This window comes from Streptomyces sp. CNZ287, assembly GCF_007827615.1.
The window spans coordinates 113,424-169,876 of the sequence record NZ_VISV01000012.1; the positions used below are offsets into that span (position 1 = coordinate 113,424).

Sequence of the window (56,453 nt, forward strand, 5' to 3'; positions counted from 1 at the left end):
GCCGTCCGGCTCGTGCCCGGTCTCCGGCTCCTGCTCCCCCGCGTCCGTCGCCCCCTTCACCGCCCCGCTCAATCCGCCATCTCCTCCGCCACGTACTTCCGCAGCCACGCGCGCAGGTCGGCACCGAGGTCCTCGCGCTCGCACGCGAGGCGGACGATCGCCCGGAGGTAGTCGCCGCGGTCGCCCGTGTCGTACCGCCGGCCCTTGAACACCACGCCGTGCACAGGGCTGTCGAGCGCCTCGTCCGTCGCCAGGCGCTGCAGGGCGTCGGTGAGCTGGATCTCGTTCCCCCGGCCGGGCTCCGTCGTGCGCAGCACGTCGAAGACCGCCGGGTCGAGCACATAGCGGCCGATGACCGCATAGTTACTGGGCGCGTCGGCGGCGGCCGGCTTCTCGATCAGGCCGGTGACGCGCACCACGTCGCTGTCCGCGGTGGTCTCCACGGCCGCGCAGCCGTAGAGGTGGATCTGCTCCGGGTCGACCTCCATCAGCGCGATGACGCTGCCGCCCTGGTCGGCCTGGGCGCGCACCATGCGGGCCAGCAGCGGGTCGCGCGGGTCGATCAGGTCGTCGCCGAGGAGGACGGCGAACGGCTGGTCGCCGACGTGCTCGGCGGCGCAGAGCACCGCGTGGCCCAGGCCGCGGGGGTCGCCCTGGCGGACGTAGTGGATGTTCGCCAGGTCGTTGGACTCCGCGACCTTGGCCAGGCGCCCGTCGTCGCCCTTCCTGCGCAGGGCCTCTTCCAGCTCGTGGTTGCGGTCGAAATGGTCTTCGAGCGGGCGCTTGTTCCGCCCGGTGATCATGAGGACGTCGGTGAGTCCGGCCGAGACGGCCTCCTCGACGACGTACTGGATCGCGGGCTTGTCCACGACGGGCAGCATCTCTTTCGGCGTCGCCTTGGTCGCCGGCAGGAAGCGGGTACCGAGGCCGGCGGCCGGGATGACAGCCTTGGTGATCCGAGTACGCGAAGAATCCATGTTCAGCACCATAAGGGTAGGTACGGACAAGTGGGCAGCGACCAGGCCAGAAAGGCGGCGTTGCGCCGCACCCTACTCGCGGCGCGGGCCGCCGTGCCGCCGGGTGAGGCCGAGGTGGCGGCGCGGCGGCTGGCCCGCCGGGCGCTGGGGCTGCCGGAGCTGGCGGGCGCGCGGACGGTCGCGGCGTACGTGTCGGTGGGGCGCGAACCGGGCACGCGCGAACTGCTGGAGGCCCTGCGGGCGCGCGGGACGGCGGTGCTGCTGCCGGTGCTGCTGGCGGACGACGACCTGGACTGGGCGGAGTACGGCGGTCCCGGCGCGCTGCGGCCCGCCGGGCGCGGGCTGCTGGAGCCGGCCGGGCCGCGGCTGGGCACCGAGGCGGTGCGGGCGGCGGACGCGGTGCTGCTGCCGGGGCTGGCCGTCGACGGCCGGGGGCTGCGGCTGGGGCGCGGCGGCGGGTCGTACGACCGGGTGCTGGCGCGGCTGGCGGGCGGTGCCGGCGGCGGGGGTGCCGGCGGCGTGAGCCCCCGGCGTACGGGCGCGGAGACCGGCGCGCCCCCCGCCGATGCGCCGTCCGCCGCCGGGCCCGCCCTCGTCGTGCTCCTTTACGACGGCGAAGTCCTCGACCACGTACCGGCCGAGCCCCACGACCGCCCGGTGACCGCCGCCGTGACGCCCTCCGCGGTGCACCGCTTCCCGCCTCCGTAGCCGCCGGGGCGCCGGCCCCGTCGCCTCACGGCGACAACGTCATCGTGTCCTCAGCGGCCTCCTGCACCGCCTTGTCGGAGAACGCCCACTCGTACAGCTCGCCCTTCGCCCACGCCGTCGTCTGGTCCGTGTAGTTCGGGTGGAAGGCGTGCCCCGAGGCGCCGGAGAGGTTCACCCAGCCCGAGGCGTCGAGGTCCGCCAGGTCGACCACCATCCGCATCGACGGGACCCACAGCACGTCGTAGCCGCCCGCCGCGTTCCAGCCGGTGGCGTTCACGGCGGCCTCGCCGCCGCTGAGGTTCCACGGGCCCCGGTTGAGCAGCCACTGCACGACGCCGGGTCCCTCGGTGCCCAGCGTCTGGTTGCGCAGCATCAGCCGGTGCAGCCGGCCCCAGGACCAGGTGTCGATGTCCTTGCCCAGCTCGGCGGTGAGCTCCCAGCGGGCGTCGTTCATGGCGTGCTCGAACAGCTCGTCGCGGTTCTCGTCGAGGGGCTCGCCGTCGCTGCCGGTGGTCTTCCACCAGCGGTTGTCCTCGTCCTTGAGGATGCTCCGCACGACCTCGTACCACCGGTCGCCGCCGTCCGGCTGGGCGGCGTCCGCGTCGCGCTCGCCGCACTCGCGGACGGTGGCGGGCCCGTCGGGGTTCGCGGCCGGGTTGGCGGGAGGCACGTGCAGGCACTCGCCGTCCGGGCGCAGCTCCTTGGGCATCTTGTCGCCGAAGGAGAGCTTGAGGATGTTGCGCCAGACGGCGTTGAAGTACGCGGCCGCGGAGGAGTCGGTGTCCTGGCTGTAGTCCCAGTCCTTCAGCAGGTCCTGGGCCTCGCGCACCATCGGGTCGTCGATCTCGATCTCCAGCAGCAGCGGGGTGAGGAGTTCGGCGATCTCGCTGTGGTTGTCGAGCTGCATGGTGCGCATGTCGTCTGGGGAGATCTTCCCGCCGTCCTCGATCTTCTCCTCGATGAGGCCGGAGATGCGGTGGCTGCGGGCGCCGTAGCCGGGATCGGTGGTCAGAAGATACGGGTAGTCCTTCTCGTCGACGACGGCCTGGTTGGCGGTGACGATGTAGCCGCGGTCGGGGTTCAGCTCCCAGGGCAGCGCGTCGAAGGGGATGTAGCCGTCCCAGGAGTACGCCGGGTTCCAGCCGGGCGCGGGCAGGCTGCCGTCGCCGCTGCCGCGCTGCGGGATCCTGCCGGGTGCCTGGTAGCCGATGTTGCCGTCGGTGTCGGCGTAGACGAGGTTCTGGGAGGGGACGGCGAAGTCGCGGGCGGCCTGGCGGAACTCCTCGAAGTCCGCGGCCTTGTTGATCCCGAAGACGGCGTCCATGGTGCTGGACGGCTCCAGGGCGGTCCAGCGCAGCGAGACGGCGTAGCCGTCGCCGCGGTCGGGCGCGGAGTTGCCCACGGGGGCTTCCTTGCCCACCTCGGCCATGTCGTCGCTGCGGTCGGAGATCACGGGTCCGTTGCGCGTGGTGCGTACGGTGATGCGTTTGTCCTCGCCGCCCGCGACCTTGATCAGCTCCTCGCGGGTGCCGAACTCGCGCGTCTTCCCGTCGTACAGGTAGCCGTCGTCCTCGACCTTCTCCAGATACAGGTCGGCGACGTCGGCACCGAGGTTGGTCAGCCCCCAGGAGATGTCGGCGTTGTGACCTATGACGACGCCGGGCATGCCGGAGAAGGAGAAGCCGCTCACCTCGTACGGGCACTCGTCGCTGACCCGGGTGCACTGCAGGCCCATCTGGTACCAGACGGAGGGGAGCTGCGCCGAGAGGTGCGGGTCGTTGGCGAGGAGGGGTTTCTCCGTGGTGGTCAGGTCACCGGAGACCACCCAGGAGTTGGAGCCGATGCCGCTGCCGCTGGGGCCGAGGAGGGCGGGGATGTCGTCCATGGTCTGCGCCAGCGAGCCCATCTGGCTCCTGAGGCCCTCGGAGGCGGTGCTGTACGTGTTCTCCACCCCCTGCGCCCCGCCGGCGCTCTGCGGCTCGTAGCCGCCGGTGGTGGCGGTGCCGCCCTCCACGATGGGCTTGTTGCGCTTGTACGGGTACGGCGGGTACAGGTCCGCGATCTCGCCCTCGTCGAAGCGCTGGGAGAGCAGCGAGCGATCTATCTCGTCCTCGACGTTGGCCCGCAGGTCCCACGCCATCGCCTTCAGCCAGGCGACGGAGTCGACGGGGGTCCACTTCTCCGGCTCGTAGTCGTTGACGAACCCCAGGGCGGCGTACTCCACGGACAGGCTGGAGCCGCTGTGGTCCGCGAGGTAGGCGTTGACCCCGTCGGCGTAGGCCCGCAGGTAATTCTTGGTCTCCCCCGAGAGCTCCTCGTCGTACTCCTTCTGCGCCACCTGCCGCCAGCCCAGCGTGCGCAGGAACTCGTCCGTCTCGACCTGGTCCTTGCCGAACATCTCCGACAGCCGGCCCGACGTCATGTGCCGGCGGACGTCCATCTCCCAGAAGCGGTCCTGCGCGTGCACGAAGCCCTGCGCACGGAAGAGGTCCTCGGCGCTGTCCCCGTAGAGCGTCGGCACCCCGCGGGCGTCGCGCTTGACCGTGACCGGCGAGGCCAGGCCGGGAAGTTTGAGCGATCCGGTGGTCTGCGGGAAGGAGTCGCGCACCGTGCTGACGGTCCAGAACGAGGCGGCGCCGACGCCCAGCACCAGCAGGGTGGCGAGCCCGATCGCGACGAAGATGAAGCGGCGCCTCTTGCCTGCCGTGCGGCCGTTCTCGTTGACGGGCATGCCTGTCCTTCTGGAGCCAGCGGAGCACTTGCTGGAGCAACCTTAGGCGCCCGGTCAAGGGGCTCCGAACGGCCCCTGCGCTGTCCCCCGAAGCAGCAGGCGGGCGGTCGCTCCGGGTAAATTCTCCGTCAAGGCGGATCAGACGAGAGGGAGAAAGCTGTCAGTCGAAGAGCTCAACAAGCTCGCGCTCGTCGCCGCGCTGGTGCTCCTGGTCGCGGTCGCGGCGGTCCGGCTCGCGTCCCGCAGCGGCCTGCCCAGCCTCCTGCTGTACATGGGCATCGGCGTCCTCGTGGGCGAGGACGGCCTGTTCGGCTACGACTTCGACGACGCAGAACTCACCCAGGTCTTCGGCTACGCGGCCCTCGCACTGATCCTCGCCGAGGGCGGCCTCGGCACGAAATGGAGTGAGATCAAACCCGCCCTGCCCACGGCCGCCGTCCTCTCCACGGCGGGCGTCGCGGTGAGCGTCGGCGTGACGGCGACCGGCGCGCACTACCTGATCGGCCTGGAGTGGAAGCAGGCGCTCATCATGGGCGCCGTCGTCTCCTCCACGGACGCCGCGGCGGTCTTCTCCGTGCTGCGCAGGGTGCCGCTGCCGAAGCGGATCACGGGCGTGATGGAGGCCGAGTCCGGGTTCAACGACGCGCCCGTGGTCATCCTGGTCGTCGCCTTCTCCACCTCCGGGCACCTGGAGTCCTGGTACGTCCTCCTCGGCGAGATCCTGCTGGAGCTGGCCATCGGGGCGGCGCTGGGGCTGGCGATCGGCTGGCTGGGCTCCATGGCGCTGCGGCACGTGGCGCTGCCGGCCTCCGGCCTGTACCCGATCGCCGTGATGGCGCTGGCCATCGTCGCGTACGCCGTGGGCGCCCTGGCGCACGGCAGCGGCTTCCTGGCGGTCTATCTGGCGGCGATGGTCCTGGGCAACGCGAAGCTGCCGCACTGGTCGGCGACCCGCGGCTTCGCCGACGGAGTGGGCTGGCTGGCGCAGATCGGGATGTTCGTACTGCTCGGGCTGCTGGTCACGCCGCACGAGCTGGGCGACGACATCGTGCCCGCGGTGATCGTCGGGCTGGTGCTGACGATGGTGGCGCGGCCGGCGTCGGTGATCGTGAGCCTGCTGCCGTTCCGCATCCCGTGGCGGGAACAGGCGCTGATGTCGTGGGCGGGGCTGCGCGGCGCGGTGCCGATCGTGCTGGCGACGATCCCGATGGTGAACGAGGTCGCCGACTCGGGCCGCGTGTTCAACATCGTCTTCGTGCTGGTCATCGTCTACACGATGGTGCAGGGGCCGACGCTGCCGCTGGTGGCCCGGTGGCTGCGGCTCGGTGACGGCGACGAGGCGTACGACCTGGGCATCGAGTCGGCGCCGCTGGAGCGGGTGCGGGGGCACCTGCTGTCGCTGTCGGTGCCGGAGCGGTCGCGGATGCACGGGGTGGAGGTCGGCGAGCTGCGGCTGCCGCCGGGGGCGGCGGTGACGCTGGTGGTGCGGGACGGGACGAGTTTCGTGCCGGCGCCGACGGACATCCTGCGGCGGGGCGACGAGCTGCTGGTCGTGACGACCGACGAGGTACGGGACGCGACGGAACAGCGGCTGCGGGACGTCGGACGGGGCGGCAAGCTGGCGCGGTGGCTGTCGGCCGACGAGCGGCGGGGGCGGTAGGGTCGGGGTGGAATTCGTACGAACAGTTGTCTCTGTCTGATGCAGGGCCGGCGCGCCTGACCGGTGCGCACAGCGGACGGCCCTCGGTGCGCGGCACTACCAGGCAGCAGGAAGGACCGGGCCGTGTCGCGCCCGTCTCAGCCTCCGCCTCCGGGATCCCCTTCTCCTTCGCGATCCCCTTCGTCTTCGGCATCCCCTTCACCTTCGGGAACTCTCTCCGGTGCACCCGGCGCACGGCCCGGTTACCGTCAGTTGTTGCGCACGCCCGGGGCGCGGAGCTTCGTGTTCCCCGGCTTCGCCGCGCGGCAGCCGTTCGCGATGCTGACCATGAGCATCGTGCTGCTCGTGGAGCCCGCCTCCGGCTCGTACACCCTGGCCGGCACGGTGGCCGCCGCGGCGGGTCTGTCCATGGCGTTCTGCGCCCCCGTCAGCGGCAAGCTCACCGATCGCTACGGGCAGCGCACGGTACTGCTGCCGAGCGTGCTGCTGCACACCGCCGCAGTGGCCCTGCTGAGCGTGCTCGCGCTGGCGGGTGCGCCGGGGTGGGCGCTGGTGGCCGCGGCGGTGCCGACGGGTGCGTCCATACCCCAGATCGGGCCGATGGTGCGGGCCCGCTGGTCGCATCTCTTCGCCACCGGACCGGATCCGCGCTCCCCGCTGCAGCACACGGCGACGGCGTTCGAGTCGGTGACGGACGAGTTCACGTTCGTCGTCGGGCCGGTGCTCGCCGCGGCCCTGTGCACGGGGGTGCATCCGGCGGCGGGGCTGGCGGCGGAGGGAGTGCTGACGCTGGCCGGCGGGCTGCTGTTCGCGGCGCAGCGGCGGACGGCGCCGCCTGTGGGGCACGCGGATCGCACGGGCCTGCCGCGCGGACGGCGGGCCTCCGCGCTGCGGGCGCCGGCGCTGCCGGTGCTGGTCGCGGCGTTCTTCGGGGTCGGCGCGGTCTTCGGCGGCATGCAGGTGTCGCTGACGGCGTTCAGCGAGTCGATCGGCCGCCCCGGGCTGAGCGGGGTCCTGTACGGGGTCTTCGCCGCCGGCAACATGCTCGCCGGGGTCGTCATCGGCATGGTCCACTTGCGCGGTCCGGCGCAGCGGCGCCTGCTCGTCGCGTACCCGCTGCTGGTCGCCACCGCCTCGGGGCTGTGGGCGGTCGCGGGTCTCGAGTCGGCGGCGGCGCTCGGCGGGCTCGGCCTCGCGGTGGGCGTGTGCATCGCACCGGCGCTGATCACGGGCTTCACGCTGGCGGACGCGCTGGTGCCCAGGGAGGCGCGCACGGAGGCGTTCACGTGGCTGACGGGTGCCGTCGCGCTGGGGCAGGCCGCGGCGACGACGGCGGCCGGTCGGCTGGCGGACGGCCCGGGCGCGAGGGCCGGGTTCCTCGTACCGCTGGCGGCGACCGCGCTCGCATGCGCCACACTGCTTCTGCTCCGGCGGTGGCTGCGGCCTGCGGACAGCCACGGAGTGATCACGGTCCGTGCCGGCGGGCGCCTCGTACCGGCGCCGGTGGACTGACGGGCGGGAATGCTGCATGATGAAGCGTCGTTAGCACTCAACAGTTGAGAGTGCCAGGAGGAAGCACGTGCCGACCTACCAGTACCAGTGCACCGAGTGCGGCAAGGGCCTCGAAGCGGTGCAGAAGTTCACCGACGACGCGCTGACGGTGTGCCCCGCCTGCCAGGGGCGGCTGCGCAAGGTGTTCTCCGCGGTCGGCGTCGTCTTCAAGGGCTCCGGGTTCTACCGCACTGACAGCCGCAGCGGTTCCGGCTCGGGTTCCGGGGGATCGGGCTCCGGGTCGGGGTCGGGGTCGGGCGAGAAGAAGAGTTCCGAGTCGTCGGCCTCGTCCTCTTCGTCGTCCTCGTCTTCTTCCTCCTCGTCTTCGGGTTCGTCGTCTTCCTCGACGTCCTCGTCCTCTTCCTCCTCGTCGTCCTCCAAGTCGTCCAGCGGGACGTCCGCGGCCTGAGCGCCGCCGGGCCCGGCGGCGCGGTTATCGTTGCGGCATGGCTGAGGCAGCGGCAGTACAGGCAGAGATCGGCGTCATCGGGGGCTCCGGCTTCTACTCGTTCCTCGACGACGTCACGGAGATCGCCGTCGAGACACCGTACGGGCCGCCCAGCGACTCGCTGTTCCTCGGCGAGATCGCGGGGCGCCGCGTCGCGTTCCTGCCCCGGCACGGCCGCAAGCACCACATCCCGCCGCACCGGATCAACTACCGCGCCAACCTGTGGGCCTTGCGCTCCCTGGGCATACGGCAGGTACTGGGGCCGTGCGCCGTGGGCGGGCTGCAGCCGGAGCACGGGCCGGGCACGCTGCTCGTGCCGGACCAGATGGTGGACCGTACGAAGTCGCGCGCGCAGACGTACTACGACGGCGAGCAACTGCCCGACGGCGCCACGCCGAACGTCGTGCACGTGAGCCTCGCCGACCCCTACTGCCCCACCGGGCGCGGAGCCGCGCTGAAGGCCGCGCACGAGAGCGGCTGGGAGGCGGTCGACGGGGGGACGCTGGTCGTCATCGAGGGGCCGCGGTTCTCCACGCGGGCGGAGTCGGTGTGGCACCGGGCACAGGGGTGGGCCGTGGTCGGGATGACCGGGCACCCGGAGGCGGTGCTGGCGCGTGAACTGGAGCTCTGCTACACGTCGATGACGCTGGTGACGGACCTGGACGCGGGCGCCGAGACGGGCGAGGGCGTCTCCCACGAGGAGGTGCTGGAGGTCTTCGCGGCGAACGTCGGGCGGCTGCGGGACGTGCTCTTCGACGCGGTGGGGCGGCTGCCGGCGACGGAGGACCGGAGCTGCCTGTGCGCGGGTGCGCTGGCAGGGCTGGACCCGGGGATCGAGCTGCCCTAGGGCGGTTCGCCCGGGGCCGCAGGGGCGGTCCCCCGGGGCGCGGGTGACGGGGTTATCCACAACCGGGGAGTTATCCACAGGCTGGAGCGGGGCGGGCGGTAATCGGGCAGAGTCGAGGGCGTCACGGAACGCGATCGACTCGTCACGAACAGGTGGTGACCGCCATGTCCGCCCTGGCCCGCACTCTTCCCGGCCCTTCTCTGACTTCTTCTCCCGGCGCCGAGGCCGGCTTGCGGTACGGCGTGCTGGGGGCCGGAGGCAACGGTGCCGCGGGGGCGGTGATTTCACGCGAGGGCGGCGGGGGCGCGGCGGAACCGGGTCCGTCGTCGGAGGCGGGACCGGGCTCGTTGCCGACGGCAGGGCTGGGCTCATTGCCGGCGGCGGGATCCGGCTCGTGGCCGCCGGCAGGACCGGGATCGTTGCCCCGTGGGGCGCCCCCGCCGGGCGGGGTGCCGGCCTTCGAGCCGCTGCGCCCGGCGCGCGGGGCGCGGCTGCGGCGGGCGCTGGCGAGCCGGCGGCGGCTGCTGGCCGCCCTGCTCGCGATGGCGGCGGCGGCCCTGGCCGCGGCGCCGCGCGGCGATACGGAAGACCCGCCGCCTGCCGCGGCGCCGGACGGCGCGGAGCGGGAGGGTCCCGGGGAGGTCACGGGACCGGCGGGCGAGGCGCGTGACGGGGGCGGTAGCGGGGAGGTGCTGGCGCCGGTGCGGATCGCGGACGCGGGGGTGGCCGGGCTGCTGGCGCCTGGCGATGTGGTGGACGTACTGGCCGTGGATGCCGACGACGGGGGCCCGGCGCGGGTCGTGGCGCGAGGGGCGCGGGTGGCCGAGATCCCGGGGGCGGCGGGGGCACCGGATGCGGAGCAGGGGGCGGATGCGCCGGGGGCCGCGGAGACGGCGGGAGCGATGGGGTCGCCGGAGTCGAGAGAGGCGCCGGACGCGTCGGACTTGGCGGAGATCCCGGAGGTGGAGTTGCCGTCCGGCGCAGCGGGGCTGACGGGGTGGGAGGACGGGACGCTGGTCGTACTGTCCGTGCCGCGGTCCACGGCCACGGCACTGGCCGGTGCGGCGGCCGGCGAGCGGCTGGCGGTGACGCTGCGATGACCACACTTGCGCGGATGGTCTCCGGCTTGAGTGGGAGGATTGGACAGTCCTTCCGTATCTCTGCCATACCTTGCTGGGTCGGCCGCCCCGTCGAGAGTGAAGCGAGGAAGGACATTGAGCACGCAGGACGCCGGGAGCACCTCGGAGAGTCAGGGCGTCATCGCCGGGTTCAAGCAGTTCCTGATGCGCGGGAACGTGATGGAACTCGCGGTCGCCGTCGTCGTCGGCGCGGCGTTCACGAGCATCGTGAACGCGGTGGTCAAGGGCGTCATCAACCCCATCGTCGGTGTCTTCGGCTCGAAGAACCTCGACAAGTACCACTCGTGCTTCAGCGATGTCTGCACGACGAGCCCGGAGGGCGAGGTCACCAAGGGCATCGCGATCCTGTGGGGCCCGGTGCTGAGCGCGACGCTGACGTTCGTCATGACGGCCGCCGTCGTGTACTTCGCGATGATCCTGCCGATGAACAAGCTCAGGGAGCGGCAGGCGGCGAAGGCGCCGGTGGCGGAGACCCCCGCGGAGGCCACGGAGATCGAACTGCTGACGCAGATCCGCGACGAGCTGGTGGCCCAGCGGAACGGCGAGACGCCGAACCGCGAAGGCGGCACGTTGCCGACGCAGAGGTAGCGCGGAGGGCGGCCGCCCGGAAGCGGGCGGGGTCGTCGTCACCGGGGCGGCCCCGTGCGGGGTCAGATGTGGTGCGGCGGCTTCTCGTCGAGGAAGCGGGCCAGATCGGCGGCGCTCCCCTCGGCGGCGGGCCGCTCGCCCCAGCCCTCGTCGGTGTCGTCCGGGCTCTGCTGCGCCAGCGGATCGTCGAAGACGAGCGGGTTCTCGGGCTCGGTGCTCATAGCCCCCAGGGTACGGGGCCCCCCGGTCGGCGGCCGGGGCGGCGGCGGAGCGGAGCGGGGCGGCACGTCCGGCGACCCGGCGCGCAGGCGGGACGGGCGGCACGGACGCGGGCGTAGGCACGCGCTGTCGTCGGTGCGTGGGCCCGAGCAGGCGCGCCGTGACCCCTGCCCAGACGTCGGGTTTTACCGCCGGGACCCGTGAGGTGGGCGGTTAAAGTGCGTCGCATGGGCGTGGACGGGATCACGGATGTGGCGGGGGTGCGGGTCGGGCACGCGTCGCGGGTCGGTGACGGGTGGCTGACCGGGACGACGGTGGTGCTCGCGCCGGAGGGCGGCGCCGTCGCCTCCGTGGACGTACGCGGGGGCGGGCCCGGCACCCGGGAGACCGATGCCCTCGACCCGCGCAACATCGTGCCGCGGGTGGAGGCGGTGGTGCTGACGGGCGGCAGCGCGTACGGGCTGGCTGCCGCCTCCGGCGTGATGGCCTGGCTGGAGGAGCAGGGCCGCGGCTTCCGGGTGGGGCCGGACCCGGCGCAGGTGGTCCCGGTGGTTCCGGCGGCTGCGCTGTTCGACCTGGGCCGCGGCGGCGACTTCCGGGCCCGCCCCGACGCCGCCATGGGCCGGGAGGCCGCAGCCGCGGCGGCGGCCTCCGCGTCCGGCGCCCCGGTCGCGGCGGGCAACGTCGGCGCGGGCACGGGCGCGGTGTGCGGGGCGATGAAGGGCGGCGTGGGCACGGCGAGCACGGTGCTGCCCTCCGGCACCACGGTCGCCGCGCTGGCGGTCGTCAACGCCGCCGGCTCGGGCGTCGACCCGACCACGGGCGCGCTCTACGCGGAACTGCCCGGCGCGGCAGCGGGCGGACTGCCCGGCCCGGAGGTGCACGCCGCCGCGTTGCGGCGGTTGGTGGCGGCTCGGGAGGAGACCGCACGGCGGTTCGCCGCGTCGGCCCGGCCACCGCTGAACACGACGCTGGCGGTCGTCGCCACGGACGCCGTGCTCGGCAAGGCGCAGGCGCAGAAGCTGGCCGGCTCCGCGCACGACGGGCTGGCCCGTGCCGTACGACCCGCGCACCTGCTCTCCGACGGCGACACCGTGTTCGCCCTGGCCACCGGCGCCCGGCCGCTGCTCTCCCCGGACACCGCCACCCCCGACCCGGCGTTCGCGGTCCATCAGGAAGCCGGCGCCCTCAACGAGGTCTTCGCGGCCGGTGCGGACACCCTCACCCGGGCGATGGCCAAGGCCCTCCGCACCGCAGAATCCATCGACGGCCCAGGCGGCACCTTCCCGTCCTACACCGACCTCTACACCCCCGCCTGACAACGGCCGCCCTCGCCCGTCCGATCCGCCGCCCGCCGGGGCTGCCGGTACGGCGGCGCCGCCGTACCGACGCCGGCGAGCCCGGTCGACCGGGCCGGGCCGCTTCGAACTCCGCGACCCGTACCACCGGGTGTCACCTTTCCAGGGCAGGAGCGTGGGGACGGACGAGACCACCACTCCCGCGTCCCGGTAGCCCACCAGCCGAGGAGGTCCGCTGCCCATGAGCGTTCAGACGAGTGCGCTGTCCACCGCCGTGGTGGCGTGCATCGCGGCGAACACGTTCATCGCCGTCGCCGACTTCGCCAGGGCGGGGTTCGTCAGGAAGAACTCCGCCGCCGTGCACACTCCCGCCGCCGCCCTGCCCTACCTCGGGGCGCTGAAGCTCGCCGGTGCGGCCGGGCTCGTCGTCGGGCTGGCCGCGGTGCCGTGGCTCGGGGTTGCGGCCGGGGTGGGCCTGACCCTGTTCTTCGTCGGGGCCGTCGCCGCGCACGTCAGGGCTCGGGTCTTCCACAACATCGCGTTCCCCGGGGTGTATCTGCTCCTCGCCCTGGCGTCCGCCGCCTCCATGACCGACGCCGCGCTCGGCGCGTGAGCCCGCCTGCCCACCGGCGTGGGGAAGCCCCCGATGCCGGGGGGAGACATCGGGGGCTGCTCGGGGTGCGCCGTCAGGCGGGCGGTCAGGCCGCGGACTCGAAGCCCGTGTCGCGGGCGAGCTTCTTCAGCTCGACCAGCGCGTGCTTCTCGATCTGCCGGATCCGCTCGCGGGTCAGGCCGTGCTGCTTGCCGACCTCGGTGAGCGTGCGCTCGCGGCCGTCCTCGATGCCGTACCGCGCCTTGATGATCGACGCCGTGCGCGGCTCCAAGCGGCCGATGAGGCCCTCCAGTTCCTCGCGCCGCATCATCACCAGCACGGAATCCTCCGGCGAGTCCGCGCCGGTGTCCTCCAGCAGGTCGCCGAACTGGGTCTCGCCCTCGTCGTCGACCGACATGTTGAGGCTCACCGGGTCGCGGGCCCAGTCCAGGACGTCCGTCACGCGCTCGGGCGTCGAGCCCAGCTCGGCGGCGACCTCGGCGGGCTCCGGCTCACGGCCGTGCTCGCGGTTGAACTCGCGCTGTACGCGCCGGATACGGCCCAGTTCCTCGACGAGGTGGACGGGGAGCCGGATCGTCCGGGACTGGTCGGCGATGGAGCGGGTGATGGCCTGGCGGATCCACCACGTGGCGTACGTGGAGAACTTGAAGCCCTTCTTGTAGTCGAACTTCTCGACGGCGCGCACCAGGCCGGCGTTCCCCTCCTGGATCAGGTCGAGGAGCGGCAGCCCGCTGCGCGGGTAGCGCCGGGCGACGGCGACGACCAGGCGGAGGTTCGAGCGGATGAAGAGATCCTTCGCACGCTCGCCCTGGGCCACGATCGCTTCGAGTTCCTCCCGGTTCGCCGACGCGCTCGGCGCGTCCACCGCCTCGGGCTTCGCCTCGCCGGCGAGCAGCTTCCCGGCGTAGACGCCGGCCTCGATGTCCAGGGAGAGTTCGACTTCCTTCGCGGCGTCGAGCAGCGGTGTGCGCGCGATCTCGTCGAGGTACATCCCGACGAGGTCGCGGTCGGCGATCTCGCCGCTCCTGGCGCGAGCGCCGCGAGCGCTGCTTGCCCCGCCGGCCGGGGTCTCGGCCTGGCGGCGGGCGACGGCACGGGTTGCCATGCGTGCTCCCTTGCGAGTGAGTTCCTCACCGGTGGTCGACACCTACCGGGTGTCCGTTTCACCCAGTCCAACGCAGAGAATCAGGACAGAATTCCCATCGGGTGCCCCGATTTTCGTGATCTTGCAGTATGCTGCCCCGCCGCAAGGCAGGCTCAGGCCGCCGTAGGGTGCGCGGTACGGGCCGGAGAGGGGCCTGGTCAGGCCGGGCGATCGGCGCCCGTCGCCGGCCCGGACCGGTGCCGGCCACCGCCGGCCCGTGAGATGCCCGTCACATCCGGCATCGTGGCCTCCCCCCTGGGCAGCGCCGCTCTGCGCCGCCCTCCCCCTGTGAGGACGGCGCGCGGGGCCGTCTGGTTGCTCCCGCGGCCGGAAAGTGCGGGTGTGCGCCTGGGCCCGTAGACCTACGGGGACCTAGGGCCCGCGGCCGTTACGGACCGGCGGTGGCGCACGTAGCGTCGCCGGCATGGAGAAGAGCCGTGAGGACGCGCGTACGGAGACCGGCCGCACCCGGGACGACAGCGGGGTGCTCGACGAGGCCCTGGAGCGGCTGCACGCCGCGGGGCCCGAGCGGCAGGGCTGGCTGACCAACCACGGCCCGATGGCCGTCGAGGCCCTGGTGTACGGCGACCGGGCGGCGACCGTGCACCGCTGGCTGGACCGCTACCGGGACAAGCTGGAGGACATGCCGCCCCAGGCCCGGCCCATCGACCCCGCCGCCTGGCACGAGGCGCTCGGCGATCCGGCCCGGCTCGGGGACTGGCCCGCGTACTTCGCCCGGGAGCTGGACGCCCGGCCGTGGCGTGAGGTGCTGGCGGAGTGGTGGCCGCGGCTGCTGCCCGGGCTGGCCGGCGCCGCGACGCACACCGTGATCCGCGCGGGCCATGCCGTACGGACCCTCCAGGACACCGAGGCCGCGGGCCACGCCCCCACCGCCCCCCGCGTCACCGAGCTGGCGCACGCCCTGGGCTACTGGGCCGCCCGCTACGCCTGCCTGCCCAGCGCCCCCGTCCCGGCCGGCACCGCGGGCCCGGACGCCGCGCTGGCCGCCGTGCCCGCCGTGCCCGCGCAGGCCGGCGGCATCCGCGAGCGGCTGGCGCAGCTCACCCCGGAGTCGACGCCCGGCTGGCCGGCGGCGGTGAGCGCCCTGACCCCGGCGCGTACCCCCGAGGAGGCCCGCGAGGCGCTGTCCTCGCTGGTACGGGCCGCGGTCCACCGCTATGCGGCGTACGGCCACGGCGAGCCGGTCATGCTGGTGCACGCCGCGACCGCCCCGAACGCCGTGCTCCGCACCCTGCCCGCGCTCCCCCGCGACCTGTGGGTCCCGAGCTACGCGGCCGCCTGGGCGGCGAGCGCCGCCGTCACCGCGGCGTACGGACCGGCCGCCCCGCTGCCGCCGGACCGCATCCCGGCGCCGCCGGCCGGCGACGCGGCCGCCGCGGCCGACGAGTTGCTGACCCGGGCGGCGGCGCACGGGGACGAGCACACGATCAAGTTCGTCGACACCGCGCTGGACGTCGGCGACGGCACCGCGCGCGTGGCCGCGCTGCAGTCCGTCGCGCTCATCGACCCGGCGTTCTGAGCGAACCGCACGGGAGCATCCGGCCGAGCGCAGGTATGGTTGAAGTCTAAACTTCAGGACCGGAAGGCGGCGACCCGCCCATGCCCACCATGCCCGCGCTCTATCTCTCCCACGGCGCCCCGCCGCTCGCCGACGATCCCGTCTGGCCCGCCGAGCTGGCGGCCTGGGCCGCGGGCCTGCCCCGTCCGCGCGCCGTCCTCGTGGTCTCCGCGCACTGGGAGGAGGCCCCCGCCGCCCTCGGCGCCACCACCACGGTTCCGCTGGTCTACGACTTCTGGGGCTTCCCCGAGCACTACTACCGCGTCCGCTACCCCGCCCCCGGCGCCCCGGAGCTGGCCGAGTCCGTACGCACACTGCTGCGCAGCCCCGGCGAGAGCGTGCAGGACTTCCCCGACCGCGGACTCGACCACGGCGCGTACGTGCCGCTGGTGGAGATGTATCCGGACGCCGACATCCCGGTGCTCCAGCTCTCCATGCCGACCCTCGATCCCGAGCGGCTGCTCGCGCTCGGCCGCCGGCTCGCGCCGCTGCGCGCGGAGGGCGTGCTGATCGTCGGCAGCGGTTTCTTCACGCACAACCTCGCCGCGCTGCGGCACACCGGCGACGGGCCGCCCGCGTGGTCCGCGGAGTTCGACGCCTGGGGCCGCGAGGCGCTGGCGGCGCAGGACGTGGACGGGCTGCTGGACTTCGTGCGCAAGTCGCCCGCCGGGCGGCTGGCCCATCCCCGTACCGAGCACTTCGCCCCGCTGTTCGTCGCCCTCGGCGCCGCCGAGGACGACCTGCCGAGCCAGCGCAGCGTCATCGACGGCTTCTGGAGGGGACTGGCCAAGCGCTCCCTCCAACTGGGCTGAGCACGAGCGGCAGAGGACAGCGGAACCAGGCATGGCGAAGGCCCCTTCCCGTCCCCCCGAGGAACCGAAAGGGGCCTTCACCCGGCCCTGAACTCTCCTTCGAGTCAGTGCACCGGCGCGGTCAGTGGACCATCACCGGCGCCTGCACCTCGTCCTCCGTGCCCGCGTCCTTGCCGTCACCGGAGACCTCGTGCCCCGACTGGGCCCGGGCGGTGACGAGGGTGTACGCAAGGGCGGCGGAGACCACGAGGATGCCGACGGCCCACCAGATCGCCGTCGAGTAGCCGTGCACGGCCGCGGAGTTCGCGAAGCCCTCGCGGCCCAGGGTGCGGGCCTCGGAGGCGTGCGAGGAGATCCAGTCGGTCGTGGCACTGGCGGCGATCGTGTTCAGCAGTGCGGTGCCGATGGCGCCGCCGACCTGCTGCGAGGTGTTGACCATCGCGGAGGCGACGCCGGAGTCGCGCGGCTCCACCCCGTAAGTGGCCAGGGACATGGCCGGCATGAACGCTGTACCGAGACCGAGGCCGAGCAGCACCAGCGCCGGCAGGACGAGCGCGGCGTACGAGCTGCCGGGCTCCATCTGGGCCAGCAGCAGCATGCCGAGTGCACCCGTGAGGAAGCCGGGCACCAGCAGCAGCCGCGGCTGCACGCGGGTCATCAGCCGGGCGCCGATCTGGGTCGAGCCGATGATCATGCCCACGATCATCGGAAGGAACGCCAGGCCGGTCTTGACCGGGCTGTAACCCTTCACGACCTGCAGGTAGTAGGTGAGGAACAGGAAGACGCCGAACATCGCGATGACCGCGAGGCCGAGCGAGAGGTAGACCCCTCCGCGGTTGCGTTCCAGCAGCACGCGCAGCGGCAGCAGCGGGCTCTTGACCTTCGCCTCCACCGCCACGAACGCGGCCAGCAGCACCACGGACGCGACGAACATGACGATCGTCAGGGTGTCGGTCCAGCCCTCAGACTCGGCCCGGGTGAAGCCGTACACCAGCGCGACCAGACCGGTGGTCGCCAGGAGCACGCCCGGGATGTCGAGCGGGGAGCGGTTCCTGCTGCCCTTCGGGTCGTGGATGACGGCCATGGCTCCGAGGACGGCGACGACAGCGAACGGGATGTTCACGAAGAACGTCCAGCGCCAGTCCAGGTACTCCGTCAGCACACCGCCGAGGATCAGGCCGACGGCACCGCCACCACCGGCGATGGCGCCGTAGATGCCGAACGCCTTGGCCCGCTCCTTGCCGTCGGTGAAGAGGACCGCGAGCAGCGACAGGGCCGCGGGCGCGAGGAGCGCGCCGAAGACGCCCTGGAGGGCGCGGGCGCCGAACATCATGGCCTGCCCGGTCGCGGCGCCGCCGAGCGCGGAGGCGATCGCGAAGCCGACGAGGCCGGTGATGAAGGTGCGCTTGCGCCCCCAGAGGTCGGCGATACGGCCGCCGAAGAGCAGCAGGCCGCCGAACGCGAGCGCGTAGGCCGTGATGACCCACTGGCGGTTGGCGTCGGAGATGCCGAGGTCCTCCTGGGCGGAGGGCAGCGCGATGTTCACGATGGTCGCGTCGAGCACGACCATCAACTGAGCCACAGCGATGAACGCGAGGGCTTTCCAGCGCCTCGGATCAGGCTGCAATGCCGTTTCTGGCATGGGGGTACCCACCATTCGAGTTCAGGGTTGATCTTGGTACGAATCAGAACGAACCGGTGCTCATCACCGCACAGGGCTCGGAAAAGGGAGTCTCGGTGATCAGAACAGACTCACCGCTCGCGGATCACCTCATTTACGTGCCCTTCTGCCGCAGAGCCTCGAACGTGGCGGCGCTGCCGGACAGCGTTGACCTGGCCGGATTCATCAGCCCGTCGAGGAACAGCTCCAGATGACGGTGCATGTACGTGTCGAACCCCACAGTGCACTCCAGGCCGGGCAGCGGCCTGGTGAGCTGGGCGAGCGCGACCATCAGGTCGCCGACGCCCACGTCCGACCGGAGCGTGCCCTCGGCGCGGGCCCGCGCCATCAGGTCCTCCAGCGCGGTGTCGAGGCGCTCGCGCATGCCCATCACCTCGGGGGCCGCGTGGTCGAAGCCGTCGACGAGCAGCGGGCACAGCGACCCGATCCGCTCGTCGGCGCCCCGGTGTACGAAGCCCCGCAGCGCCTCGAACGCCTCGGTGTCCTCGGCGAGCGCGGCCTCCGCCAGGTCGGCGATGCGGCGCATGGACTCCAGGGTCACCTGGAGGATGAGCTCGCGGCGGTCGGCGAAGTTACGGTAGACCGTCGCGTTGCCGACGCCTGCGCGGCGGGCGATCTCGTCGAGCGGGACGTCCGGGCCCCACTCCACGAACGCCTCCCGGGCGGCGTCGATGATCCGTTCGCGGTTGCGGGAGGCGTCGGCCCGCATGCGCGGCTGCCGCTGCCCGGTGAGCGTGGCGCCCTTGCCCCTGCCCATGGTTTGCCTCCCTGGTGGCTTCCGGGGAATCTCTCCCCGCTTTCTTTCGACACCAGCTAAACGGGGAAGCACTCCCCACTATTTCCCGGCCTCGGTGTGATCTGCGCCACGCGGGCGTCGGGCCCAGGGCCGGACGCCCTCGGGCGCCCCGGCACCGATAACTTGGGGCACGTACCGTCTTTCGCTCCAGACTCGGAGGCTGACCGCCATGGCAACCACCCGCACCGCGAAGACCCACTGGGAGGGCAACCTGCTCGAGGGCAAGGGGACCGTCGCCCTCGAGTCCTCCAAGATCGGCACGTACGACGTGAGCTGGCCGGCCCGCTCCGCCGAGCCCGGCGGCAAGACCAGCCCCGAGGAGCTGATCGCGGCGGCCCACTCGGCGTGCTACTCCATGGCCTTCTCGCACGGCCTGGCCGGCAAGGGCCACACCGTGGAGTCCCTGGACACCAGCGCCGACGTGACGTTCCAGCCCGGCGAGGGCATCACCGGCATCGTGCTGACGGTGCGCGCGACCGTGCCGGGGCTCTCCGAGGAGGAGTTCCAGGCCGCCGCCGAGGACGCCAAGAAGAACTGCCCGGTGAGCCAGGCGCTGGCGGGCGTCAAGAACATCACGCTCCACGCGACGCTGGTCTGAGCGGACGCCGGACGCACACCCCGATCGCCCGGTCGGCGCCCCGGCGCGGACCGGGCGGTCGTGTGCCGGCGCCCGGTCAGGTGGTGCCCGACGGGTCCGGTGAGGCGGAGTCGTCCGGGCAGGGGGACGCGCCCGGGTCTTCGCCGGGGCTCGGCGAGGGGGACTCACCCGGGTCTGCGGAGCAACTGCCGCCGGGGTCCGGGTCGCCGGGGTCTCCCGTTCCGCCGCCGGGGTCGCCCCCCGGGTCGCCGCTGCCGCCCGGGTCGCCGGAGCCGCCGCTCTCGCCCGGGTCGCTGGGGCTGGGGCCCGGGTCGCCGCCGCCCGGATCGCCGCCGGGGTCTCCCGTTCCGCCCGGATCGCCGGAGCCGCCGGAGTCACCCGTACCGCCGGATCCGCCCGTACCGCCCGAGCCCCCGGAGCCGCCGGTGCCCCCCGACCCGCCGTCCGGAGGACTCGGCCGCGGCCCGACCACGATCCCGCCGGGACCGTCCGGCTCTCCCGGCGGCGTCCTGCTCCCCTTCTCCGGTACGGACCGGGGGTTGCCCGCGCCGGAGCTGGCCGGCAGCACGCCCGCGCCGTCCGGCACCGCGTGCACCCCGGAGCGGTAGAAGCCCAGCCAGGCCAGCACGGTGGTGAGGTAGTCCCGCGAGTAGTTGTAGCTGAGGATCGCCCGGTCCAGGTCGGCCGCCGCCGTCAGGTCCCGGCCGCCCGCGCAGAGGTAGTGGCCCGCCGCCAGCGTCGCGTCGTAGACGTTGTCCGGGTCGGAGCGCCCGTCGCCGTTGCCGTCCGCGGCCCACCCCGCCCAGGTCGACGGGATGAACTGCATCGGCCCCACGGCCCGGTCGTAGCCGGTGTCGCCGTCGTAGCGGCCGCCGTCGGTGTCGGAGATGTGCGCGAAGCCGTTGCCGTCGAGGACCGGCCCGAGGATTGGGGTGAGCGTGGTGCCGTCCGCGTCGACGGCGCCGCCGCGGGCGTGCCCGGACTCCACCTTGCCGATGGCGGCCAGCAGTTCCCACGGCAGCCCGCAGCCGGGGTCGCTCACCGCGATCCGCCGCTCCGCCTTCCGGTACGCGTCGAGCACGGTCGCCGGGACGCCGGACTGCTGCTCGATCACCGCCGGCGGCGTCGGCTGCGTGCTGACGACCGGGTCCATCCCCTGCAACGGCGGGATCTCGGTGTGGTACTGGCCGTCGCCCGGGGTCCCCGGCGGCAGCACGGGCGCGGTGTCGAGCCGGTCCTCCGCCCCGCCCCCGGCCGCCCGGCCGGCCTCGTCGCCGGGAGCCTGCGAGGCGGTCAGCGCGACCATCGCCGCCGCCGCGAGCGCCGCCGTCGCCACGCTGTGGCGCATCCTGCTGAGTGAAGCCATGGACCTGCCTCCCGGCGAAGTCGGGGTTGCCGTGGTCGTGGCGTGCGGCCGTGCCCGGGCCGTCAGCCGAAGGTGTCGATGTGCGAGATCCGCCACCTGCCGTCGTCCTTCACCGCGTCCACCGCGACCATCGCGGCGCCGTACGACGTCTCGTCCGTGTCCGTACGGGTGTTGCGCTGGTCGGCGAAGACCAGCACGCGGGCCGCGCCGCCGCCGGCCAGCTCCACCGCCGAGTCGGTCACGGTGGTGGAGAGGACGAGCTTCTGCGACGGGGCCTGCTCGCGGACGTCCGCGAGCATGTCCCGGTGCTGGGCGACGGCCTTGCCGGTGAGGTACGTACGGGCCGCCCTCCGGTTCTCGTCGAGGTCGGTGTAGTCGACGGAGAAGACCGCCTCCACCGCCTCGCCGACGCCGCCCTTGACCTCGCTGGTCAGCGGCGCGTCCACGAGCGCGGCGTTGTCGGCGGCGGGGTCTCCGCCCCCGCTCGCCTGCACGGCGGCGAAGGCCGCGAAGCAGCCGAGCAGCACGGCGGCTGCGCCCAGCGCCGCGGCAAGCCGCCCGCCGCGCGCGGACGTCGGGGCGCCGGTACGGTCCCCGCCGGTACGGCCCCGGGCGCCGGGCCGCGGCCTGCGGGCCGGGGCCGGGGGCTGCTTCCCCGCGGGCTCCGCGGGACGGGCCCCGGTCCTGCTCCTGGTCCTGGCCCGGACGGCCGCGGCGGGCTGCCGCCGGGCCGGCTTCCGCGCCTCCTCGGCGGGGGGTGCGGTGCGGCGGCGCCGGTTGATCAGGTGGCGGGTGGTCGACATCTCTGCGGTCCTCTCCGGAAGTTCACTGCCCGGCTTCGCCGGCCCGGCCCGAGTCCGAGCCCGGTCCCTGGTCGGTGCCCTGCCCCGGGCCCCGGCCGGACCCCTCGCCCGCCTCCCCGCCCGCGGAGTCGCCCGCGGGCGCCTGCCCGAGGGCGCTGAGCTTCCAGCCGTCGCCGGTGCGGGTGACCTCGCCGAGCATCCGGCTCTCCTTGGCCTGCGGCTTCTCCCCGGGGGCGGCGACCGTGATACGGACCGCGACCAGCACGTCCGCCCGGCCGGCCCGGTCGTCCAGTTCCGTGAGCGCCGCCGACAGCACCTCGGCCGTGGTCACGGTCTCCGCCTTCGCCACCTCCTTCTCGAACCCGGCGCGCCCCTGCCGCAGTTGGGTGAGGAGTTCGCCGGTGGCGGACGCCTCCCAGCGGTCCAGGCCCTCGTCGAGGTCGCGGTGGTCGAGGGTGTTGAGGTTCGTCACGGCCTGCCGGGCGGCGGCCAGCGCGTCGTCCCGGGAGGCGGCGAAGTCCGCCGCGTCGTCGTGCGCGGCCGCGTACCAGGAGGTGCCGGCCCACGCCGCGAGCACCGCCGCCAGCGCTGCCGCCACGAGGGCCAGCGTCAGCAGGGGGTTCTTCCTCAGGCTCACGTCGATCCGCCCTTTCGCTAGCGGGACTTCAGGTCGGTGATGCGCCACTGCCCGTCCTGCCGCTCGGCGGTCACGGAGAGCTGCGCGCCGGCGGTCGCCGGGTCTTTGCCCTTGCGTTCGGTGATCTGGTCGAGGAGGACCAGCAGCGTGGCGTCGTCGCCGTCGAGCCGGATCACCCCGGCGCGTACGACGTGGGTGGTGAGCGTCAGCTCCTGGGCGACGACCCGCTGCCGGATCTGGCCGAAGAGCTGCCGGTACTGCTCGCGGGCGGGCCCGGCGAGGAGGTCGTCGGCGTCCCGCGCGGTGACGCCGGGGTCTTCCGGCGCGTACGAGAACACCTTGCTCAGCGCGTTGCTGACGTCGCCGGCGACGGCGGCGGTGCCGGAGGAGTCGGTGAGCGCCCGGTTGGCCAGCGCGTCGTCGCCGTTGAGACGGGCGGCCTGGACGAGGAGTCCGGTGCCGGCGAGGAGGAGCGCGACCAGCACCGCGACGCCCGCGGCCCGCAGGCGGCGCCGGGCGGCGGCGGATCCCGTACGGCCCTCACCCCCGGAGTCGCCGGACCCGGCTTCGGCGGCCTCGGCTTCGGCGATACCGGCTTCCGCGGCCTCGGCTTCGGCGGTGTCGGCGGACTCCGCCGGCTCCCGCTCGCGCGCGTCGACGACCACGCCCGCCGTGCTCTCCCTCTCGCCGTCCCGGCTCATGAACCGCTCCCCTCCACCGTGATCGCGGTGAGCGACGCGATCTTCCAGCCGTCCCCCGTCCGCTCCAGGCCCGCCTCGAACCGCTTGCGGTCCGTACGCTCCCCGTCCGCGCCGCCGCTCGTCTCCACCCGCACCGTGGCCAGGGCCTTCGCCGTACCCGCGCGCGGGTCCAGCTCGGTGACGGCGGCCTCCGTGACCGTCGCGCGGACCGTGACCCCCGCGCGGTCGACGGCGCCGGCGCTCGCGGCCCGCGACCGGCGCAGGTCCTCGTGGAGCGGTCCCGTGGTGGCGTCCTCCCAGCGCGCCAGGCCCGCGTCCGGGTCGGCCGCGTCGATGCTGTTGAGCGTCCCGATGTGCTCCTGTCCCGCGGCCAGCACGCGGTCGCGCTCGCGGCCGAAGTCCAGGTCGTCGCGGGTGGCGGCGGCCGCGTAGCGCCAGGCGGAGAAGCCGGCGAAGGCGAGGACCAGCGCGACGGCGAGTGCGGCGGCGAGCGTCCGCCGAGGCGGGGCGCTGCGGGCGTACGGCGGTCGGGGGCTCATCGCGCCTCCTTCAGGCCGAGCAGTCCGGCCATGTCGGTGGGCCCGTCGCCGACCGCGGGCAGGCCGGGCGCGCCGGGCAGCGCTCCGGGCGCGGCGCGGGTGCCCGGCCGGTCGTCCGCGAGTCCCGAGCCGGGCCTGGCGGGCTTGGGCACCCCGCCGCCGCCCGGGGAGTGCGCGGAACCGCGGACGTTGACGCCGCTCGACGCCGGGGCGGTGCAGCGGGCGGCGGTGTTGAAGCCCGCCGGGCTGGTCGTGAGGCCGTTGCGGTACGCCGTGGAGCCGTACCCCCGGGTGCAGGGCAGCGGGTCGAAGAAGCTGAGCGCCATGCCGAAGCGGGCGCCGTCGGAGGTGATGGCGGTGGAACCGGCGGCGGCCACCTGCGGCAACTGGACGAGCAGTTGCTCCAAGCCGTCCTGCCGGGTGACCGCGATCTCCGAGGTGGTCAGCAGGTTCGCGAGCAGGATGCTCAGGCTCGGGTCGAGGTCGCGCAGCAGCCCGGTGACCTGGCTCGCGGCGCCGGGGCCCGCCTCGACGACGCGGCGCAGGTCGCCGTCGGAGCGCTTGAGCTGCGCGGTCAGCTCCTCGGCGCCCTTCGCGAACTCCTGGAGCGCCTCACCGGAGTCGTTCTGCGTGCGCAGCACCGTCTCGCCGTCGATCATGAGCCGGGTGCTGTACGGCAGCGCCGCGTCGGCGGCCCGGATGAACTCGCTGCCGGTGTCGAGGAGCCGCTGGAGGTTGTCGCCCTGCCCGGCGAGGGCGTCGCCGAGTTCGTCCACGACGGTGCGCAGCTCGCCGGTGTCGACGGAGGTGGCGAAGGAGTCGACGCTGGTGAGGAGGTTGGTGACGGGCGCGGGCGTCGCGGTGTGCTGGCGGCCGACGACGGCACCGTCGGCGAGGTAGGGGCCGGAGTCGGCGGCGGGCTTGAGGTCGATGTACTGCTCGCCCACGGCGGAGTAGTTGGCGACCTCGGCCGAGAGGTCGGCGGGGATCGGCGGGGCCGAGTCGCGGATCCGCAGTTCGGCCTCGACGCCCGTGCCGGTCAGCTCGATCGGCCCGACGCGCCCGACCGACACCCCGCGGTAGGTGACCTCCGCGTGCGGGAACAGCCCGCCGGTCTCGGCGAGTTCGACGCGCACCGTGTAATAGTCGCGCATGCCGACGTAGCGGCCGAGGTCGGCGTAGCGCACGCCGATGTAGCCGATGACGAGCACCGCGACGAGGGCGAACACGATGTTCTTGACGATGACGGACCTGGTGATCACCGGCTCTCACCCCCGGGCGACTCGCTGCCGGACGCCGGCGGCGACTCCGGCTCCGTAGCGGACGGGCTGCCCGGCGGCGACCCCGACGGGATGCCGGCGCCGTCGGACGGGCCGCCGCCCGGAGAGGCGGACCCCGGGTCCCGGGGCCCCGTGCCGTCCGGCGCGGGACCGCCCGGGTCCGGGGACGCCGGCGGGCCGGCGCCGGGCGTCGTCGGTCCCACGGACGGCAGCGGCAGCGACAGAGCGGTGCCCGTGGGGGCGCCGCCCGGGTCTCCGGAGCCGGGGACCGGGTCCTCGGTCAGCGGCGGGATGAGCTCCGTACCGGAGGGCGCGGTCACCGCGAGGTAGATGTTGAGGTAGTCGCCCTTGACGCCGCGCAGCACCTCGTCGGTGAAGGGGTACGTGAGCAGCACCTCCAGCGAGGCGGGCAGCGCCTGCCCGGCGTCGGCGAGGTTCTTCAGCACTTTCCCCAGGGCCCTGAGGTCGGCGATCATGTCCTCTTTGCTCGCGTCGATGGTCTCCACCGCGACGTCGGAGAGCCGGTCGAGCGAACGGAGCATGGTGACCAGCGCGCCGCGCTGCTCCTCCAGCACCTTCATGCCGGGGCTGAGGTCGTCGAGGATCACGCCGATCTCCGTCTTGCGGGTGGCGAGGGTGGCGGACAGCCGGTTGACGCTGTCGAGCGCGTCGGTGATGCCGTCCTTGTTGTCGTCGAGGCTCGTCATCAGGGTGTCGACGCGCTTGAGCATGGAGCGGACCTGCGGCTCGTTGCCCTGGAGCGCGTCGTTCAGCTCCCGGCTGATGGTGCGCAGTTGCTCGATACCGCCGCCGTTGAGGAGCATCGACAGGGCGCCGAAGACCTCCTCGACCTCCGGGTTGCGGTTGGTGCGCGCGAGCGGGATATCGGTCCCGCCGTCGTCGGGGAGGATCGCCGTGGTCACGTCCCCGGGGGCGGTGCCGAGGTCGCCCGCCTGCTCCGCGTCGGCCTGCTTCTTCCCGGGCGGGGCGAGCAACTGGACGTATTTCTCGCCCAGCAGGCTCGACTGCTCGATCCGGGCGTACGCGCCGGCCGGCAGCCGCACGTCGCCGTTGACCTTCATGGTGACCACGGCGGTCCACCGGTCGTCGGCGACCTCGATGTCGGTGACCCGGCCGACGGCCACGTCGTTGACCCGCACCGAGGACTGCGGCACAAGGCTCAGCACGTCCTCGAACTCGGCGGTGACCTCGTACGGGTGGCTGCCGAGGTCGGCGCCGCCGGGCAGCGGCAGGTCCTGGATGCCGGTGAACTCGACGTCCGCGGACTCGTAGACCTCCCTCACCACCAGCGGGGAGGCGATGACGAGCGCGGCGGCCACGACCCCGGCGACCGTCTTGACGTGCCAGTTCATCGCCCGCCTCCCTGCTCCGGCGTGCCGTAGACGTCGCCGATCGCGGGCAGCGGCAGTCCCGGCAGCTCCTCCTGCCGCTCCGCGGGCGCCGGTACGAGCCCTTCGCGGCCGGTGGCGCCGCCGCCGTCGTCCGCCAGGCCGGCGTCCGGCGGCCCGCCCATGCTCAGCTCGTTGAGGTTGCCGCGGCCGTCGATGGTGCGCTTGCCGGGGTTGTAGGCGCGCAGCAGGTTGTCGGTGGCCAGCGGCGCGGTGTCCAGCGCCTCGGCGAGCGAGGCGCGGTTGTCCACGAGGAGGCGGGTCAGGTCGGCGAGCTTGCCGACGTTGGCCTTGAGCCGGCCGCGGTTGTCCTTGATGAACCCCTGCACCCTGCCGAGCGCCGTGCCCAGCTCCTCCAGCGCCGCGGCCAGTTCGTCCTTGTCCTCGGCGAGGAAGGTGCCGACGTCGGCGAGCTGCTGCTCGGCGTCGCGCACCTGCCGGTCGTTCCGCTTCAGCATGGTGGTGAAGGACTGGAGGTTCTCGATGGTGCCGAAGAGGTCGCCGCTGCGGCCGGAGAGCGTCTGGGTGGCGTCGCCGAACCGGTCGATGCTGTCGCCGATCTCCTTGCCGTTGCCCTCCAGGTTGCGGGCGCCGGTCTCCAGCAGTTTGCTCAGCTCGCCGGTGGCGTTGGCACCGTCGGGGCCGAGGGCGTCGCTGAGGTCGGTGAGGGAGGCGTACAGCTCGTCGATCTCCACCGGGGTCGCGGTGCGCTCGACGGGGATCTCGTCGCCGTCGGCGAGTTCGGGCCCGCCGGTGTAGGGGGGACTGAGCTGCACGTAGCGGCCGGAGACCACGCTCGGCGCGATGACCGCCGCCTGCACGTCGGCCGGTGCCCGGACGCCGTCGTGGAGGGTCAGTCCGACGCGCACCCGGTCGCCTTCGGGCTCGACGGAGTCCACCGTGCCGACCTTGACGCCCAGGATCCGCAGGTCCGAGCCGCCGTAGAGGCCGACTCCGGAGTCGAAGTAGGCGGTGATCTCCTTGCCGTCGGGGCCGGTCAGCGCCCGTACGCCCCAGGTGCCCGCGGCCACCAGCACCGCCGCGGTCACCAGCAGCGCGACCGGCCTGCGGCCCCGCAGCCGGCCGCCTGCCGCGCGCAGCCGCCGCACCGCTCCCGTCACAGGACGTGCCATCACCGGCCCCCCTTCGGCTCCGGCGGCCGGCACCCGCGGTCCGGCACGACGTCCGGCGCGTACTCCCGCGGCACGAGCCCGCAGAGGTAGCTGTCGAACCAGCGGCCGCTGCCGAGGGTGTTGCCGACGAGCCGGTAGTACGGGCCGGCCGTGGCCAGCGCCTTGTCGAGGTTCTTCTCGTTGGCCCGGAGCACGCCGGTGACCCGGTCCAGGGCGTCGAGCACCGGGCCGATCTGCTCCTCGTTCTCCTCCACCAGCCCGTCCAGTTCCTTCGCCAGGTCGCGGGTGCCGGTGAAGAGGGCGTGGATCGCGTCGCGCCTGGCGCGTACCTCGGCGAGCAGGTCGTTGCCGTCCTTCAGCAGCGTCTCGAACGTGTCGTTCTGCTCCTTCAGCGTCCTGGTGATCTCGGCGCTGCCGGAGAGCAGCCGGGCCAGCTCGGCGTCCCGGGAGGAGATCGTCTGCGACAGGTCCGCCAGCCCGTTCGCCGCCTTGCGCACGTTCGGCGGGGTGTCCTCGAAGGTCTCCGAGATCACCTCGAAGCTCTCCGCGAGCGCCGTGGTGTCCAACTCCCCGACGGTGGACGACAGATCCTGGAACGCCTGCGTCACGTCGTACGGGGACGTGGTGCGCTCGACCGGGATCGGCTGACCGGCGTCCTGCCGGACGCTGCCCAGGGGATCTACGGCCAGGTACTTCTCGCCGAGCAGCGTCTCGATGGCGATGGCGGCCGTGGACCGGTCGCCGATCCAGGCGTCGCGCACCGTGAAGTCGACCGCGACCCTGGGCCCGTCGAGCCCGACCCCGTCGACCTCGCCCACCTTCACGCCGGCCACCCGCACCTCGTCGCCGGAGCGCAGCCCGGCGGCCTCGGAGAAGTGGGCCGTGTAGGAGGTGCCGCCGCCGACGCCCGGCAGCGCGTCCGCGCGGTACGCCGCGAACCCGCCCAGCGCGAGGACCAGCAGTCCCACCAGCCCCACGGCGACGGGGCTGCGTTCGCGTACGGGCTTCAGCCTCGGCACTCTCATCGCTCACACCTCGGCGGGTGCACCGTGATCCCGGTCGGCGGCTCGCTACCGTCGGACATGCTCACGCCCGTCACCCGCGCCTCGCAGAGATAGAGGTTGAACCAGGAGCCGTACGAGGCCAGCCGCCCCAGCGTGGCCATCTTCACCGGGGTCTGCTCCAGGAACTCCTCCACCAGCGGCACGTTGTCCGCCAGCCGCTCGGCGACCCGGCCGACCTGGTGGATGTCCTCCTTGAGCGGGGCGCGCCCGTCGCGTACGAGATCGGCGGTGGTGGCCGTCAGGTCGCCCATGGCGTCGACGGCGCGGAAGAGCGGCTTGCGGTCGTCGGAGAAGCCGGACACCAGGTCCTGGAGGGTCACCAGCAGGTCGTTGAACTCCTTCTCGCGGGTGTTGACGGTCTCCACCACCTCGGTGAGGTTGTCGATGACCTCGCCGATCACCTGGTCCTTCGCGGCCAGCGTGCCGGTGAGCGAGCCGACCGTCTCGACGAGGCTGTCGACCGTCCCGCCCTGGCCCTGGAGCACCTGGACGATCTCGTTCGCGAGCTTGTTGGTGTCCCGCGGCGACAGCCCCTGGAACAGCGGCTGGAAGCCGTTGAACAGCTCGGTGAGGTCGAGCGCGGGCCGGGTGCGCTCCAGCGGGATCGTGCCGCCGGGCGCGAGCGACCGCCCCACCGGGCCCTCGCCCTGCTCCAGGTCGATGTAGCGCTGGCCGACCATGTTGAGGTATTTCACCGAGGCGTTGACGGAGGCGGGCAGCTCGCGCCCCTCGCGTACGGTGAACTCCACCCGCGCGTACCGCCGTCCGCTCAGCTCGATGGACTCGACCTCGCCGACCTTCACGCCCGCCACCCGCACGCTGTCGCCCTCGACCAGGCCGGTCACGTCGGTGAACCGGGCGCTGTAGCCGTCGGTGGGGCCGACGCCGGTGTTGGCGATGGAGAAGGCGAGCGCGGTGGTGGCGAGCGCGGTGACCGCGACGAAGACGAGCGACTTGATCAGGGGCCCCGCGAGGCTTCTTCTGTTCACTTCAGCCGCACCTCCGTACCCCGGAAGACGGGTCCGGCGAGCACGCTCGACCAGTCGGGCAGGTCGTCGGGCGGGCTCTCCATGCCGGCCGCGAGAAGTTCGTTGACGAGCTGGTTCTCCGCCGGGGAGTTGGGCAGCCCGAGGGCCTGCTCGTCGGTGGCCGGCGCGGTGGTGAGGGTCTTCGCGGACTGCGGCCGGCCGGCGGCGGTGCCGCTCCTGGCGGGCGCGCCGGTGTACGGGACGCCGTAGCACCGCGGGCCGCCGCCGGCGTCGAAGCGCGGGGCGTCCCGGCCGGGCACGTACTTGCCGCGGGCGGGCAGCACCTCGACGTCGACGTGCAGTCCCGGCTCGGCGGTGCCCTTACCGAGCGCCTTGTCCATGACGGGCACGAAGTCGGCGAGGGTACGCAGCGTGCAGGGGAACGACGGCGCGTACTCGGCCATCTTCTCCACCGTGGGCCGGCTGTCGGCGGACAACCGGATGATGTTCTCCCGGTTCTGCTCCAGGAAGGTGTCCAGATCCTGCGACGTGGTCGTCAGCGTGCCGTAGAGCCCGCCCAGGTCCTGGGCCTTCTCGGCGATGGTGCCGCTCGTCGTCGTCGCGTCCCGCAGCGCCTTGGTCAGGTCGGGGACGGTGTCGGCGTACAGGTGGCCGAACTCGACCAGTTCGCGGATGTCGCGGTTGAGCGTGGGCAGGTGCGGGTTGAGCTTCCGCAGGTGCTCGTCCAGCTCGACGAGGGTGTCGCCGAGCTTCTTGCCGCGGCCGTCGAGCGCGTCGGCCATGGCGGTGAGCGTGGCGGAGAGCTTCGCCGGCTTCACGGCGGTGAGCAGCGGCATCACGTTGTCGAGCACCTGCTCCAGCTCGATGGCGTTCTCGCTGCGGTCCTGCGGGATGACGCCGCCCGCCGCCAGCGTCTCGCCCGCCGTGCCGCCGTCCGCGGGCGGGACCAGGGAGACGAACCGCTCGCCGAAGAGCGTGGTGGGCAGCATCTGCGCGGAGACGTCTGCGGGGATCCGGTCCAGTTGCCCGGGGTCGAGCGCCAGCGTCAGCCGGGCGGTCCGCCCGCCGTTCTCCGCGGAGATCTCCCGCACCTCGCCGACGACGACGCCGCGCATCTTCACCTCGGCGTACGGGTGCATCTCGTTCCCGACGCTGCCGGTCTCGACCGTGACGGTCGCGGTGTCGGTGAACTCCTTCTGGTAGACGGCCACCGACAGCCACACGAGCAGCGCCATCACCAGCAGGAACACCAGCCCCGCGGTCCTGCGTCCCGTCGTTTCGAGGCGGCTCATCCGGACACCTTCACCGTGGTCGTGGTGCCCCAGATCGCCAGGCTGAGGAAGAAGTCGGTGACCGCGATGAGCACGATCGCGGTACGCACCGAGCGCCCCACGGCGACGCCGACCCCGGCGGGGCCGCCGGTGGCGCGGAAGCCGTAGTAGCAGTGCGCGAGGATCACCATCACGCTGAAGATCAGCACTTTCATGAACGACAGGAGCACGTCGGCCGGGGAGAGGAAGAGGTTGAAGTAGTGGTCGTACGTGCCGGCGGCCTGCCCGTTGTAGAGGACCGTCACGGCGCGCGAGGCGAGGTACGAGCTGAGCAGCCCGATCCCGTAGAGCGGGATGATGGCCACCACCCCGGCGATGATGCGGGTGGTGACGAGGTACGGCATGGAGCGCACCCCCATGCCCTCCAGCGCGTCGACCTCCTCGTTGATCCGCATCGCGCCGAGCTGGGCGGTGAATCCGGCGCCGACGGTGGCGGAGAGCGCGAGTCCTGCGACGAGCGGGGCGATCTCGCGGGTGTTGAAGTACGCGGAGACGAAGCCGGTGAAGGCGGCGGTGCCGATCTGGTTGAGGGCCGCGTAGCCCTGGAGGCCGACGACCGTGCCGGTGAACAGGGTCATCGCGAACATCACGCCGATCGTGCCGCCGATGACGCCGAGGCCGCCGCTGCCGAAGGCGACCTCGGCGAGCAGCCGCTGCACCTCCTTGAGGTAGCGGCGGGCGGCCCGCGGGGTCCACAGCAGGGCGCGTACGTAGAAGACGAGCTGGTCGCCAGCCTGGTCGAGCCAGGAGAGCGGGCGGTCGAGGAGCCGTCCTGCGCGCAGCCGCCGGGGGTCCTGCTCGTACTCCCCCGCCGTGCCGTCCTTCTGGGCCAGGGCCATCGCTCAGCCTCCCTTCGGGGGGACGACCTGCAGGTAGATCGACGTCAGCACGGTGTTGACGAAGAACAGCAGCAGGAAGGTGATGACGACGGACTGGTTGACCGCGTCGCCCACGCCCTTCGGGCCGCCGCGGGGGTTGAGGCCGCGGTAGGCGGCGACGATGCCGGCGATGAACCCGAAGATCAGCGCCTTGATCTCGCTGATGTAGAGGTCGGGAAGCTGTGCGAGGGCGGAGAAGCTGGCGAGGTACGCGCCGGGGGTGCCGCCCTGGAGGATGACGTTGAAGAAGTAGCCGCCGAGCGTGCCGACGACCGAGACCAGCCCGTTGAGCAGGACCGCGACCCCCATCGTCGCCAGCACCCTGGGCACCACGAGCCGCTGGACCGGCGAGACGCCCATGACCTCCATCGCGTCCAGCTCCTCGCGGATCTTCCGGGAGCCGAGGTCGGCGCAGATCGCCGACCCGCCGGCGCCGGAGATCAGCAGCGCCACGATGAGCGGTGACGCCTGCTGGATGACGGCGAGCACGCTGGCGCCGCCGGTGAAGGACTGCGCCCCGAACTGCTGGGTGAGCGAGCCGACCTGGAGGGCGATCACCGCGCCGAACGGGATCGACACCAGGGCCGCGGGCAGGATCGTCACGCTGGCGATGAACCAGAACTGCTCGACGAACTCCCGGAACTGGAACGGCCGCTTGAACGACAGCCGGGCGACGGACAGCGCCAGCGCGAAGAGCTTCCCGGTCTCGCGCAGCGCACCCGCACCGGGTACGGACCAGGCCGGGCGCGGCGGCTGCTGCCCGGCGGCCTCCGGCTCCTCGCCGGGGTCCGGGTCCGGGCGGTCCGGGGGGTCCGGCGGGTGCGGCACCGGCGGCAGGGTCGTGGTCATGGCCGCTCCTCCGGGGGCGCGGGCATGGTCAGCGTCCGGGCGTGCGCGACCGAGCCGCCGATGCCCGCGACGATCGCCTTGCGCGCGGCGGACGGCAGTTGGGCCAGCATGCCCAGCACCCGCTCGCGGTGCCGTTCCACCGCCTGCCGCGGGGGCATCCCGGGCGACGGCTCCAACTGCGGCACGATCTCGCGCGGGCCCGTACCGGAGGCGGCGCCGGCGTCGGGGCCCTCGGCGGCGAGCGTGGCCGCGTCCTTCTCCTCCGACATGCCGATGGGGCCGAGCCTGCTGCCGCTGAGGAACTGCGAGACCACCGGCTCCTCGCTGGTCAGCAGCACCTCGCGGGGCCCGAAGGTGACGAGGTTGCGGCGGAAGAGCATGCCGATGTTGTCGGGGACGGTGGAGGCGATGTCGATGTTGTGCGTGACGATCAGCATCGTCGCGTCGATCTGTGCATTGACGTCGATGAGCAGTTGCGAGATGAACGCCGTACGCACCGGGTCGAGACCGGAGTCCGGCTCGTCGCACAGCACGATCTCGGGATCCAGGACGAGCGCGCGGGCGAGCCCCGCCCGCTTGCGCATGCCGCCGGATATCTCGCCCGGCAGCTTGCCCTCGGCGCCGCCGAGACCGACGAGGTCCATCCGCTCCATGACGATGCGGCGGATCTCGGACTCCTTCTTGCGGGTGTGCTCACGCAGCGGGAAGGCGACGTTGTCGAAGAGGCTCATCGAGCCGAAGAGAGCGCCGTCCTGGAACATCAGGCCGAACTTCTTGCGCGCCTCGAAGACGTCGCGCTCGCGGTCGTTCACCATGTCGACGCCGTCGACCAGCACCTGCCCCTCTTCGGGCTTGAGCAGGCCGATGAGCGACTTGAGGAACACGGTCTTCCCGGTGCCGGACGGGCCGAGCATCACGCTGACCTCGCCGGCCGGCAGCGTCAGCGTGACGTCGCGCCAGATGTTCTGCCGGCCGAAGGACTTCGTCAGGCCGTCCACGACGACTTCGATTCCCATCACAGCCCCCTGGCGGGTGCGCAGCGCCGGCCGTGTACACCGCGGCCGGTCCCGTCAACTCCGGTGCGGGCACAGCACAGCACGGCAGCCGCCGGAGTGGGCCCGGCCCGGACGACGACTGGCAACGGGTGACAATCACGGGGGCACGCCTTGTCTCCGAGTGAGCAAAGAGCGGCGGGCCGGGCCCGGCTTCCGCGCGACGCGTGTTCTGCCGTGCGCATGCGTGCATCACTCCATGAGCAGTCCTGCAGCAGCCGGTGCGGCCTCTGCGCCTACGGGATCCACGCCGGCGGCGGACCCCGGCTTCTTCGGTGCGGCCTTGCTGGGGGACGGGCTGCACGAGCACCTGCGGGGGGAGACGCTACGCACGGGTAACCGGGGAATCAATAGCCGCGGCAGGGAAAGTCACCGGCTCCTTACCGGCGGGTATTTTCTTGTCGTCCGCTGAGCAATCCGGCATGCCGTTTTATCACCGGGTGACAACAGTGCCGCCCACAGCCCCCGACACTCACCCGGCAACACATCACCCGGCCCGCATTCTCACCCGGTGACAATCGTTCCGGATATTCGGCGATCCCTGGACCCGGCTCATTGCCACTCTTATTACCGGCACGTAGCATTCTCACGCTGACAGTCGGCGGTAACCAACACGGGCTCCCCCAAACGACATTGAGGAGATTCTCGATGGCCAGACGGTTGACTCTCTCGAGAGGACAGCGGAATCTGAGCCGGGCGGTGCTGGCGCTGCTCGCCGCGACGGGCTTCACCGTCGCCACCACGGGCACGGCGAACGCCGCACCCGTCCGGCTCGACTACCCGCTGACCGGCACGACGCACCTCGCGGGCACCGACTCGGACCTCGCACTGGGCCCGGGGAAGCTGGAGACCACCGTGGACCTGTCCACCGGTGCGCTCACCGCCCACACGAAGCTGCCGCCGGCCACGGGCTCCTTCAAGACGCTCGACCTGATCCCCGCGACGGCGACCACCGAGTTCATCGAGACCGAGCCCACCGCCGGCACGATCAGCACCGCGACGGGCGAGGTCAACACGGTCTCGAAGCTGACGCTGCGGATCACCCGGCTGAAGGTCGCCGGGCTGCCCGTCTGGGTGGGCGACCGCTGCCAGACCGAGGTGCCCGCGGAGATAGCCCTCAAGTCCGAGCCGGGATTCAACCCGTTCCGGGGCGGCACCCTCAGCGGCACGTACACGATTCCCGACTTCGAGCACTGCCTGCTCGCCACCCCCGTGATCAACGCGATCATCCCGGGTGAGGGGAACACCATCAGCCTGAAACTCGGCGCCGCGCAGGCGCCGACGGACTGACGTCCGGCCACGACGGCCCGCCCGGATTCCTTCGCGGAGGAATCCGGGCGGGTTCCCCGCTCAGCCGTCGGCGGGAAGTCCGGGGACCGCCGGCGTACACGGCATGGTGCACAGCGGCGACTGCTTCAGTTCGACGTAGTTCCCGGGGCCCGACAAGGTCGAGGTGAAGAGCGGGTCCAGGTCCTCACCGCCCGTGCCGCAGCCGGTGAAGGGCGGCACCGTGACAAGGCTTCTCAAGGTGCCTCCCGTGAAGACCCGGTATTCCGGGTACTTGCCTTTGAGTACGACGTCGAGAGGCGCACTCGTACGGCAGTCGTCACCCACGTCGAGCGGCACCCCGTTCACCTTCACGTCGTAAACCCGGAGAGCCTGATAGAAGCCCGCGGTGGTCTCGTTGGTATCGATCGAGGAGCCCTGCTCGGTGACGATCGTCATCGGCTCGTTCGTGAACTCGACCTTCCCCGTGACCGGCATGAACCCGAAGGTGAGGAACGTCGCCTCGGAGTCGGGGAGGGTGAACTCGGCGACATTGCGCGTGCCGTTGTAGAAGTTTCCGGGCGAAATAATCATCTGCTTGTTCAGCAGCACGCGGACGCTGTCGAGCGTCGGGGCGTGCGGATCGTTGGCGATGAGCGCGCCGTTCAGCTTCCTGGAGTTCACGATCCCCACCGCGGCCGTGCAGGTGTAGACGCCCGGCAGGGTGAGGGTCGTCGTGCCGGCCGGCGGCTCGATCAGCCGGTCGGGATCCAGCTCCGCCGTCGGCGGCTGGCCCGGGGGGCACGGCGTGACGTCACCGGTCTCCGCGGGCTCGTCCCCGGGCGCCGCTTCCGCGTCGGCGCCCGCGCTACCGGATCGCCCGCCCGTCGCGCCGGGAGTGCCCTGCCCGGCGCCGCCGTCGTCGGCGCCTGCGTCCCCGCCGCCCGGCGTGCCTGACTCGTCCGGCACCGCGACCGTCGCCAGGGTGGCGTCCTGGCCGTCGGCGAGGGTGCAGGTGAGGGTCGTCGCACCCGGGCCGGCCGGGTCTGCCGGATCGTCCTGGTCAGCCGGGTCGGCCGCCGGGTCCGCCGGATCGGCCGGCGGCGAGGAGTCGTCCCCCGGCTCCGGCGGGGTCCCCTGGAGTTCCAGCGTCAGCGGACCGAGGGTGAAGACCACGTCCCCGGCGCCGCCGGCCGTCGCCGACGGCATCGCGCCGGAGAACGACACGGTGGCCGTACCGTCGGCCGGCACCTGTACGGGCTCCCCGGTCGCTCCCGCCCACGGGTAGTCGGCGGACTCCGGTCCCTGGGCCACGCCCATGGCGACCGACGCCGACCCGCCGACGGTCGCGCCCTCCCCGGCCGGCAGCCCGTCGAGCAGACCGCCGCCCAGCGTCGCCGACATCGTCAGGTCGCCGGGCCGGATGGCCTCGCCGGAACGGACGGACGCCGGGAAGGAACCCGTGAAGTCGACCGGGAGGTCGACGGCCGTGCCGCCGGCTCCCTCGCACACGTAGCCGGCGGAGACCGACACGGCCCCCTCCTCCGCCGCCGAACCGGCGGCCGGGAGCAGTCCTGCGACGAGCGCACCGGCAGCGATCACGGTGAGCCGCCCGGTTCCCGGACTCATCGAACTCCTTCCGACGTGGTGGGAACGCCGTGGGCCCGGAGCCCGCGGCCGACCGGGAACTCAGGTCGGCCGCGGCCCCGGGCCGGTGGGCCGGGCGTCAGTCCAGCGTGATGGTCTGTCCCGGCGTGACGTCGTAGTTGCCGGTGAACGCCGCGTGGTCACCGTTGTTGATGATGCCCAGGCAGTTCGCGTTGTGGGCGGTGAGGTTGCCGTCCTGGATCACGAGCTGGTCGGTCCCGTTGTCGTAGTACCCGGTGACCGTCCCCGGGGCCGTGGGCCCGGAAGGACCGGCGAACGTCGCCGTGCAGATGCCGTCCGGGTCGGCGATCTTCGCGACGATCCCGGAGATCGACCCCCGCACCCGGTTGGCGTTGCCGGGGTCGACGCCCGTGACGTTCAGCTTCCACGGAAGGGCGCTCGACGTGTCGACCGTGAACAGGATCCCGGCCACGGAGCAGTTCGTGAACGTCAGGTTGGCGATGTCGCCGATCCCGGCACCGTCCAGCCCCGGACCGCTCTTCAGCGTGCCGTTGGCGTCCGAGTCGGTACACGTGAGGACGGCGTTCGGCACGCCCAGTTGCGTGTTGCCCGAATGGGCAGTGAACGGCCCGCCCGGAGAGACCGTCCAGGTCGCCTGCGCGGTCGCGGAGGCGGAGCTGACCGTGAAGCCGACAGCCGCCATGAGGGCCGTTGCTGCGACTGCGGCGCTTCTCGTGAGTCTTCGCACTGCGATTCCCCTCGTGAGTTGAAGTGACGGTTCTGCGCCGCTGCGTCATCTGCCTCCCGGGAGCGGACGGCGCGCGGCGAATTGAAACCGTGGAGCGATCCGGCCCGGCATGCAGGCCACAAAGGATGCCCCGACCAGCGCCTTGCAGAGGGGTACGCTACGTACGAGTAACAAGCGAACGCAATACCTCGGTCCCGGAATCGGGGAACTTTGTTACGGCGGCGTATTTTCTTGTCAGCTACGCAGCATCCCGCCGTCGGCGTTTGTCGCCGAGTGCGCAATCGCGGACGTTCCCCTCCCGCACTGCCACCGCACCCCGCATGCTGGTCCGCGGCACGCGTACGCCGCCGTCCGGTCCCGCCCCGCCCAGCGCCGCGCCCGCGGGCCGTTTCCTCCCGGCACCCCGCGCAGGCCCCGCCGGCCCCGGACGCCGTCCCGCCGGCAACCCGCTGACCAGCGCCGTCCGGCGACCCCGGCCGCGCGCACGGCACGGCACCGTCCCAGCGCCCACCGCCACGCCCCCGCTCCACCGCCCCGTCGCACCGCCCCGTCTCACGCACCGCCCGCAACGGAGCCCGGCCGACCGGCGCTCCGCCCCGGGGTGGGAGGAGTCACGCAGATGCCAGACGCAGGACCCGCGGCCGGACTCGTCGGGCCGCCAGAGCCGCTGCCACCGGAGTTCGCCGCGATCATGCGACCGGAACTGCCCAGCCTCGTCGAGGAAATCGCGCAGGAGATCAGGAAGGCCATTCCGGAATACAGCCGGTTACTGGAGGGCCCGTACGGCGAGGTATTGCAGCAGGGCGTGGAGCAGAATCTCTCCACATTCGTCGAGCAGGTGGCGAACCCGAAATCCTCGACCGCCCGCTGGGACGACATGTGCAGAAGGCTGGGCAGGTTCGAGGCGTACGAGGGCCGCAGCTTCCAGTACCTGCGCTCGGCGCTGCGCATCGGCGCGCGGGTGGCGCTGCGCCGCGCCAAGAAGGTGGGCGCCCGCTACAACATGTCCCCCACTCTCATGGCGATGTTCGCCGACGCCGTCTTCGCCCACGTCGACGCGACCGAGGAACTGTGCCGCGAGGGCTACCGGGAGGCGCAGTCGGGGCCCGAGGACGCCGGGGCGCGCCGGCGGCGGCTGCTGCGGCTGCTGCTCACCGGCGGCACGCTGCCCCTGGCCCACCCGGCCGTCACCGACCTCGCCGAGCGGGCCGGCTGGCCGCTGCCGGAGGTGGCGACGCCCGTCGCGCTGGCCGGGGAGCGCCGCCCGGATCCGGAGTCGCTCCCGGACGACGTGCTCGCCGAACTCTCCGACCCGCAGCCGCACTTGCTGGTGCCGGGCCGCCTCACCGGGCTGCGCAGGACCGGCTGCGAAACGGCGCTGGCGGGCTGCCGCGCGGCGATCGGCATGACCGTGCCGCTCGGCAGGTCCGCGGACTCCCTGCGCTGGGCCCGGCAGGCGCTCGTGCACGCCGAGAGCGGCATCATCCGGGACGCGCCGGTGTTCGCCTGCGACGACCATCTGGTGACCCTGTGGCTCATGGCCGACCCGCCGCTGGCCGAGGAGCTGGCCCGGCGGCAGTTGGCGCCGCTCGCCGGCCACACGCCCGTCCGCAGGGAGCGGCTGGTCGACACGTTACGGGTCTGGCTGACGACCCGCGGCACGGCGGCGCGGATGGCGCGGATGCTGCACGTCCATCCGCAGACCGTCCGCTACCGGCTGCGCAGCCTCCACCAGCTCTTCGGCGCACAACTGGACGACCACGACGAGCGGTTCGCGGTGGAGGTCGCGGTACGGACGCTGCATCTGCGGCAGCGGGGCGACGGCGGCTGAGCCGCCGCGCGGGCGGCCCGGCCGGAGGCGGGAACTGTCACCGGCATACAAAAGATGCGTACAAGCGCTTGCCGGGTGAGTAGTGCCGCCGCCACTCTGTGTGGGCTACAGCTTCTTCCGGGTATCGAGACACGCCACGCGCAACACCGCGGTCACCGGTGCGCTGCCGGGCGCCCGCGGTCTTCATCCGACAGCGAGCCGCCGGCACCGCCCGTACCGGAGGGCATCTGACTTGCACACCCCCCACCGGGTCGGTGTCCCCCTGCCTCGCCGGCGGCGTGAGGGGTAGACCTATGCCGTCCGAAGTGCAGGCAGTCGCACTGGCCGAGCCGCCCGAGCCGCTGCCGCGGGAGCTGGCCGCGCTGATCCGGCCGGAGTTACCGAGCCTCTACCGGGAGATCGTCGCGGCGATCCGCGGCGCGGTGCCCGAGTACGGGCTCCAGAGGGGCGAGGCGTACGACCGGGCCCTGCGGCTCGGCGTCCGGCAGTCGCTCAACACCTTCACCGACCGGGTCGCGACGCCCCGCAAACGCGCCGTCAGCCTCGCCGAGGTGCACCGAAGACTCGGCCGGTTCGAGGCGCAGGAGGGCCGCAGTCTCGACGCCCTGCAGTCTGCCTACCGCATCGGCGGCCGGGTCGCGTGGCGGCGCGCGATGGTCGTGGGCGAGCGCAACCACCTCGCCTCGCACGTCATGAACGCCTTCGCCGACGCCCTGCTCGCCTACATCGACGAGCTGTCGGAGCTGGCCAGGGAGGGCTATCTGCAAGCCGAGGCCGACTCGGCGGAGCGGCTGAAGAGCCTGCGCAGGCGGCTGCTGCGGACGCTGGTCGCCGAGCCGCCCGTACCGCGCCACACCGTCGAGGACATCGCCGCCCAGGCCCGCTGGCAGTTACCGGAGGAGGTGACGCCGGCCGCGCTGATGCCGGCGGAGCGGCTCACGTCGCTGACCGGACTGCCCGAGGACGTCCTGGCGGACACCGCGGGCCCGCACCCGTACCTCCTCATCCCCGGACCCTTCGACGACGAGCGCCGCGAGGCGCTGGACGTCGCGCTGGGCACGGTCGGCGTGGCCGTCGGCCTCACCGTGCCGCTGCACAGGACCGCGGACTCGCTGCGCTGGGCGCGGCAGGCCCTCGGCATGGTCGAGTCGGGCGTGATCCGCGCCCCTTCCCCGGTGCGGGTCGAGGACCACCTGCTCACCCTCTGGCTGCTCACGGACCCCGCGCTGGTGGAGCAGATGGCGGGCCGCCAGCTCCAGCCGCTGGCCGCCGTGACCACCGGCCGGCGCGAACGGCTGGTGGAGACCCTGCGGGTGTGGCTGACCACGCGCGCCACGGCGGGGCGCATCGCCGAGCAACTGCACGTCCACCCGCAGACCGTGCGCTACCGGATGCGGACCCTCGGCCGGCACTTCGGCTCCCAGCTCACCGAGCCGGACCGGCGCTTCGCCCTGGAGGCGACGCTCCGCGCACTCTGGCTGCGCGACCAGGCGGACCTGCCGTCGACGGGCCCGGTCACGGGCCGTACGGGACGTGCCGAACACCCGGATCGCACCGAACGCACCGAGCCGCCGGGCTGACGGCCGGCGCCGGCGGGGCCGGACGGGGCGACGGGGGTCGCACGCGCTCAGTCGGCCTTGGGGATGTCGAACATGCCCGTCAGCTTCAGCGCGAGCGCCACGTCTCCGGTGACCTTCAGCTTCCGCGTCATGAAGAGCTTGACGGGCCCCGCGTTCCCGGACGTGACGTTCAGGAACTCCTCGTCGCCCATGTCCAGCGTCACCCGCGGCTTCGCCTCGCCCGCACCCTCGCGCACCGAGCAGGCGCCGCCCGAGACGGTCACGTCGTAGACCACCTCCGTCACGCCCGCGATCCGCCAGCGGATGACCGCCTCCAGCTCTCCCGCCCTGTCCGGCCGGAACTGCTGCTCCATCCGCCGGAAGACCTCCCCGACGACCCGCGCGCGCAGCGCCTCGTCCCGGGCCAGCTCCCCGATCTCCCGCGAGGAGAACCCCCTGACGATGCGCGCGTACTCCTCGGGGGACACCGCGGCGAAGTCCAGGCCCTCGAGCCCCGACGTGTCGTCGGTCATCCGCACACCCCATCTTTCTTACCGAATAGTAGACTTACTCGATCGTTAAATATAGGAGGCGGCAGAGTACGCTCGCAACTGTGACCGAAAAGCGCAGGCGGCGGCTCCCCCGGCAGGTGCGGGAGCAGCAGATCATCGACGTGGCCGTACGGGTCTTCTCCAAGCGCGGCTACCACGCCGCCTCCGTGGACGAGATAGCCGAGCTGGCCGGGATATCCAAGCCGATGGTCTACCTCTATCTGGAGTCCAAGGAAGGGCTCTTCATCGCCTGCCTGCGGCGCGAGGCGGAGCGGCTGGTGGCCGCGTTCCAGGGGGCGGCCGACGGGGTGCTGACGCCGGAGCTGCGGCTGCGGGCGGGGCTGCGGGCGTTCTTCTCGTTCGTCTCCGAGCACCGCGACGGCTGGGTCGTGCTGCACCGGCACGCCGCGGAGCTGAGCGAGGCCATCGCCGCGGAGTCCGCGGGGGCGCGGCGGGCGGTGATGGCGGAGGTCACCGCGCTGGTACGGACCGGGATCGAGGAGAACGGCGGGCCCGTCCGGCTCGGGGACGAGGACGCCGAGTTCGTCGCGCACACCATCGTGGGCGCGGCCGACGCGCTGACGGACTGGATGGCCGAGCACCCCGCAGAGTCGCCGGAGGGCATGACGCGGCGGCTCATGAACATGATCTGGGTGGGCATGCGCAACGTGCTCGACGGCGAGACCTGGGCGCCGCCGCCACCGCCGCCGCCGGAGCCGTCAGCCGCCCAGGGGTGAGACGGCGCCCCGCAGGTGGGCGCGGTCGCCGTCCGCGCCGCGGACGTCGAACGCCCAGCCGCCCGCCGCGTGTTCCGCCCGTTCGGCGCGTTCCGCGCGGAAGCGCACCGCCGCCGGCAGCAGGACCGGCGCGCGGAACGACACCTCCACCGCATACGCCGCGGGCAGGTCGGCCGCCAGCGCCGCCAGACAGTGCGCCTTGGTCCACATCCCGTGCGCGATCGCGCGCCGGAAGCCGAACGGCCGGGCGGTCAGCGGGTGCAGGTGGATGGGGTTGCGGTCGCCGGAGGCGGCGGCGTACGAGCGGCCCAGCGAACCCGGCAGCCGCCAGCTCTCCTCCCGCGCCGCGGCGGTGACCTCCGGCGCACCTGACGCCTCGGCGGGCGGCTCGCCGCTGCCGGTGCCGGTGCCGGTCCGGGGCCCGCGGCTCAGGTACGTGCTCGTCGAGCGCCATACCGTCTCGCCGCGCAGGCGCGCGTGCGCGGCCACCGGGAACGCGGTGCCCTTCGGGTGCGGCCGCGCGCGGCCCGTCGCGACGACGTACGTCAGCCGTTCGCCGGCGTCGACGGGGCGCAGGTGCTCGACGCGGTTGGCGAGGTGGACGAGGCCGAGGAGCGGGAAGGGGAAGTCGCGGGCGGTCATGAGGGACATGGCCAGCGGGAAGGCCACGACGTGCGGGTACGTGACCGGCAGCCGGCCGTCGTCGGGGAAGCCGCAGACGGCGGCGTAGCGGCGGAGGCGGGCGGGGTCGGGGCGCACGTCGCGGAGGACCAGGCGGCGCTGCGGGACGGCGGGCAGCCCGGCGCCGGCCTCCGGCCCGGCCTCCCCGGCGCCTCCGGCTCCCGCCCCCGTCCCGTACGCCCTCCCCCGCCGTTTCGGCACCACCGCCCGCGCGTACAGCGGCAGCAGCCGCGGCGCCCTGTCCAGCTCCCGTGTCTCCACCTCACGCCCCCAGCAGCGCCTGGCCGCACACCCGCAGCACCTGTCCCGTCACGGCCCCGCTGCCCGGCGCCGCAAAATACGCCACCGCCTCCGCCACGTCCACCGGCAGGCCGCCCTGCTTCAGGCTGTTCATGCGCCGGCCCGCCTCGCGGATGACCAGCGGGACCGCCGCCGTCATCCGCGTCTCGACGAACCCGGGAGCCACCGCGTTGACCGTCACGCCGCGTGCCGCCGCCCCGGGCGCCGCGGCCCGGACGTAGCCGATGAGGCCCGCCTTGCTCGCCGCGTAGTTGGTCTGGCCGACGTTGCCCGCGATGCCGCTGATCGACGAGGTGCAGACGATCCGTCCGTCCGCGCGGAGCAGCCCGTCGCCGAGGAGGCGGGCGGTGAGGGTCTCGACGGCGGTGAGGTTGACCCCGACGACCGCGTCCCATTGGCCGGCGCTCATCCGCGCCAGGGTCTTGTCGCGGGTGATGCCCGCGTTGTGCACGACGACGTCGACGCCGCCGTGGTGTTCGCCGAGGTACGCGGCGAGCCGGTCCCCCGCGTCCGCCGCCGTGATGTCCGACTCCAGCGCCCCGCCGCCGACCCGGGCCGCCACCGCCGCCAGCTCCGCGCCCTGCGCGGCGACATCCAGGCACACCACCCGCGCCCCGTCCCGGTGCAGCGTCTCCGCGACCACCGCGCCGATCCCCCGCGACGCGCCCGTGACCAGCGCCGTCTTCCCCGCCAGCGGCCGCGCCCAGTCCGCCGTCCCCGGCACCGGAGCCGTGCCCGTGACGCGCAGCGCCTGGCCCGAGACGTACGCGGAGCGCGCCGACAGCGCGAAGCGCAGCGTCGACTCCACCCCGCCCTCCGCACCCGGCGCGACCAGCAGCAGATGCGCCGTCGACCCGTCGCGCAGCTCCTTGCCCACCGACCTGACGAACCCGTCGAGCGCCCGCTGCGCCACCGCCTCCCCCGTCCCGGCCGCGTTCTCCGGCGGGGTGCCGACGACCACGACGCGGCCGCAGGGGGCGAGTTCGCGGATCCGCGGGTGGAGGAAGTCGTAGAGCGCGCGCAGCCCGGCGGAGGTGGCGATGCCGGTGGCGTCGAAGACCAGCGCCCCGGCCCGTACGGACGGCCCGTCCGCGGCCTCCGCCACCTCCGCGCCCACCGCGTCCAGCAGTTCGCGCAGCGTCTTGTGCATCCGGCCGCCGGCCGCGCCGCCGAGGACGACGGGGCCGCGGGCGACGGGCTGCCCCGGCCGGTACCGCTCCAGGCGCGCGGGCCGCGGGAGGCCCAGCCGCTTGGCGACGAAGGCCCCGGCTCCGCGGCTCGTGAATTTCTGGTAGCGATCGGCCATTGGCATTCTCCTTACGCTTGAGTAAGTTTACTGCGGAGTAAGGAGCGTAGGAACCGAACCCCCGCCGCACAAGAAGCCGCGGGGAGGCGACGGAGGGAGCGCGGCGATGGCGGCAGCGGCGAGGACGGGCGGGCGGACCGGCGGCGGCGTGCGGCGCGTCGCGATCGTCGGCGGCAACCGGATCCCCTTCGCCCGCGCGGACGGCGCGTACGCCACCGCCTCCAACCAGGAGATGCTCTCCGCCGCCCTCGACGGCCTCGTCGGGCGGTACGGGCTGCGCGGCACGCTGCTCGACGAGTTCGTCGCCGGCGCCGTGCTCAAGCACAGCCGCGACTTCAACCTCGCGCGCGAAGTCGTCCTCGGCAGCGGGCTCGACCACCGCACCCCCGCGTACGACGTCCAGCAGGCGTGCGGCACCGGCCTCCAAGCCGTGCTCCTCGTCGCCAACAAGATCGCGCTCGGCCAGATCGACGCGGGCGTCGCCGGCGGCGTCGACACCGCCAGCGACGCGCCCCTCGGCCTCAACGACGGCCTGCGCCGCGTCCTCCTCCACGCCCGCCGGCAGCGGTCCACCGGCCGCCGCATCGCCGCCCTCGCCGGGCTGCGCCCGCGGCACGTCGTCCCCGACGTCCCGCGCAACGCCGAGCCGCGGACCGGACTTTCCATGGGCGAGCACGCCGCGTTCACCGCCCGCGAGTGGCGGGTGCCGCGCGCCGCGCAGGACGAGCTGGCCGCCGCCAGCCACCGCCGGCTGGCCGCGGCGTACGACGCGGGCTTCTTCGCCGACCTGCTCACGCCGTTCCGCGGTCTTGACCGCGACCAGAACCTGCGCCCGGACTCCACTCCGGACAAACTGGCCCGGCTGAAGCCCGTGTTCGGCGCCGCGGACCCGGGCGCCACGATGACCGCGGGCAACTCCACCCCGCTCACCGACGGCGCGGCCACCGTGCTGCTCGCGAGCGAGGAGTGGGCCGCCGCGCGCGGGCTGCCGGTGCTGGCGTACCTCACGCATGCGCGCACCGGCGCGGTCGACTTCGCCGGAGGACCGGACGGGTTGCTGATGGCTCCCGCGTACGTGGTGCCGAGGCTGCTCGCCGACGCCGGACTCGCCCTGGCGGACCTCGATCTGTACGAGATCCACGAGGCGTTCGCCTCCCAGGTGCTGGCCACGCTCGCCGCGTGGGAGGACGCCGCGTTCTGCAAGGAGCGCCTCGGCCTCGACGCACCGCTGGGCACCGTCGACCGGGAGCGGCTGAACGTCGCCGGCTCCTCGCTCGCCGCCGGGCACCCCTTCGCCGCGACCGGCGGCCGGATCGTCGCGACGCTGGCGAAACTGCTGCACGAGCGGGCGGCGGAGCGCGCGTCGGGCAACACCGCGCCCGTACGCGGGCTGATCTCCGTCTGCGCCGCAGGCGGCCAGGGCGTCACGGCGCTGCTCGAAGCCTGAACCCCGCCAACCGAAGGAGCGATCGTGGGCGTACGAAAGGACCTCAGGACCGCGCGGAAGCGCTCGGACCTCGCCGAGCGCACCCCCGTCGACGTACGCACCGACGGCGGCGTCGTGCGCCAGGCGACCGTACCGGGGCTCGCCGCGCCGGCCCCGGAGAGCGGCAGCGCCGTCGCCGACATCCCCTACGCCAACGCCGCCGAGGACCCCGGCGCCGTCGTCATCCGCCGCAAGGCCGGCGGCCGCTGGGTCCCGGTCACCGCCCGCGCGTTCGCCGACGAGGTGACCTCGGTGGCCAAGGGCCTCGTCGCCGCCGGGCTCGAACCCGGCGGGCGGGTCGCCCTCATGTCCCGTACGCGCTACGAGTGGTGCGTGCTGGACTTCGCGGTCTGGGCCGCGGGCGGCCAGTCCGTACCGGTGTACGCGACCTCCTCCGCCGACCAGGTCGCCTGGATCCTGCACGACTCCGGCACCCGCTTCGTCGTCGCCGAGACCGCCGCCAACGAGCGGACGGTCCGTACCGCCGCCCCCGGCGCGCACGTCTGGCAGCTCGACGACGGCTGCCTGGACGAGCTGAAGGCCCTCGGCCGGGACGTGTCCGACGACGAGATCGCCAAGCGCCGCGCCGCCCTCACCCCCGGCACCATCGCCACCCTCTGCTACACCTCCGGCACCACCGGCCGCCCCAAGGGCTGCGTCCTCACCCACGGCAACCTGCACGCCGAGGCCGCCAACAGCGTCGAGTTGCTGCACCCCATCTTCAAGGAGGTCACCGGGCAGACCGCCTCGACGCTCCTCTTCCTGCCCCTCGCCCACATCCTCGGTCGGGCGATCCAGATCGCCTGCCTCTCCGCACGCATCGAGATCGGCCACTGGCCGTCGATCAAACCCGACGAGCTGCGGCCGGAGTTCAAGACCTTCAGGCCGACGTTCCTCGTCGGCGTCCCGTACCTCTTCGAGAAGATCCACCACACCGGCCGGGAGATGGCCGAGAAGCTGGGCCGCGGCGCGTCCTTCGACCGCGCCGACCGCATCGCGGTGCGCTTCGGCGAGGCCCACCTGAACAAGTTCCTCGGCACCGGCAAGGGCCCCGGGCCAGGACTGACCCTGGCGTGGGGCCTGTACGACCTGCTGGTCTACCGGCGCATCCGCAAGGAGCTGGGCGGCCGGCTCCACTACGCCATCAGCGGCGCCTCCCCGCTCGACCGCAACCTCAACCTCTTCTTCTACGCCGCGGGCATCGTCATCTACGAGGGCTACGGCCTCACCGAGACCACCGCCGCCGCCACCATCACCCCGCCGCTGCGCCCCCGCCCCGGCACGGTCGGCCGGCCGCTGCCGGGGACGGCGATCCGTATCGCGGACGACGGGGAGGTGCTGATCAAGGGCGGCATCGTCTTCGGCGAGTACTGGCGGAATCCGGAGGCGACGGCGGAGGTGCTGGCGGACGGCTGGTTCGCGACGGGCGACCTGGGCGCGCTGGACGAGGACGGCTATCTGACGATCACCGGGCGGAAGAAGGACCTCCTCATCACCACGGGCGGCAAGAACGTCTCCCCCGCGGTGCTGGAGGACCGGCTGCGCAGCCGGCCGCCGGTGGGGCAGGTGCTGGTGGTGGGCGACAAGCGGTCGTACGTGGCGGCCCTGGTCACGCTGGAGCCGGAGGCGCTGGCGCACTGGCTGGCGGTACGGAAGCGGCCCCGGGACACGCCGCTCGCGGAGCTGCGGGATGACCCGGAGCTCCGGGCCGACGTGCAGCGGGCGGTGGACTACGCGAACGAGGCGGTGTCGCGGGCGGAGTCGATCCGCAGGTTCACCCTCGTGGCCGGGGAGTTCACGGAGGAGAACGGGATGCTGACGCCGTCGATGAAGGTGAAGCGGCACGCGGTGGAGGCGGCGTACGCGAGGGAGATCGAGGGGCTGTACGAGGGGTGAGCCGCGGCCGGGTGCCGCCGGGCCACGGCGGTGCCCGGGGTCGTACGGATACGACCCCGGGCGCGCCGCACGGCGTCCCGGAGGTGCCCGCCGTGGTTCAGCTCCGAGCGGTCGCCGCCGGCGTGAAGCCCGCCGGCCGGCCGCCGCCGCCCGGGAGGCCCGCGCCGCCCTCGGACTCCTTGATGCCGTCCGTGATCTCGTCCAGCTCGTCCAGCGCGGGCGCCTCGTCGCCGATGTCGAAGCCGGCACGGACGAGGACCAGCGTGTCCGGGTTGGCCGGGGACGGGAACGCGAGCGACTGCACGTAGCCGTCGTCTCCCTCCTTCGTCACGACCTTCCAGCGCACCAGGTAGCCCTCCTCGCCGGCCACCTCGACCTCGCCGGACTCCACCTCGTCGTGCGAGGTGATGCCGCCGTACGCCTCGTCGCCGTACGACGCCTCGGCGTTGGGCTCGATGTCCTTCTCGGCGATGCTCTTCGGGCTGGTCGCGTCGATGCCGAGGGCGAGGGCGGGCGCGGAGTTCACCCCGCCGCGTACGCACGTGTCCTTCGGTGACGTCGGGCACTTGTACTCGCCCACCGACACCGAGGCGCCTATCTGCCCGGACTGCCCCTTCCAGCCGTCGGGCACCGGGATCTTGATGCCGCTGGCGAGGTCGGTGGCGAAGCCGTCCTCGCTGGGGATCTCCATCGGCGGCTGCCCGCCGTCGGGGTTGCGGGGATCCTGCTCGCCGCCCTCGGGGTCCTGCGGGCCCGGCGACTCTCCCGGGCCGCCGCCGGAACCGCCGGAGCCTCCGTCGGGCCCGCCGCCGCCCGGCCCCTCGCCGGGGCCCGGCGAACGGGGCTCGCCGTCCGGGCCGTAGACCACGGGGCCGCCGCCCCCGGCCTCGTCGCCGTCGTCGCCGCCCCACATCGCGTACCCGCCGGCGATGCCGCCGCCGACGAGCGCCGCGGCGGCCACGCCGATGGCGATGCCGAGCGCGAGCGGGCGCCTGGCCGCCCAGCGCTTCTTCGCGTACGGCCCCTCGGGACCGAGCGGTTCGGCGTGGCCGCCGGATATGACTTCCGTGGGCGCCCCGTGCATGCCGCCGGAGAGGCCACCGGGCGGGGCGTCCTGCGGGGCGGCACCGGGGGCCGGGAGAGCCGGGGGCGCCGCGGGGTCCGCGGGCCCGTCAGGACTCTTGGCCCCGCCGGCGGCCCCGCCGGCCCCGGTGCCCCCTTCGGGGCTCTGCGCAGGGACATCTGCGGCGACAGCAGCGGGCCTGACCTCGTCCGTCCAGCCCTCACCGTCCCACCTCCGCTCCCTCGGCGACTGGTCGTCGCTGCGGTCCGGGTCGGGATACCACCCTGCAGGTGCCATTCCACTCATGCATGCAGGCTATCGAGGCTCCCTGAGAACCGGATGAGAGCGGTCTGAACCTTACGCCCGTCCAACTGTGCAAACCCTCAGAAGACGTCCCGGGGAGCGCTCAGAAGGAGAGCCAGGTCCCCGCGAGCCCCTGCTGCCCCACCCCCGTCCCGGAGTAGTCGCAGACGCCCCGGTCGAAGACGGCCCGCAGCCGCCGCCACTCGGCGTCCGTCCACGTCACGCCGTACTCCTTCGCATACGTGTCCCGCCGCGGCGGCTCCGTACGGCACTTGATCACGTCCGTGGCGATGTCCTCGCCGGCGACCTCGCGCGGGAAGGAGTTCGACGGGTAGAGCTTCTCGCAGGTGCTGTCCGGGTCGCGGTCCAGCGCCTCGGCGACGAACCGCGGCTCGGCGTCCCGGGTGTTGCAGCCCTCCCGCAGCTCCGCGGGCTTGGCCGCCACGATCTTGTCGATGCGCGGGGCGGCGGAGGTGTCGGTGCCGAGGTTCGTGAGCCAGCGGTCCATCATCGCGAGGGAGTGGCGGACGAGGGGGCTGGCGGTGCTCTGACCGCCGTAGCGGTTGTCCTCCATGAGGGAGACCATGTTGGCCGCGGTGCCGTTGGCCTTCACCAGGCGCTTGCGCATGGACAGCGAGTAGTAGCGCAGGTGGGTGTCGCCGCGGGGGGCGTCGTCCACGTACGCGCGGTACTCGATGACCGGCACGTCCGCGAGCCCCCCGCCGCCGTTGGTGAGCCGTCCTGTGCGGTACGCGGTGCGGGTGGCGATCGGGTCGGCGGTGGTACGGGCGTCGACGATCCGGGCGTCGTGGTCGTAGCCGCCGACGCGCTCGTTCAGCTCCAGGAACTGCTCCTTGCCGATCGTCCCGGCGGCGAGGGCGCCGAGGCCGTACTGCACGCCGACGTTGTCGAGCGGGCGGCGGGCGAAGCCGGTGCGCGGGTCGGGGCCGTAGACGTTGATGGCGTGGTCGTAGAGGTCGCAGCGCGCGCCGCGGGGGTTGGTCTCCGGGTCGTAGCGCAACTCCTCGGGCAGCACGCCGCAGTTGCCCGTCGGGTCGATGCGCGCGGCGTCGCCCTGGGTGCCGGTGGCGACGGCGTACGAGGCGAAGCCGGTGACGGCGCGCTTCTGCTCCTCGGTCCACGCCAGGTCCGTGTCCCCGGCGAAGTACTCGGTGAGCAGCCGGGTGTCGGTGACCCTGTTCGTCATCGCGAAGCCGACGTCGGGGAAGGAGCAGGCGGGGAGGATGCCGTCGAGGATGCCGGGGTAGTTGTCCACGATCTGGTACGCCTGGTACGAGCCGCCGGAGCAGCCGAAGCCGATGGTGTGGTCGACCGGCCCGTACGCCTCGGTGAACCGCTCCTTCACCATCATCGCGGTCTCGGCGGCGGTGAGGTCGTGGCAGTTGGCGCCGAAGACGTTGAGGGACGAGGACATGACGGCGTACCCGCGGCCGAGCATGTGGGTGTCGGTGACGCCGCCGGTGGTGTTGCCCTGCCGGTACCAGCCGCCGATGCAGCCGCCGCCGAGGGTGTAGACGGCGCGGCCGTTCCATCCCGCGGGGCGGCTGCGGGGATCGGGGTCCGGCTCGGCGAGGGGGTCGTGGAGGATCGTGGACTGGTAGATGCCGCGGTTGGCGGTGCCGGTCTCCATGCGCACGATGAACGGGACGGCGCGGCCGGTGGAGGTGGTGGTGCGGCCGAGGTCGGCGGGGTAGTCGGCGGCGCCGGCGGGCCAGGCGGTGTAGACGCCGGCGGTGTTCCGGTAGAAGTAGTCGACGCGGGTCCTGGCGGCGCAGTCGTCGTCGAGCGGGTCGCCGAGGGTGCCGCCGACGACGGGCAGCCGGAAGGTGCCGGTCTCGCAGACGAAGGGCTGCTGGTGCGGCCCGGAGAAGACGGGGCCCTGCGCGGGGTGCCCGGTGAGCGTGAGCCGGGCGGCGCGGTGGCCGGGCGCGGTGGCGGTGACGGTGTTGCGCCCGTCGCGTATCCCGTCGACGACGCCGGAGACGGCGCCGGGTCCGTCGGGGGCGAAGAGCGGGGTGACGTCCTCCCCGTTGAGCCGGATCTCCACGGCGGCGGGGTCGGCGGCGGCGACGCGGAGCAGCGCGTCACCACCGGTGACGGAGCCGGGGCGGCCGGAGAGCACGTCGAGGTCGATGCGCTGGGATGCCTGGGGGGCGGCGGCCTGGGCGGTGAGCGGGAGGGCGAGGAGAGCGGCGAGCGCTGCGGAGAGGGGGACGAGCAGAGCACGGCGTGGGCGCATGCAGGGGTCCTCCGGTTCGTTGCGGCCTACAATTTGACCGTACGCGTTCAATTCCACCCCGAAAAGACACCGCACCACACGACCCCACACCCGCCCCACCCCCACCACCCCGCACAGCCCCGCCCCACCCCGCCACCCGCTACACTGTCGCGGGTGACCGGGCCCACGGGCCCACCCCGCCTCCGTAGCTCAGGGGATAGAGCACCGCTCTCCTAAAGCGGGTGTCGCAGGTTCGAATCCTGCCGGGGGCACCAGGCATCACCTCTCCGGCCTGGGATTTCTCCCCCAGGGAGGGCTACTCGGCCTCGGGCTCCTCGTCCGGGGCCGTTTGTCCGCGGGCGGGGAGTCGGTCAGCGGAACAGCGTGGAACCGAGCGGGTGTTGGCGGTCGAAGCCCGGGAGGATCAGGAAGGTCGCGCCTGCCGTCGTCGCGGTGAAGGGCAGCAAGGCGTCTGAGGTCTCCATGCGGGTGAGCGTGGCCGTGAAGGTGCGCAGGTCGTTCTGGAAGCTGATGAAGAGCAGGCCCGGGGCCGGCTCGTCGGTGCTGTAGGAGCGGCGCAGCATGTGGCCGACGCCGGCCGCGGTGGGGTTCGCCCTGCGGACGTGGGCGTCCACGGGGACGAGGTAGCGGCCGTCGGGTGTCTTGGCGCCCAGTTCCGGGGCGGCGGCGACGGTGCCGCCGGAGAGGGGTGCGCCGCTCGCGCGGCGGCGGCCGAAGACCGCCTCCTGCTGGGCGACGGAGAGGGCGGCGAAGCGTGTGAGGGCGAGTTCCATGCGCCGTAGTACGGCCAGGGTGCCGCCGGCGACCGCGGGGGGCCCGGCCAGCCACAGGTCACGTTCCTGCTCGGCCTTCGTGTGCGGGCCCACGATGCCGTCGATGAAACCGAGCAGGTTGCGCGGCGCGGTGCGGCCTTTGGCGACCGGCACGTCCGTACCGCGGCGTCCGGACTGCCGCCACCGTTCGCGGAGGCGGTCGCCGGCCTGGTCCAGGAGCGCGGCGGCGACGGCCGGGAGGAGCAGCGCGTCGTCGGCGCAGATCTGCATCAGCAGGTCACCGCCGCGTGCCTGGGGAGCGATCCGCTCGCGGGAGAACCGGGGGAGGTCGACCGCGCCGGGCAGTGAAGCGCCCGCCGTCCGTACCAGCCGCGGGCCCACGCCCACGGTCACGGTCAGGTCTCCCGGAGGCAGGCCCAGCAGCCGCGGGTCGGACCCGGCGGTGAGGGTGCGGATGGTCTCGCCGAGTTCGGCCAGCAACGGGCCGGGCGGGACCGCGGCGCCGAGGTCGGCCACCACGGCCAGCAGGTTGCGCTGGGCGGACCGGGGAGACGTGATGCCCGCCTGGTGCCGGCCCGTCGCGGGAACCGGCGCGGGACCGGTCGCCGCGGACGGGGCGGACCGGGCCGGCTCGGCGGTGTCCCCTGAGCACCCGGCGACGAGACCGGCTGCCACCGCGGCACCGGTGACATCGAGGAACGCGCGGCGTGACGGAGGGTGATCGACGCGGTCCATGGGGTGCAGAGTGCCACACCGGGCCTCGCGTCTGCCGCTCAACCGACGTGTTCCGGCGGTGAATTCGTCCTCGTGCCAGACTCTCCCCCATGTCTCGATCGGCACGTCGTGTGATGGCGGCGTTACTGGGCGCACTGACTTTCCTGGCCGGCTGCGGCAGCGGTGGCGACGACGGCGGACCGGACAAGGGCCGGCGGCCGGACGGTGCGCGGGTGACGATCCGTGTGCCCGGCGAGGCCCCGACGATCTCGGCGGGCGTGGCCCTGGCCCGGCCCGGTGACCTGGTGCTGGTGGCTCCGGGTGTGTACCGCGAGGCGGTGAAGCTCGGCACGCCTCGCGTCACGCTGCGGGGCGAGTCCCGGGCCGGGGTCGTCATCGACGGTGAGCTGCGGCGGCCGAACGGGGTGGTCGTCACCGCGCCCGGCGTGGCCGTGGAGAACCTGACCGTACGGAGGAACACGCAGAACGGGGTGCTGGTCACCGGTTCGGCGGCGGCAGTCGACGGGCTGCCGGGCAGCGGCGGTTACGACACCGGCGAGGAACCCGTCAGGCTCCTGAAGTCGTTCCTGGTCTCGCATGTGACCGCGACCCGCAACGGCCTGTACGGCATCTACGCGTTCTCCGCGCAGAACGGTGCCATCGAGCACTCCTACGCCTCGGGCGGGGCCGACTCGGGGATCTACGTCGGCCAGTGCAAGCCGTGCCGGATCGTGGTACGGGACAACGTCTCCGAACTCAACGCGGTCGGTTACGAAGGCACCAACGCCAGTGGCCAGATGTACGTGGTCGGCAACCGTCTGGCCGGCAACCGTGTCGGACTGACCACCAGCTCCGACCACCAGGAGAAGCTGCTCCCCCAGCGCGACGCCGTCGTCGCCGGCAACCTGATCGCGGAAAACCAGCACCCGCGGACACCCGAACAGGCCGACGGCGGCTGGGGCATCGGCATCGGCGTCGACGGCGGCAGCGGCAACCGGTTCCTCCGCAACCGCATCAGCGGCAACACCAACGCCGGACTCGTGATCACCGCGACCGCCGACCTGACCGCGGACCGCAACAGGATCACGGACAACACCTTCACCGGCAACGGCATCGACGTCGGCGCGACGTTCCCCACCGCCACCCGCGGACAGGGCAACTGCCTGCGGGGGAACGCGCTGCGCAAGACCGTGCCCGCCGGGCTCACGGACACCGCGTCCTGCCCGGTCCCCGCCACGTCGCCCACGCCCGCGGGCAGTTGGCCGAGTGAGAAGGGGCCCGCTGGCATCCCGTTCACCGAGGTGGCCGCGCCGGGCCCGCAGCCGGAGTTCCCGCGCGCCGCCACCGCAGGCGCCACCGTCGTGCCGGACGTACCGGCGCTGCCGGACGTCGCGGACACGGCGCTGCCGCCGGAGTCGCTGCTCGCCGGCCGTGCGCGGGTACGAGCCTCGTGAGCGGCGGCTACGGCGCCGGTGTGAAGCCGGGTACCGGCTTGACGGGGACGTACGTCCGGTCGTCGAAGTCGAAGACCACCGGCTCCGGCTGGGAGGCGACGCCGGCCTCGACCCGGTACATGGTGCCGTCCGAGCCGATCCAGTAGCGCACGGTGGGTGACGTACCGGCCTCGTCGGACCCGCCGGTCTTGCCGGACGACCCGCCGGCCTTGTCGGACCCACCGGCTTTGTCGGACGACCCGGCCTTGCCGGACGACCCGGTGCCGGCGTCCGGCCCGTTCATGATGTCCGTCCGATGGCCGCGCACCTCGTCCCGCCCGACCCACGCCGCGCCGTTCTGCGGCAGCAGCGCGGCGTTCTCCGGCCGGTCGCTGCCGAGGCCGAGCGCGATGCCCAGCGAGGTGTCCAGGGCCATGCCGGACGTCTGCAGCGGACGGCGGTGCCAGCCGGACGCGGGCGGCGACGCCGGTGCGACCGCCGGGGGGTCTGCCATGGGGTGGACGAGAACGGTGGTGGCCGTCCACTGGATCAGCCCGTCGCTGGAGGTGTCGCGCCCGGTGCCGCGCACCACCCCGTAGCCGGTGTGGGTACGGTAGTCGACGGACGCGGAGATCACCAGCCCGCCGGCGGCGTTCGGCACCGTGATCGTTACCGCCCGGCCTCCCGCCTGGTAGTTGAGGAACCGTGTGACCGCCAGCCGGTTCGCCTCCTCCGAGGTCAACGCCCGTGGGGCGGTGGGCCCGCCGCTGTCGCCGAGGAGGGCGAAGGCGGTGACGGCGGCGGCCGTGATGCCCAGGGCGGCTGCTGCCACCCGGCGCGACCACGGCCACCGGCGGCGCCGGCCCGCCTCGCGCCCCCTGGGACCCCGCCTGGTGTCGATGCTCCGCGTTCCGATACTCCGCACGCGGCGCGACTGTAACAGGTCCCGCGGAGGCAGGGGAGAACACTGTGTTCGAAAGACATGACCCTCCGTAACCCTTAAACTCACCCTGGAATATGCCGATTTAGCGTCGGCGTCGAACAAATGAAGGAATGCCATGCCATTACATGGAGTGGTGCGTTTAGTGCTGTCCGGCCTCTTAGTGGTGGGCGGCGGCACAGGCACACTCTTGACCGGCGCCGGGCAGGCCGGCGCTTCGGCCTCCGACGGCAGCCTCACCGTTCAGGTACTGCGGGACTTCTTCGGCACCGGCGTGATCAACTCGACCATGGACGTGCCGCAACGGGGAATGAAGGTCGACGTCACCGATCCGGCCGGCCATCGCGTCAGCGGCGTCACGGACGCCACCGGAAAGGTCGTCGTGCCGCCGTCGAGCGAGCTGACCGGCGGCCGTTACCGCGTCGACGTCACCGTCCCGGCACCGTACAGCGACTATCTGCGGGCGGCACCCGCCTCGACCGCGCCGAACCACTTCGACAGCTTCACCACCTTCGTGGACATCTCGGACGGCAAGGACGACTCGGTCATCACCGGGGTCTGGGACCCGGCCGATTACGCACTCCCCGACTCCCGCTATTTCGTGCCGGTCCAGAGCGGCGCCGGCGGGACGGAGACCCGGGCGCTGGTGGCGTTCGGGACGGACGCCCGCGGCAACTGTCCCGACCAGGAGCCGTGCCCGGAGGTGCTCACCACCCAGGACCAGGTGGGCACGACCTACGGGCTGGCCTACGACAGACACCGCGACCAGCTCTTCCAGTCGTCGTTCGCCCGGCGGTACACCGAGTACGGGCCGGACGGCGGCGACGCGATCTACACCGTGCCGGCCCACGGCGGCGCCCCGAAGCTCTTCGCGGAGGTGCCGGACGCCACGGAGACGCCGCACGACACCGGCAACCTGATCAAGGACGCCGGCTTCACCGACGCACCGGGCAAGGAGAGCATCGGCAGCCTGGACCTGTCGGACGACGGCTCGACCCTGTACGCGGTGAACCTGCTCACCCGCAGCCTCGTCAGCTTCGACGCGACCAAGCCCACGGCCTCGGCGCCCGAGGCGACCGTGCCGATCCCCGACCCGGGCTGCGCGTCGCCGGACGACTGGCGCCCGTTCAGCGTGGCCACCCACAACGGCACCCTCCATGTCGGGGGCGTGTGCAGCGCGGAGAGCACACAGGACCGCGCGGACCTGAAGGCCGTCGTCGCCACCTACGACGGCGAGGACTTCACCACCGTGCTGTCCCAGCCGCTCGACTTCGAGCGCGGGGCCGTGCTCACCGGCAGGTCCGGCTACGACCAGGTCAACCACTGGAACCCGTGGAACACCGACCTGGAGGACTGGGACGACCGCAACGTGGACGGCCCGATGATCGATCCGCAACCGGAGCTGGCCGGCCTGGCCTTCACCCGGGACGGCTCGCTGATCCTCGGCTTCCGTGACCGGTTCATGGACGTCGTGAGCTGGGGCGGGCTGGACCCGAGGCCCGGCAACGACACCCCGCAGAACGGCATGTCCGGCGGCGACATCACCATGGCCTGCGCCACGCCCACCGGCGGGTTCGA

Annotated in this window: 49 protein-coding genes, 1 tRNA gene and 1 pseudogene (2 of these 51 cut by a window edge); 21 read left to right on the forward strand and 30 right to left on the reverse strand. The window is 73.2% G+C overall.

The features are described 5' to 3' along the window. Positions 1–72: the 5' portion of a molybdotransferase-like divisome protein Glp gene (gene glp, locus FB457_RS21770; protein ID WP_145782898.1), read on the reverse strand. It extends 1,407 nt beyond the left edge of the window; 72 of the gene's 1,479 nt are visible here — the first part of the coding sequence; the start codon lies at positions 70–72; its stop codon lies off the left edge, out of view. Beyond that, complete coding sequence (gene galU, locus FB457_RS21775) at positions 69–977, reverse strand: UTP--glucose-1-phosphate uridylyltransferase GalU (protein ID WP_047019986.1); 909 nt, start codon at positions 975–977, stop codon at positions 69–71. Before galU ends, glp begins: the two co-directional genes overlap by 4 nt. Before the next feature lie 30 nt (positions 978–1,007). Here galU and FB457_RS21780 point away from each other — a divergent pair, with 30 nt between their 5' ends. Then, positions 1,008–1,685, forward strand: coding sequence for a 5-formyltetrahydrofolate cyclo-ligase (locus FB457_RS21780; RefSeq protein ID WP_145782900.1), 678 nt, complete (start codon positions 1,008–1,010; stop codon positions 1,683–1,685). Positions 1,686–1,710: 25 nt separating this feature from the next. Here FB457_RS21780 and FB457_RS21785 read toward each other — a convergent pair whose 3' ends face one another. Then, positions 1,711–4,416: a penicillin acylase family protein gene (locus FB457_RS21785; protein ID WP_145782901.1), complete on the reverse strand. Its 2,706-nt coding sequence runs from the start codon at positions 4,414–4,416 to the stop codon at positions 1,711–1,713. A 157-nt stretch (positions 4,417–4,573) separates the two neighbouring features. Between FB457_RS21785 and FB457_RS21790 the strand changes: the two genes are divergently transcribed. The 6 genes from FB457_RS21790 (at position 4,574) to mscL (ending at position 10,649) form a co-directional block, all read left to right on the forward strand. After that, positions 4,574–6,076, forward strand: a complete 1,503-nt coding sequence (locus FB457_RS21790; protein ID WP_047016229.1) for a potassium/proton antiporter — start codon at positions 4,574–4,576, stop codon at positions 6,074–6,076. Positions 6,077–6,328: 252 nt separating this feature from the next. Beyond that, complete coding sequence (locus FB457_RS21795) at positions 6,329–7,588, forward strand: MFS transporter (RefSeq protein ID WP_047016230.1); 1,260 nt, start codon at positions 6,329–6,331, stop codon at positions 7,586–7,588. Between the two features lie 67 nt (positions 7,589–7,655). After that, positions 7,656–8,036 carry an FmdB family zinc ribbon protein gene (locus tag FB457_RS21800; RefSeq protein WP_078898257.1) on the forward strand — a complete coding sequence of 127 codons (381 nt, stop codon included), beginning with the start codon at positions 7,656–7,658 and terminating at the stop codon, positions 8,034–8,036. Between the two features lie 37 nt (positions 8,037–8,073). After that, positions 8,074–8,922, forward strand: coding sequence for an S-methyl-5'-thioadenosine phosphorylase (locus FB457_RS21805; RefSeq protein WP_047016232.1), 849 nt, complete (start codon positions 8,074–8,076; stop codon positions 8,920–8,922). A 419-nt stretch (positions 8,923–9,341) separates the two neighbouring features. After that, the gene (locus tag FB457_RS21810; RefSeq protein WP_253911242.1) at positions 9,342–10,022 is read left to right on the forward strand and encodes a hypothetical protein; all 681 of its coding nucleotides are present in this window, start codon (positions 9,342–9,344) and stop codon (positions 10,020–10,022) included. A 114-nt stretch (positions 10,023–10,136) separates the two neighbouring features. Further along, the gene (gene mscL, locus FB457_RS21815; protein WP_145782903.1) at positions 10,137–10,649 is read left to right on the forward strand and encodes a large conductance mechanosensitive channel protein MscL; all 513 of its coding nucleotides are present in this window, start codon (positions 10,137–10,139) and stop codon (positions 10,647–10,649) included. Between the two features lie 62 nt (positions 10,650–10,711). Here the strand turns inward: mscL and FB457_RS35330 are convergent, their stop codons facing one another. Further along, entirely contained in the window at positions 10,712–10,936 is a 225-nt protein-coding gene (locus FB457_RS35330) for a hypothetical protein (RefSeq protein WP_486589097.1), read from the reverse strand. A 159-nt stretch (positions 10,937–11,095) separates the two neighbouring features. Here FB457_RS35330 and FB457_RS21820 point away from each other — a divergent pair, with 159 nt between their 5' ends. Then, on the forward strand, positions 11,096–12,187 hold the full coding sequence (locus FB457_RS21820) for a P1 family peptidase (protein WP_145782905.1): 1,092 nt from the start codon (positions 11,096–11,098) through the stop codon (positions 12,185–12,187). A 220-nt stretch (positions 12,188–12,407) separates the two neighbouring features. Then, the gene (locus FB457_RS21825) at positions 12,408–12,779 is read left to right on the forward strand and encodes a DoxX family protein (RefSeq protein WP_145782907.1); all 372 of its coding nucleotides are present in this window, start codon (positions 12,408–12,410) and stop codon (positions 12,777–12,779) included. 85 nt (positions 12,780–12,864) lie between these two features. On the opposite strand, the gene FB457_RS21830 is transcribed toward FB457_RS21825, so the two are convergent. Further along, entirely contained in the window at positions 12,865–13,884 is a 1,020-nt protein-coding gene (locus tag FB457_RS21830) for a sigma-70 family RNA polymerase sigma factor (RefSeq protein WP_047016237.1), read from the reverse strand. A gap of 463 nt (positions 13,885–14,347) precedes the next feature. Between FB457_RS21830 and FB457_RS21835 the strand changes: the two genes are divergently transcribed. Beyond that, complete coding sequence (locus tag FB457_RS21835; RefSeq protein WP_145782909.1) at positions 14,348–15,463, forward strand: questin oxidase family protein; 1,116 nt, start codon at positions 14,348–14,350, stop codon at positions 15,461–15,463. A gap of 80 nt (positions 15,464–15,543) precedes the next feature. Continuing rightward, positions 15,544–16,314: a dioxygenase family protein gene (locus FB457_RS21840; protein ID WP_047016239.1), complete on the forward strand. Its 771-nt coding sequence runs from the start codon at positions 15,544–15,546 to the stop codon at positions 16,312–16,314. 121 nt (positions 16,315–16,435) lie between these two features. Here FB457_RS21840 and FB457_RS21845 read toward each other — a convergent pair whose 3' ends face one another. Then, the gene (locus FB457_RS21845; RefSeq protein WP_047019987.1) at positions 16,436–17,956 is read right to left on the reverse strand and encodes an MFS transporter; all 1,521 of its coding nucleotides are present in this window, start codon (positions 17,954–17,956) and stop codon (positions 16,436–16,438) included. A 133-nt stretch (positions 17,957–18,089) separates the two neighbouring features. Continuing rightward, on the reverse strand, positions 18,090–18,752 hold the full coding sequence (locus FB457_RS21850; protein WP_047016240.1) for a TetR/AcrR family transcriptional regulator: 663 nt from the start codon (positions 18,750–18,752) through the stop codon (positions 18,090–18,092). A 208-nt stretch (positions 18,753–18,960) separates the two neighbouring features. Between FB457_RS21850 and FB457_RS21855 the strand changes: the two genes are divergently transcribed. Further along, positions 18,961–19,389 carry an OsmC family protein gene (locus tag FB457_RS21855; RefSeq protein WP_047016241.1) on the forward strand — a complete coding sequence of 143 codons (429 nt, stop codon included), beginning with the start codon at positions 18,961–18,963 and terminating at the stop codon, positions 19,387–19,389. Between the two features lie 76 nt (positions 19,390–19,465). Here FB457_RS21855 and FB457_RS21860 read toward each other — a convergent pair whose 3' ends face one another. The 14 genes and pseudogenes from FB457_RS21860 to FB457_RS21925 form a co-directional block, all read right to left on the reverse strand. Beyond that, the gene (locus FB457_RS21860) at positions 19,466–20,755 is read right to left on the reverse strand and encodes a lytic transglycosylase domain-containing protein (protein ID WP_047016242.1); all 1,290 of its coding nucleotides are present in this window, start codon (positions 20,753–20,755) and stop codon (positions 19,466–19,468) included. A 62-nt stretch (positions 20,756–20,817) separates the two neighbouring features. Further along, positions 20,818–21,558: a hypothetical protein gene (locus tag FB457_RS21865; protein ID WP_047016243.1), complete on the reverse strand. Its 741-nt coding sequence runs from the start codon at positions 21,556–21,558 to the stop codon at positions 20,818–20,820. A gap of 115 nt (positions 21,559–21,673) precedes the next feature. Next, positions 21,674–22,201 (reverse strand): annotated as a pseudogene (locus FB457_RS21870) (hypothetical protein); the annotation flags it as partial. An 11-nt stretch (positions 22,202–22,212) separates the two neighbouring features. Next, positions 22,213–22,896, reverse strand: a complete 684-nt coding sequence (locus FB457_RS21875; RefSeq protein ID WP_047016245.1) for a nuclear transport factor 2 family protein — start codon at positions 22,894–22,896, stop codon at positions 22,213–22,215. Beyond that, positions 22,893–23,435 carry a hypothetical protein gene (locus tag FB457_RS21880; RefSeq protein ID WP_047016246.1) on the reverse strand — a complete coding sequence of 181 codons (543 nt, stop codon included), beginning with the start codon at positions 23,433–23,435 and terminating at the stop codon, positions 22,893–22,895. The genes FB457_RS21875 and FB457_RS21880 overlap by 4 nt, the downstream gene beginning before the upstream one ends. Next, positions 23,432–24,697, reverse strand: coding sequence for an MCE family protein (locus FB457_RS21885; RefSeq protein ID WP_047016247.1), 1,266 nt, complete (start codon positions 24,695–24,697; stop codon positions 23,432–23,434). The genes FB457_RS21880 and FB457_RS21885 overlap by 4 nt, the downstream gene beginning before the upstream one ends. Then, complete coding sequence (locus tag FB457_RS21890; protein WP_145782913.1) at positions 24,694–26,088, reverse strand: MCE family protein; 1,395 nt, start codon at positions 26,086–26,088, stop codon at positions 24,694–24,696. Before FB457_RS21890 ends, FB457_RS21885 begins: the two co-directional genes overlap by 4 nt. Beyond that, positions 26,085–27,257, reverse strand: a complete 1,173-nt coding sequence (locus FB457_RS21895) for an MCE family protein (protein ID WP_047019988.1) — start codon at positions 27,255–27,257, stop codon at positions 26,085–26,087. Before FB457_RS21895 ends, FB457_RS21890 begins: the two co-directional genes overlap by 4 nt. Next, positions 27,257–28,282 carry an MCE family protein gene (locus FB457_RS21900; protein ID WP_047016249.1) on the reverse strand — a complete coding sequence of 342 codons (1,026 nt, stop codon included), beginning with the start codon at positions 28,280–28,282 and terminating at the stop codon, positions 27,257–27,259. Before FB457_RS21900 ends, FB457_RS21895 begins: the two co-directional genes overlap by 1 nt. Further along, positions 28,279–29,310, reverse strand: coding sequence for an MCE family protein (locus tag FB457_RS21905; RefSeq protein WP_047016250.1), 1,032 nt, complete (start codon positions 29,308–29,310; stop codon positions 28,279–28,281). Before FB457_RS21905 ends, FB457_RS21900 begins: the two co-directional genes overlap by 4 nt. Then, positions 29,307–30,602, reverse strand: coding sequence for an MCE family protein (locus FB457_RS21910; protein WP_047016251.1), 1,296 nt, complete (start codon positions 30,600–30,602; stop codon positions 29,307–29,309). Before FB457_RS21910 ends, FB457_RS21905 begins: the two co-directional genes overlap by 4 nt. Then, the gene (locus FB457_RS21915; RefSeq protein ID WP_253911243.1) at positions 30,599–31,480 is read right to left on the reverse strand and encodes an MlaE family ABC transporter permease; all 882 of its coding nucleotides are present in this window, start codon (positions 31,478–31,480) and stop codon (positions 30,599–30,601) included. The genes FB457_RS21910 and FB457_RS21915 overlap by 4 nt, the downstream gene beginning before the upstream one ends. Positions 31,481–31,483: 3 nt before the next feature. After that, a complete protein-coding gene (locus FB457_RS21920; RefSeq protein ID WP_253911244.1) occupies positions 31,484–32,368 on the reverse strand; it encodes an MlaE family ABC transporter permease in 885 nt (294 codons plus the stop codon). Next, entirely contained in the window at positions 32,365–33,384 is a 1,020-nt protein-coding gene (locus FB457_RS21925; RefSeq protein WP_145782915.1) for an ATP-binding cassette domain-containing protein, read from the reverse strand. Before FB457_RS21925 ends, FB457_RS21920 begins: the two co-directional genes overlap by 4 nt. A 735-nt stretch (positions 33,385–34,119) precedes the next feature. On the opposite strand from FB457_RS21925, the gene FB457_RS21930 reads away from it, so the two are divergent. After that, complete coding sequence (locus FB457_RS21930) at positions 34,120–34,710, forward strand: hypothetical protein (RefSeq protein ID WP_047016252.1); 591 nt, start codon at positions 34,120–34,122, stop codon at positions 34,708–34,710. Positions 34,711–34,770: 60 nt separating this feature from the next. Here FB457_RS21930 and FB457_RS21935 read toward each other — a convergent pair whose 3' ends face one another. Together FB457_RS21935 and FB457_RS21940 are read right to left on the reverse strand one after the other, a co-directional pair. Continuing rightward, positions 34,771–36,315, reverse strand: coding sequence for a DUF6801 domain-containing protein (locus FB457_RS21935; protein WP_347613380.1), 1,545 nt, complete (start codon positions 36,313–36,315; stop codon positions 34,771–34,773). 97 nt (positions 36,316–36,412) lie between these two features. After that, entirely contained in the window at positions 36,413–36,997 is a 585-nt protein-coding gene (locus FB457_RS21940; protein ID WP_052770314.1) for a hypothetical protein, read from the reverse strand. A gap of 664 nt (positions 36,998–37,661) precedes the next feature. Here FB457_RS21940 and FB457_RS21945 point away from each other — a divergent pair. Both FB457_RS21945 and FB457_RS21950 read left to right on the forward strand, forming a co-directional pair. After that, entirely contained in the window at positions 37,662–38,873 is a 1,212-nt protein-coding gene (locus FB457_RS21945) for a PucR-like N-terminal domain-containing protein (RefSeq protein WP_047016254.1), read from the forward strand. A gap of 293 nt (positions 38,874–39,166) precedes the next feature. Next, positions 39,167–40,453 (forward strand): PucR-like N-terminal domain-containing protein, encoded by a 1,287-nt coding sequence (locus FB457_RS21950; RefSeq protein WP_047016255.1) that lies wholly within the window; start codon positions 39,167–39,169, stop codon positions 40,451–40,453. Between the two features lie 47 nt (positions 40,454–40,500). Here the strand turns inward: FB457_RS21950 and FB457_RS21955 are convergent, their stop codons facing one another. Next, positions 40,501–40,965 carry an SCP2 sterol-binding domain-containing protein gene (locus tag FB457_RS21955; RefSeq protein ID WP_047016256.1) on the reverse strand — a complete coding sequence of 155 codons (465 nt, stop codon included), beginning with the start codon at positions 40,963–40,965 and terminating at the stop codon, positions 40,501–40,503. An 80-nt stretch (positions 40,966–41,045) separates the two neighbouring features. Here FB457_RS21955 and FB457_RS21960 point away from each other — a divergent pair, with 80 nt between their 5' ends. Next, complete coding sequence (locus tag FB457_RS21960; RefSeq protein WP_047016257.1) at positions 41,046–41,720, forward strand: TetR/AcrR family transcriptional regulator; 675 nt, start codon at positions 41,046–41,048, stop codon at positions 41,718–41,720. Here the strand turns inward: FB457_RS21960 and FB457_RS21965 are convergent. Together FB457_RS21965 and FB457_RS21970 are read right to left on the reverse strand one after the other, a co-directional pair. Further along, positions 41,703–42,605 (reverse strand): MaoC family dehydratase, encoded by a 903-nt coding sequence (locus FB457_RS21965; RefSeq protein WP_047019993.1) that lies wholly within the window; start codon positions 42,603–42,605, stop codon positions 41,703–41,705. The genes FB457_RS21960 and FB457_RS21965 overlap by 18 nt on opposite strands. Positions 42,606–42,663: 58 nt before the next feature. Next, positions 42,664–44,007, reverse strand: coding sequence for a 3-oxoacyl-ACP reductase (locus tag FB457_RS21970; RefSeq protein ID WP_047016258.1), 1,344 nt, complete (start codon positions 44,005–44,007; stop codon positions 42,664–42,666). Between the two features lie 106 nt (positions 44,008–44,113). Between FB457_RS21970 and FB457_RS21975 the strand changes: the two genes are divergently transcribed. Both FB457_RS21975 and FB457_RS21980 read left to right on the forward strand, forming a co-directional pair. Further along, positions 44,114–45,454, forward strand: coding sequence for an acetyl-CoA C-acetyltransferase (locus FB457_RS21975; protein WP_145782917.1), 1,341 nt, complete (start codon positions 44,114–44,116; stop codon positions 45,452–45,454). A 24-nt stretch (positions 45,455–45,478) separates the two neighbouring features. Continuing rightward, positions 45,479–47,389, forward strand: coding sequence for an AMP-dependent synthetase/ligase (locus FB457_RS21980; protein ID WP_047016260.1), 1,911 nt, complete (start codon positions 45,479–45,481; stop codon positions 47,387–47,389). Between the two features lie 97 nt (positions 47,390–47,486). Here FB457_RS21980 and FB457_RS21985 read toward each other — a convergent pair whose 3' ends face one another. Both FB457_RS21985 and FB457_RS21990 read right to left on the reverse strand, forming a co-directional pair. Further along, positions 47,487–48,758 carry a DUF2510 domain-containing protein gene (locus FB457_RS21985; RefSeq protein WP_078898258.1) on the reverse strand — a complete coding sequence of 424 codons (1,272 nt, stop codon included), beginning with the start codon at positions 48,756–48,758 and terminating at the stop codon, positions 47,487–47,489. A 100-nt stretch (positions 48,759–48,858) separates the two neighbouring features. Next, on the reverse strand, positions 48,859–51,015 hold the full coding sequence (locus FB457_RS21990) for a DUF6351 family protein (RefSeq protein WP_047016261.1): 2,157 nt from the start codon (positions 51,013–51,015) through the stop codon (positions 48,859–48,861). A 178-nt stretch (positions 51,016–51,193) separates the two neighbouring features. On the opposite strand from FB457_RS21990, the gene FB457_RS21995 reads away from it, so the two are divergent. Beyond that, positions 51,194–51,269 (forward strand) — tRNA-Arg (locus FB457_RS21995). A gap of 96 nt (positions 51,270–51,365) precedes the next feature. Here the strand turns inward: FB457_RS21995 and FB457_RS22000 are convergent. Next, complete coding sequence (locus FB457_RS22000; RefSeq protein WP_047016266.1) at positions 51,366–52,523, reverse strand: Dyp-type peroxidase; 1,158 nt, start codon at positions 52,521–52,523, stop codon at positions 51,366–51,368. Positions 52,524–52,612: 89 nt separating this feature from the next. On the opposite strand from FB457_RS22000, the gene FB457_RS22005 reads away from it, so the two are divergent. After that, positions 52,613–53,956 carry a right-handed parallel beta-helix repeat-containing protein gene (locus tag FB457_RS22005; RefSeq protein ID WP_145782919.1) on the forward strand — a complete coding sequence of 448 codons (1,344 nt, stop codon included), beginning with the start codon at positions 52,613–52,615 and terminating at the stop codon, positions 53,954–53,956. A 7-nt stretch (positions 53,957–53,963) separates the two neighbouring features. Here the strand turns inward: FB457_RS22005 and FB457_RS22010 are convergent, their stop codons facing one another. Further along, positions 53,964–54,767: a hypothetical protein gene (locus FB457_RS22010; protein ID WP_486589098.1), complete on the reverse strand. Its 804-nt coding sequence runs from the start codon at positions 54,765–54,767 to the stop codon at positions 53,964–53,966. A gap of 226 nt (positions 54,768–54,993) precedes the next feature. Here FB457_RS22010 and FB457_RS22015 point away from each other — a divergent pair, with 226 nt between their 5' ends. Next, on the forward strand, positions 54,994–56,453 hold the 5' portion of the coding sequence (locus tag FB457_RS22015; RefSeq protein WP_145782921.1) for an SdrD B-like domain-containing protein. Its footprint extends 1,072 nt past the window's final position; 1,460 of the gene's 2,532 nt are visible here — the first part of the coding sequence; its start codon is at positions 54,994–54,996; its stop codon lies beyond the right edge, outside the window.

What these genes read in the sequence shown, in the direction of transcription:
- galU (WP_047019986.1), bottom strand. Translation starts at nt 977, where the DNA reads ATGGATTCTTCGCGTACTCGGATCACCAAGGCTGTCATCCCGGCCGCC.
- FB457_RS21785 (WP_145782901.1), bottom strand. Translation starts at nt 4,416, where the DNA reads ATGCCCGTCAACGAGAACGGCCGCACGGCAGGCAAGAGGCGCCGCTTC.
- FB457_RS21805 (WP_047016232.1), top strand. Translation starts at nt 8,074, where the DNA reads ATGGCTGAGGCAGCGGCAGTACAGGCAGAGATCGGCGTCATCGGGGGC.
- FB457_RS21820 (WP_145782905.1), top strand. Translation starts at nt 11,096, where the DNA reads ATGGGCGTGGACGGGATCACGGATGTGGCGGGGGTGCGGGTCGGGCAC.
- FB457_RS21825 (WP_145782907.1), top strand. Translation starts at nt 12,408, where the DNA reads ATGAGCGTTCAGACGAGTGCGCTGTCCACCGCCGTGGTGGCGTGCATC.
- FB457_RS21830 (WP_047016237.1), bottom strand. Translation starts at nt 13,884, where the DNA reads ATGGCAACCCGTGCCGTCGCCCGCCGCCAGGCCGAGACCCCGGCCGGC.
- FB457_RS21835 (WP_145782909.1), top strand. Translation starts at nt 14,348, where the DNA reads ATGGAGAAGAGCCGTGAGGACGCGCGTACGGAGACCGGCCGCACCCGG.
- FB457_RS21840 (WP_047016239.1), top strand. Translation starts at nt 15,544, where the DNA reads ATGCCCACCATGCCCGCGCTCTATCTCTCCCACGGCGCCCCGCCGCTC.
- FB457_RS21845 (WP_047019987.1), bottom strand. Translation starts at nt 17,956, where the DNA reads ATGCCAGAAACGGCATTGCAGCCTGATCCGAGGCGCTGGAAAGCCCTC.
- FB457_RS21850 (WP_047016240.1), bottom strand. Translation starts at nt 18,752, where the DNA reads ATGGGCAGGGGCAAGGGCGCCACGCTCACCGGGCAGCGGCAGCCGCGC.
- FB457_RS21855 (WP_047016241.1), top strand. Translation starts at nt 18,961, where the DNA reads ATGGCAACCACCCGCACCGCGAAGACCCACTGGGAGGGCAACCTGCTC.
- FB457_RS21860 (WP_047016242.1), bottom strand. Translation starts at nt 20,755, where the DNA reads ATGGCTTCACTCAGCAGGATGCGCCACAGCGTGGCGACGGCGGCGCTC.
- FB457_RS21865 (WP_047016243.1), bottom strand. Translation starts at nt 21,558, where the DNA reads ATGTCGACCACCCGCCACCTGATCAACCGGCGCCGCCGCACCGCACCC.
- FB457_RS21875 (WP_047016245.1), bottom strand. Translation starts at nt 22,896, where the DNA reads ATGAGCCGGGACGGCGAGAGGGAGAGCACGGCGGGCGTGGTCGTCGAC.
- FB457_RS21880 (WP_047016246.1), bottom strand. Translation starts at nt 23,435, where the DNA reads ATGAGCCCCCGACCGCCGTACGCCCGCAGCGCCCCGCCTCGGCGGACG.
- FB457_RS21890 (WP_145782913.1), bottom strand. Translation starts at nt 26,088, where the DNA reads ATGAACTGGCACGTCAAGACGGTCGCCGGGGTCGTGGCCGCCGCGCTC.
- FB457_RS21895 (WP_047019988.1), bottom strand. Translation starts at nt 27,257, where the DNA reads ATGGCACGTCCTGTGACGGGAGCGGTGCGGCGGCTGCGCGCGGCAGGC.
- FB457_RS21900 (WP_047016249.1), bottom strand. Translation starts at nt 28,282, where the DNA reads ATGAGAGTGCCGAGGCTGAAGCCCGTACGCGAACGCAGCCCCGTCGCC.
- FB457_RS21910 (WP_047016251.1), bottom strand. Translation starts at nt 30,602, where the DNA reads ATGAGCCGCCTCGAAACGACGGGACGCAGGACCGCGGGGCTGGTGTTC.
- FB457_RS21915 (WP_253911243.1), bottom strand. Translation starts at nt 31,480, where the DNA reads ATGGCCCTGGCCCAGAAGGACGGCACGGCGGGGGAGTACGAGCAGGAC.
- FB457_RS21920 (WP_253911244.1), bottom strand. Translation starts at nt 32,368, where the DNA reads ATGACCACGACCCTGCCGCCGGTGCCGCACCCGCCGGACCCCCCGGAC.
- FB457_RS21925 (WP_145782915.1), bottom strand. Translation starts at nt 33,384, where the DNA reads ATGGGAATCGAAGTCGTCGTGGACGGCCTGACGAAGTCCTTCGGCCGG.
- FB457_RS21935 (WP_347613380.1), bottom strand. Translation starts at nt 36,315, where the DNA reads ATGAGTCCGGGAACCGGGCGGCTCACCGTGATCGCTGCCGGTGCGCTC.
- FB457_RS21940 (WP_052770314.1), bottom strand. Translation starts at nt 36,997, where the DNA reads ATGGCGGCTGTCGGCTTCACGGTCAGCTCCGCCTCCGCGACCGCGCAG.
- FB457_RS21945 (WP_047016254.1), top strand. Translation starts at nt 37,662, where the DNA reads ATGCCAGACGCAGGACCCGCGGCCGGACTCGTCGGGCCGCCAGAGCCG.
- FB457_RS21950 (WP_047016255.1), top strand. Translation starts at nt 39,167, where the DNA reads ATGCCGTCCGAAGTGCAGGCAGTCGCACTGGCCGAGCCGCCCGAGCCG.
- FB457_RS21955 (WP_047016256.1), bottom strand. Translation starts at nt 40,965, where the DNA reads ATGACCGACGACACGTCGGGGCTCGAGGGCCTGGACTTCGCCGCGGTG.
- FB457_RS21970 (WP_047016258.1), bottom strand. Translation starts at nt 44,007, where the DNA reads ATGGCCGATCGCTACCAGAAATTCACGAGCCGCGGAGCCGGGGCCTTC.
- FB457_RS21975 (WP_145782917.1), top strand. Translation starts at nt 44,114, where the DNA reads ATGGCGGCAGCGGCGAGGACGGGCGGGCGGACCGGCGGCGGCGTGCGG.
- FB457_RS21985 (WP_078898258.1), bottom strand. Translation starts at nt 48,758, where the DNA reads ATGAGTGGAATGGCACCTGCAGGGTGGTATCCCGACCCGGACCGCAGC.
- FB457_RS21990 (WP_047016261.1), bottom strand. Translation starts at nt 51,015, where the DNA reads ATGCGCCCACGCCGTGCTCTGCTCGTCCCCCTCTCCGCAGCGCTCGCC.
- FB457_RS22000 (WP_047016266.1), bottom strand. Translation starts at nt 52,523, where the DNA reads ATGGACCGCGTCGATCACCCTCCGTCACGCCGCGCGTTCCTCGATGTC.
- FB457_RS22005 (WP_145782919.1), top strand. Translation starts at nt 52,613, where the DNA reads ATGTCTCGATCGGCACGTCGTGTGATGGCGGCGTTACTGGGCGCACTG.